This is a genomic window from Yersinia aldovae ATCC 35236 (genome assembly GCF_000173735.1).
GTDB classification, from domain to species: Bacteria; Pseudomonadota; Gammaproteobacteria; order Enterobacterales; family Enterobacteriaceae; genus Yersinia; species Yersinia aldovae.
The window spans coordinates 1-57,671 of the sequence record NZ_ACCB01000025.1 but is presented as its reverse complement, the minus strand read 5'-3'; the positions used below and the strand labels follow the sequence as shown (position 1 = coordinate 57,671).

Below are 57,671 nucleotides of genomic sequence, written 5' to 3'. Positions count from 1 at the left end.
TTTCGCTCATTTTTTGCACAATATGCGACTATGCAGTGGGAAATCATATCGATATGATACCCCCGTCAATATGATTACTGAGAACTGAATGGCATGGCGTATACGCAAAAAGCAGTAAAAAAGGTCAGTGGTATCCATTATTTTGCACAAGGATGGCAGTTAATCTCCCGTCCAGGCATCCGGCGATTCGTCGCTTTGCCTCTGCTGGTGAATATTCTGCTGATGGGGGGCGCTTTCTGGTGGCTATTCAACCGGATAGGTGACTGGGTTCCACAACTGATGAGTCATGTTCCCGACGGATTACAATGGCTTAGTTATCTATTGTGGCCGGTGATGGTTATATCAGTGCTATTGGTATTCAGTTACCTGTTTAGCACCCTCGCCAACATCATCGCCGCCCCCTTTAGCGGTTTGCTGGCAGAACAACTGGAAGCGAGCCTAACCGGTAAACCGCTGCCAGACACTGGCATTTGGGGAATAGTAAAAGATTTGCCCCGCATTATGGCCCGTGAGTGGCAAAAACTGGCTTACTACCTGCCACGCGCATTGGGGTTGCTGGTGCTGTACTTTATTCCGGGTATCGGTCAGACGGTTGCACCGGTATTGTGGTTCCTGTTCAGTGCCTGGATGCTGTCGATTCAATATTGCGACTATCCTTTTGATAACCACAAAGTCAGTTTTCAGCATATGCGCAGTGCGCTACGTCAGGATAAGGTCGATAATTTACAGTTTGGGGCACTGGTGAGTTTATTCACTATGATTCCCTTCCTCAATCTGGTTATCCTGCCGGTTGCAGTCTGCGGTGCCACCGCAATGTGGGTCGATCGCTATCGCGACCAATTTATTCAACCAACGCGATAATATTATCCGGGCGTGCTGGTCACGCCCTATGGTCAAGATCAAAAGTTATTGGGATTAAAACTTATTTCCTAATAACATATCGATATACCAATTACTTACTTCCATAGCCACATTGTTAGCGTATGCTTTGAACGTTTCCTACATTTTCATAGAGTTAAAGGACGGGCTATGAGCAAGATATATGAAGACAACTCTTTAACAATCGGCCATACGCCGCTGGTTCGTCTGAACCGTATCGGTAACGGGCGCATTTTGGCGAAAGTTGAGTCGCGTAATCCAAGTTTCAGCGTTAAATGCCGCATCGGTGCCAATATGATTTGGGATGCTGAAAAACGCGGCATTCTCACCGCAGATAAAGAACTGGTTGAGCCTACCAGCGGTAATACCGGTGTCGCATTGGCCTTTGTTGCCGCAGCGCGCGGCTATAAATTGACCCTGACGATGCCGGAAACCATGAGCATTGAGCGCCGCAAGCTGCTAAAAGCGTTGGGGGCCAATCTGGTACTGACTGAAGGCGCTAAAGGAATGAAAGGGGCGATTGCCAAAGCGGAAGAGATTCAGGCAACCGATCCTGATCGCTATCTGATTTTGCAGCAATTCAGTAACCCTGCGAACCCAGAGATTCATGAAAAAACGACCGGCCCGGAAATCTGGGAAGATACCGATGGTGAAGTAGATGTGTTTATTGCCGGTGTCGGTACTGGTGGCACTCTGACCGGGGTTAGCCGCTACATTAAGAATACCAAAGGTAAAGCCATTACCACCGTTGCGGTCGAACCAACCGACTCTCCGGTTATTACGCAAGCGTTGGCTGGGCAGGAAATTAAACCCGGCCCGCATAAAATCCAGGGTATCGGCGCTGGTTTTATTCCCGGTAATCTCGATTTAGACCTGATTGACCGCGTTGCGTTAGTCACCAACGATGAAGCAATTTCAATGGCTCGCCGTCTGATGGACGAAGAAGGTATTCTGGCCGGTATTTCCTCTGGTGCAGCGGTTGCGGCAGCGGTCAAGCTTTTGCAAGAACCAGAGTTTACTAACAAAACAATTGTGGTTATTCTTCCCTCCTCGGGTGAGCGTTACTTAAGCACAGCATTGTTTGCAGATTTGTTCACTGAACAAGAACTGCAACAGTAATCATGCTGCGCACTAAATGCTAAAAAAGCACCCCTAGGGGTGCTTTTTTTGTGGCCCACATCAAATTTTTTACTACATAAAGATTGATTTTACCCTCTGGGTTTAGTATTTAACCGGTTAATTATTTTGATACGCGAAATTAATCGTACAGTGGTCTACACCTAAGCTGAATCGATTTAACCATTATGCAAAACAACAAAAAATGTCATCACTCGAACGCTGATTGAAGACATAATGCAAAGAGAGCATTATTCTTAGTTGTGATAGTAACGATTTTTGACCTAATTTCAGGTTTCATCGGAAACTGTCTTTGTGACTTGCCAGTGGTTGAGGCATAGTCATGCGCATACATATAAAATGTCGTCATGCGCGCACCAATACAGGCTAAAGTCTGGCATTTACACTAAACTTTAGCTCCACAACATAAATCCAAAATAAGTTGGGGAAATACTCATGTTCCAGCAAGAAGTTACCATTACTGCACCAAACGGTCTGCATACCCGCCCTGCTGCCCAGTTCGTTAAAGAAGCAAAAGGCTTCGCGTCTGAAATTACCGTGACCTCTAACGGTAAAAGTGCTAGCGCTAAAAGCCTGTTCAAACTGCAAACTCTGGGCCTGACCCAAGGTACTGTTGTTGTGATCTCGGCTGAAGGTGAAGATGAGCAGAAAGCGGTTGAGCATCTGGTAAAACTGATGGCAGAGCTTGAGTAATCACGCACGCTTTTTTAGTTAACACCAGTCAAGAGTAAGGTAGGGTTATGATTTCAGGCATTGCAGTATCACCGGGTATCGCTTTTGGTAAAGCACTTTTGCTGAAAGAAGATGAGATTGTCATCGACCGGAAAAAAATCACTCCTGAGAAAGTGGAGCAGGAAGTCGAACGTTTCAAATCTGGCCGCGCCAAAGCGTCTAGCCAATTAGAAACGATCAAGATCCAAGCTGGCGAAACATTCGGTGAAGATAAAGAGGCCATCTTCGAAGGGCATATTATGCTGTTGGAAGACGAAGAGCTTGAGCAGGAAATCATAGCCCTCATCAAAGATGATAAAATGACTGCTGAAGCAGCCGCTTATTCAGTCGTCGAAGGGCAAGCCAAAGCCCTGGAAGAGCTGGATGACGAATATCTGAAAGAACGCGCAGCTGACATGCGTGACATCGGCAAGCGCCTGTTGATGAACATTCTTAATATGCCGATTGTCGATCTAAGTGCAATTCATGATGAAGTCATTCTGCTGGCAACCGACTTAACGCCGTCAGAAACCGCGCAGATTAATCTGAACAAAGTATTGGGGTTCATCACCGATTTGGGCGGCCGCACGTCTCACACCTCGATTATGGCTCGCTCTCTGGAATTACCTGCAATTGTCGGCACCAGTGATGTGACCAAACAGGTGAAGAACGGCGATTTTCTGATTCTCGATGCGGTTAACAATAAAATTTACGTTAACCCAACCAGCGATGTGATCAGTGAGTTAAAAGCGGTGAAGGATCAATATATTGCCGAAAGAGACGAACTGGCTAAATTGAAAGACCTGCCAGCTATCACCCTTGATGGCCATCAGGTTGAAGTGGTTGCCAACATTGGTACTGTGCGTGATATCGCCGGTGCGGAGCGCAATGGCGCTGAAGGTGTTGGTCTGTACCGAACTGAATTCCTGTTCATGGATCGCGACTCGCTGCCCACTGAAGAAGAGCAGTTCCAGGCTTATAAAGCCGTTGCAGAAGCGATGGGTTCTCAGGCCGTTATCGTCCGTACTATGGACATCGGTGGTGACAAAGACCTGCCGTACATGAATCTGCCAAAAGAAGAAAACCCATTCCTGGGCTGGCGTGCCATCCGTATTGCTATGGACCGCAAAGAGATTCTGCACGCGCAATTGCGCGCCATCTTACGTGCCTCCGCGTTTGGCAAATTACGCATCATGTTCCCGATGATCATTTCGGTTGAAGAAGTGCGTGCACTGAAAGCAGAACTTGAACTGCTGAAGAGCCAATTACGCGAAGAAAACAAGGCCTTTGATGAAACCATCGAGGTCGGTGTGATGGTTGAAACACCTGCTGCGGCGGTTATCGCCCATCATTTAGCTAAAGAAGTTGACTTCTTTAGTATTGGGACAAACGATCTAACTCAGTATACTCTGGCGGTAGATCGTGGCAATGAGCTGATTTCTCATCTCTATAATCCAATGTCACCATCGGTATTGGGCCTGATAAAACAGGTAATTGATGCATCTCACGCTGAAGGTAAGTGGACCGGTATGTGCGGTGAACTTGCAGGCGACGAACGTGCTACACTGTTGCTATTGGGCATGGGGCTGGATGAGTTCAGCATGAGTGCGATTTCGATCCCACGCATCAAGAAGATTATCCGTAATACCAATTTCCAAGATGCAAAGGCGTTGGCTGAGCAAGCATTGACTCAACCTACTGCGCAAGAATTGATGGCGCTGGTTGACAAGTTCATCGAAGAAAAAACACTCTGCTAATTCCACGATACTGGAACGCTGCCCAATATAAATTCTAAATAATTCGAGTTGCGGGAAGGCGGCAAGTGAGAGAGTCCCGATGAGCTTACTGTGTTGTAAGTGATTCGGGTGATTGAACGCAGCCAACGTACATGCAGCTTGAAGTATGACGAGTATAAATACTTAGGAGAAGATCATGGGTTTGTTCGATAAACTGAAATCATTGGTTTCAGATGATAAAAAAGACAGTGGCATTATTGAAATCGTAGCGCCGTTGTCCGGTGAAATCGTCAACATTGAAGATGTTCCTGATGTTGTTTTTGCAGAGAAAATCGTTGGTGATGGTATTGCCATCAAGCCTTCAGGCAATAAAATGGTTGCTCCTGTAGATGGCACCATCGGTAAGATTTTTGAAACCAACCATGCTTTTTCTATCGAATCAGACAGCGGCATTGAGCTGTTCGTCCACTTCGGTATTGATACTGTTGAACTGAAAGGCGAAGGCTTCAAACGCATCGCGGAAGAAGGTCAGCGCGTCAAGAAAGGTGATGTAGTTATCGAGTTCAATCTGGCCTTGCTGGAAGAGAAAGCCAAGTCGACACTGACGCCGGTTGTTATCTCTAACATGGACGAGATTAAAGAACTGATCAAACTGTCTGGTAGTGTTACCGTGGGTGAGACACCCATTATTCGTATCAAGAAGTAATCTCATACGAATGAAAAACGGCACTCAAGGGTGCCGTTTTTGTTGTCTAAAATTAGTCATTCTGTGGCTAGCCAACGTGGAACTCGCAGTGTAATCACTAACCCTCCCTGTTCGCCATTTCTTGCTTCAACCTGCCCGCCATGTGCCAGAATCACTTTACGGGTAATCGCCAATCCCAAGCCATAGCCTTTGCCTGACATCGCTGACTTCACACGAACAAAGGGGTCGAAAATACTGGAGAGTTGGCTCTCTTCCACCCCTGGCCCCTGATCCGCCACCTGAATCTGATAACACTTATCGAGCGGAGAAAGTGTGACGCTAACTTGCTGCCCATAGGCTGAAAAACGCAGCGCATTGCGCACGATATTATCAAAAGCTCGTCGCATCAATTCAGCATTGCCTTTAACGGTGTATTCAATAGCGGGTAACACTTGCAGAAGGATTTCTACCCCCGGCACCTGAGCCTCAAAACGGGCGTCATTCACCACCACTTTCACTAACTCGTGCAAATCAAAGTACTCGTCATCATCTGCCAGATTGTGATTCTCAGCACGGGATAGTGCCAATAGCTCGCCAATCATCTTATCCAGGCGTTTCGACTCATGCTCAATACGCTGTAACGCACTTTCGACGTTAACCGGGTTTTGGTGTGCCAGCCCGATGGCTAATTGTAAGCGAGCTAATGGGGAGCGTAATTCATGAGAAACGTCATGCAATAGCTGTTCACGGGCGCTAACCAACACCTCAAGGCGCTCGGCCATTGAGTCAAAGTCCCGCGCCACGTCGGTCAGTTCATCGTGACGGCGGCGCATCACTGGCAATAATCGCACTGACAAATCCCCTTGAGCGACTCGCTCAAAACCCGCACTTAGCTGACGCATTGGCCGCGTCAGGTTCCAGGCCAGAAGCGCGCTAAAGAACAAGCCACCTAACACCCCCATCCAAATCATCGGGATAGGAATATTCAGGATCTCATGGCGATTCTCATCGGGGCCGTTTCGTGGATTGAGCGCACCCAGACCATCAATATCGTAGCTGATTCGGTAGTTTTTCCCATCAGCCCCTTTCACCAACGTGGTTATTTCCTTGCGATAAAACTCAGCGTCACGGCCATCTGATACTTTGGCCTCCGCCTGCGTTTGTGCCGCTACAGGTAAGACAGAAAAATGACTTTTGTCAGATTCTGACCAGCCGGAAAGCATATTATTCAACGCAGGCAAGCCGCCGCTATATAATACTGAGGCCGCTGAAGCTATCTGCAATTTGGCTATTTGCCGCACCATTTCACGCTCAGGCGGTTCATGGTGATTGCCGTAAAAGGAAAATACCCCCCACAGCATCTGAGTCATTAAAATAAAGGTAACCCAAAATCCCAGTAGGATTTTCCAGAACAACCTTCCGCGCATAAGCTATATCACTCCATTATTGGCATTCATCGGATGCGATAGCCAATGCTACGTACCGTTTCAATATTCAGCGTGTTACCCGGCAACGCGGCAAGCTTCTGGCGGATATTACTGATATGCACATCAACACTACGGTCATAGGCTTCCCGTGGCCGCCCTAGCCCTTTGTCGGACAGTTCATCTTTAGTGACCACTCGCTCCGGTGAACGTAATAATAATTCCAGTAAGTTAAATTCCGATGCTGTCAGGTCAAAGGACTTACCGCGCCATTCACTGCTACGAGTTGATGGATTGAGTATCAGCGCCCCCTGCGTGATGACACTTTTATCAGAAAATACTACGTCGGGATGCTCATCAAAACGGCGCAACACCGCGCGCAGTCGTGCCACTAACTCACGCGGATAACAGGGTTTCGGCATATAATCGTCAGCCCCCATTTCCAGACCAATAACCCGGTCAATATTATCGCCTTTGGCCGTCAGCATAATGATCGGTAAACGGCTCTTTTTGCGTACCTGCTGCAATACCTCAATGCCACTCATATCAGGCAACATAATGTCGAGAATCAGCGCAGAATAGTTACCGGACAAGGCTGCGGTAATACCCGCTTTGCCGGTTAATACCAATTCGGCATTAAAACCCTCACCGCTCAGGTATTCCCGCAACATCGTGCCCAGCTCAATATCATCATCGACTAACAAAATTTTCATTTTTAACTCTCCTGCCTGATTTTCGCTATTTTCATGCCTATTCATACCGCGTGCAGCCAGTTTTACTCAATCCTTACATATTCCTGAATCTCACTTAACTCACACCCACGGATTCAGACGGTAAATTACCCCCAGCGCTTTTATTCCCCCTTTCACTCAGATGTTTCAAGGATTTTTGATTGATTATGCAACAGATTACAGGCTCGAAACGACGCCTTATCGGGTTGACCATCTTGCTGTTCATCGCCGGTGGCATCCTGTTATTTCGACTCATTTCGCCCACAGAAAGACCCGGTTATATCACCGCAACAGCGGAAACTCGCACACTGGAACAGACCGTCCTGGCGGATGGCACTATCAAGGCACAAAAACAGGTGACTGTCGGTGCTCAGGTTTCAGGGCAAATCAAAGCCCTGCATGTCACCTTGGGGCAGCCGGTTGCAAAAGATCAGTTGGTGGCTGAGATTGATGATCTTACCCAGCAAAATGCCCTGAAAGATGCACAGGAGGCACTGAAAAATGTGTTAGCCCAGCGCGCGGCTAAAGAGGCAACCCAGAAAAATAACCAGTTAACCTACCAACGCCAGCAACAAATCCTCGCCAAAGGGCTTGGTGTACGGGCCGATTTTGACAGCGCCAGAGCGACGTTAGAAAGCACTCAGGCAGAAATCAATGCGCTGGATGCACAGATTGCACAGGCAGAAATTGCTGTCAGCACAGCTAAACTCAATCTTGGTTATACAAAGATCAGTTCGCCCATTGCCGGAACCGTGGTCGCAATCCCGGTTGAAGAGGGGCAAACCGTCAATGCCGTACAAAGTGCGCCCACCATTATCAAGGTGGCTCGGCTCGACACCATGACCATCGAAGCACAAATCTCTGAAGCTGACGTAGTGAAAGTCAAAACAGGGATGCCGGTCTACTTCACTATTTTGGGCTACCCAGCAGAGCGTTTCAGCGCCACATTACGGGCAATCGAACCCGCGCCTGATTCGATCAACGATGAAACCACCACAACCTCATCATCCAGTTCCACCAGCAGCGCCTCCACCACCACCGCCATTTATTATAACGGCTTGTTTGATGTGGCTAACCCGAACGGCGTTTTACGTATTTCAATGACCGCGCAGGTCTATATCGTGCTGAACAACGTCGAGAACGCGGTGGTTATCCCCGCCACGGCGTTGGAGCGCAACCAAGGGAAAGACGGCGTTCAGGTGGTGAGTGATAGCGGAGAAATCAGCTTGCGCGCAGTGACTGTCGGGCTAAATAACAATATCGATGCGCAAATTCTCTCCGGTTTGCAAACCGGAGAACGGGTGATCGTCAGCCAGGGCAGCAGCAGCGCCACCAACAACAAGGCCCAACGTATGGGGCCACCGATGGGGATGTAACTGATGACAAACCTCAAACAAGGTAAAATTCTACTTCAGCTTGATAATGTTAGCCGCGAGTTTGTTAATGGAGAACAGACAGTTCATGTGCTGAAAGATATCAATTTGACCATTTATAGCGGTGAGATGGTGGCGATTGTCGGGGCATCCGGTTCCGGTAAATCGACGTTAATGAATATCCTCGGCTGTCTGGATAAGCCCAGTTCAGGCGAGTATCTGGTGGCAGGACGCATCCCTCAGCATTTGGATAGCAATGAATTAGCTGAATTACGCCGTAAACATTTTGGCTTTATTTTTCAGCGCTATCATTTACTGAATGATTTAAGTGCGCAAGAAAATGTCGAAATCCCAGCTATTTATGCCGGAATTAATCGTGAAGAACGCCGCCAACGTGCTGCCAACTTGCTCTCGCGCCTGGGGTTAGTTGACCGATTGGATTATCGCCCAAGCCAGCTTTCCGGTGGACAACAACAACGGGTCAGTATCGCGAGGGCATTGATGAATGGCGGAGAAGTGATTCTGGCCGACGAGCCTACTGGCGCACTGGATACGCACAGCGGCACAGAAGTCTTGAGTATTCTAAAGGGCTTACATCAGCAAGGCCATACCGTGGTAATAGTCACTCACGATATGTCGATTGCACAACATGCTCAGCGGATTATCGAACTCAAGGATGGCGAGGTGATTGCAGACAGACCAATGCATCAACCAGAGTTACCCGCGAAAATAAGCACGATACTAACGCCTGACATTGCCCATAAACCACCGCTAACATCATGGAAAGCACAGCGTGACCGCCTGCGTGAGGCGTTCAAAATGGCAATACTGGCAATGGGTTCACAGCGTTTACGCACCGTACTGACCATGCTGGGAATTATTATTGGTATTGCCTCGGTGGTATCGGTCGTGGCGCTGGGAAAAGGTTCGCAACAACAGGTGCTGGCTAATATCAACGCGATGGGAACCAGCACGTTGGAAATCTTCCCCGGCAAGGATTTCGGCGATATGCGTTCTGCCACCATTCATACGCTACGCTCTACCGATGCCGATGCACTGGCGCAGCAAGGTTATATTCACAGCGTAACACCCGCGATTTCTACCAGTACTACGCTGCGCTATGGCAATAAGTCAGTCAGTGGCTCCGTCAATGGTGTCGGTGAACAGTATTTTCTGGTACGCGGTTACACCCTCAAGCAGGGTATGGCGTTTACCCGTACCAGCGTCGATGGTCTGATGCAAGAAGCGGTGATTGACGAAAATACCCGTGACAAGCTGCTTCCTCAGGGTGAAACACCGATCGGCAAAGTTATCTTGCTCGGCTCCCTACCCTGTCGGGTAATTGGTGTGGCGGCCAAAAAGCAAAGTGGTTTTGGCAGTGACGAGAATCTTAACGTATGGATTCCTTACACTACCGCGATGAAACGTATGTTGGGACAATCCTATTTGAAAAGCATCACGGTGCGAGTGAATGATGATATTGATCTGGCGAATGCTGAACAAGGTGTAACCAAGCTACTCACCCAACGGCACGGTACGCAGGATTTTTTCGTTATGAATACCGACAGCATCCGCCAAACCATTGAGAAAACCACCTCAACCATGACATTACTGGTATCGATGATAGCGGTTATCTCATTGGTGGTCGGGGGTATTGGAGTGATGAATATCATGCTGGTATCAGTTACCGAGCGCACCAAAGAGATAGGGGTGAGAATGGCTGTTGGCGCACGAGCCAGCGATATTATGCAGCAATTTTTGATTGAAGCGGTACTGGTATGCCTACTGGGTGGCTGCCTCGGCGTGGTGTTATCACTGGGGATTGGTCTGTTGTTCAGTCAATTTAGCAGCAGTTTTTCAATGGTTTACTCTGTGACATCCATTATCACCGCATTTATCTGCTCCAGTTTGATTGGCGTGGTTTTTGGTTTCTTCCCCGCTAAACGGGCAGCACAAATGGACCCTATCAGAGCATTGGAACGAGAGTAGGGTTTATATAGCAAGAGTAGGAGTTATATTTTGCGCAATTGATCGGGGGGTGTATTGGGGCACTCCCTTTCAAAAACACCGGTCGATAAATATCGGTCCCCACGATCGCAGATAATCGCTACTATCAACGCGCCTGGATTTTCGGCAGCGACGCGCAAGGCACCAGCTACCGCGCCACCAGAGCTAACACCACAGAAGATCCCCTCTTCTGTTGCCAGCCGGCGCATGGTCTGCTCTGCCGAAATCTGCGAGATATCCAACACTAGATCCACCAACTCAGGGCGGAAAATTCCCGGCATATACTCCGGTGACCAACGGCGAATCCCCGGAATACTGCTGCCCTCGGCCGGTTGCAGGCCGATAACCGCAATATGCGGATTCTGGCTTTTCAGATACTGGCTTACCCCGGTAATGGTGCCGGTGGTGCCCATACTGGAAACAAAATGGCTCACTTTACCGACAGTTTGTTGCCAGATTTCCGGCCCAGTGCCGGTGAAATGCGCATAAGGGTTATCAGTATTATTAAACTGATCTAACACCTTACCTAGCCCTTCAGCCTGCATCAGCAATGCCCTATCGCGCGCACCTTCCATGCCCTGCTCGCGGCTAACCAAAATCAGCTCGGCCCCATAGGCGCGCATAGCGGCCTGACGTTCCTGGCTCATGTTTTCCGGCATCAGTAATTTCAGTTGATACCCCTTCATGGCGGCAATCATCGCCAGCGCAATGCCAGTATTACCGCTGGTTGCCTCGATCAACACATCACCCGGAGCTATTTCGCCACGCAATTCTGCCTGTTGGATCATCGCTAGTGCGGCACGGTCTTTCACCGAACCAGCAGGATTATTGCCTTCCAATTTGACCCAAATCTCAGCATTCAGCCCTTGGCTCATGCGTTGCAGTTTTACCAGCGGGGTGTTGCCTATGCAGTGTTCGAGGGTTGTCACTGTAAATACCTTTATTTACTAATAAGAAAAAGGTGGCTATCAGGCCACCTTTCAGACTGCTGAAAAAGTCAAATGAAGGGGAATCGTGCCGTTGGGGTCGTAACGGCGTGAGCCGTCGGAGTGCCCCTAGGTGCGGTAAACCCTTTACTCACTGTGTTATCAGCAGCTTTGTCATGAATCAAAAGGTGGTTATTGCGCCACCTTTGTTCGCCATATACAGAAAAACTTATCAGGCGCTTTGGGCTAAAGCAATGGGTTGCAGTAATTGATCGCCAGAATATAAGCGAGCATTTAATCCACCAACATAATAACGAGTGCCGCGTACCGGAGTGTCAATGTTACCTTCCGGCAACACCACACTAATAGGATCCTGATGCCAACCAATAGGTTGCACCGTCAATTGCCAGAAATGACCACGCGGGCTGACTTCAAGCACCTGAACCGGCAGCGGGCAGCGCGAGCTGGATTGAGTATTGACTTCCATCTCCCACGGTCGCAGGAAGAGATCAACGCAGCCCTGGTGCATCGGCGCTAAATCCAGCGGCCAATGGTGCGCGCCGATAAATAACTGTGAACCGCGAATTTCACCACTCAAACGGTTAACTTCACCGAGGAACTCCAGTACGAAACGGGTCGCCGGGTCGCGCCACACTTCATCTGGCGTGCCAACTTGTTCGATATTGCCCTGACTCATCACCACCACGCGATCAGCCACTTCCATCGCTTCTTCCTGATCGTGGGTGACAAATACGCTGGTGAATTTCAACTCTTCATGTAACTGACGCAACCAACGGCGCAACTCTTTACGCACTTGCGCATCCAATGCACCAAAGGGTTCATCCAATAACAGAATTTGTGGTTCAACGGCCAGCGCACGCGCCAGCGCAACACGCTGCTTCTGCCCGCCAGAAAGCTGTGATGGATAGCGGTTAGCCAGATGGCCTAATTGCACCATCTCTAGCAACTGCGCCACTTTCTGCTTAATCGTCGCCGCATTTGGCCGCTCACGGCGCGGCAATACTGTCAGGCCAAACGCGATATTATCGAACACCGTCATATGGCGGAACAAGGCGTAATGCTGGAACACAAACCCGACACGTCGATCGCGGGCATGGAGGCGGCTGACATCAGTTCCGTGGAAACTTAAACGCCCGGCGTTCTGGTTTTCCAGCCCGGCAATAATGCGCAATAAGGTGGTTTTCCTGAACCAGAAGGGCCAAGCAGTGCCACCATCTGACCAGACGGAATATCAAGCGAGATGTTGTTCAGTACTTTGGTGCGACCAAAATACTTGCTGATATTATCAATCTCAATGCTCATGCTTTTGCTCCTGTTCGAGACGTACAACCTGACGCGCAAGACGCCATTGCAGGCCGCTTTTCAGAAAAAGGGTCACGATTGCCATCAAGGTCAACAGCGCGGCGGCGGTAAATGCCCCGGCGGTGTTGTAATCCTGATGCAACAACTCAACTTGCAGCGGCAAGGTGTAAGTCTCGCCACGAATAGAACCAGATACCACTGAGACTGCGCCGAACTCACCAATAGCGCGGGCGTTGGTCAACACCACGCCATACAGCAATGCCCAGCGAATATTGGGCAGTGTGACGCGGCGAAACATCTGCCAGCCAGATGCGCCCAGCAATACTGCGGCTTCGTCTTCCTGACTGCCCTGACTCATCATCACCGGCACCAGTTCACGTACCACAAATGGGCAGGTGACAAAGATGGTCACCAGCACCATACCGGGCCAGGAGAACATCAGTTGAATATCGTGAGAATCCAACCAGCTACCTGCCACACCATTCGAGCCATAAAATAGCAGATACATCAGGCCGGCAACCACCGGTGAAACGGCAAACGGAATATCAATTAACGTCATCAATAGCTGGCGACCGGGGAAGACAAAGCGCGTCACCAGCCAGGCCAATACCACACCAAAGACCAAATTGACCGGCACGGTAATCAGCGCCACCAACACGGTGAGCCAAATGGCGTGCAACATGTCCGGGTCTAATAAATTTTGCCCAACCACCACCATCCCTTTGGAAAAAGCAGTGATAAAGATCCACACCATCGGGATCACCAGCAATAGCACCGAGAACACCGCGCCGATAGCAATCAGCGTCCATTTACCCCAATTGACAGGCGGGCGAGCCACACCGTTAAATTCTGTGATATCCGCCATCAGTGCCCACCTATCCGCCGACCGAAGCGGCTTTGCAAGGTATTAATACTGAACAACAGCAACAATGAAACCGCCAAAATAACCGAGGCGATGGCGCTGGCTGCCGGGTAATCAAATTCTTGTAAGCGGATGAAAATCATCAGCGAGGTGACTTCCGTCTTCCAGGCGAGGTTACCGGCGATAAAGATAACCGCGCCGAACTCACCCAAGCTGCGGGTAAAGGATAATGCCGTGCCAGCTAACAAGGCCGGTGCCAGTTCTGGCAACACCACTAATCGGAAGCTCTGCCAGCGGCTGGCACCCAGAGTTTCCGCCGCTTCTTCATATTCCGGCCCTAACTCTTCCAATACCGGTTGTACGGTGCGCACCACAAACGGCAAACTGGTGAAGGCCATCGCCACCGCAATACCTAACCAGGTAAAGGAGACTTTGATGCCGAACCACTCGTTTAACCAGGCACCGTACCAGCCAGTGGTCGAGAACAGAGTGGCGAGCGTCAGGCCCGCTACCGCAGTGGGCAAGGCGAACGGTAAATCCATCAAACCATCCAGCAAACTGCGCCCGGGGAACTGATAGCGCGTCAAAATCCACGCCATCAACATGCCAAATACCGCATTGAAGACACTCGCTACACCCGCGGCCAGTAAAGTGACTTTATAAGCGGCAACCACCTGAGGGTTAGTGATTACCTCCCAGTACTGTGCCCAGCTCATCTGGGCCACTTGCATCACTAACGCGCTGAGCGGCAATAACAAGATCAGGCAGGTGTAAAGCAGGCTGCTCCCCAGGCTGAGGGTAAATCCGGGCAGAACCCGTTTACTGGATGCCGACAACATTACTGATGCCCTTGCGCTAACAATTTATCCAGCACGCCGCCGGTGGTGAAGTGGGTAGTCATCACCTGTGGCCAGCGACCAAATTGATCTTCAACGCGGAACAGTTTGGTATCAGGGAATTGGGATTTGGCTACTGCCATCGCTGCTTTATCGTAAACACGGTAGTTGAAGCGGGTAATGACCTGCTGTGCCGGTGGGCTGTAGAGATAAGTGAGATAAGCTTTGGCGACTTTTTCACTGCCATTCTTCTCGACGTTTTTATCCACCCAGGCCACGGGGAACTCCGCCAGAATATCCACTGGCGGGACAATGACTTCATACTTGTCGCTGCCATACTCTTTGCGGATATTGTTGACTTCAGATTCAAAACTGATCAGCACATCACCCAAGCCACGCTCAACAAAAGTGGTGGTAGCACCACGCCCGCCGGTGTCAAAAACCACCACGTTTTTCAGGAAGCGCTTCATCCAATCACGGGTTTTGGCCTCGTCTTTGCCATTAGCTTGCTCGGTGGCTCCCCAAGCGGCCAGATAGGTATAACGGCCATTACCAGAGGTTTTTGGATTCGGGAATACCAGTTTGACGTCTTCACGCACCAAATCATTCCAGTTGTGGATATTCTTGGGGTTGCCCTTACGTACCAGAAACGCCATCGTGGAGTAGAACGGCGAGCTGTTGTTGGGTAAACGCGCCTGCCAATCAGCCGGAATAAGATTGCCGCGGTCATGCAAGATTTGCACATCGGTGACCTGGTTATAGGTCACCACATCCGCTTTCAGCCCTTGCAAAATGGCCAATGCCTGTTTGGAAGAACCGGCATGAGATTGTTTGATAGTCAGTTTGTCGCCGGGATTCTGTTGTTCCCACTGCTGCTGGAAGCCGGGGTTGAGCGCGGTGAATAACTCGCGCGAAACATCATAAGAGCTGTTGAGCAACTCAGTGGCAGCCGCCGTTGCGCTGCCAAAAATTAACGCACTAAATAAGGCAACAACGGGCCTTCTATTTTTCTGTGTGAAAATCTGTTTCATTCTGCACCTTATTCACTGAGTCACCGCGTTCACATTCATTCAAAATGCTGTGCCTTTAATATCTTCAGTGTATTTATAACTAGGTGCATACCTATAACGCTTTTATATACCGTTTAGTGATGTTCAAGTATCAAATGCTCTAAGCCAGCAACAACGCTGGTCGCCAGCCACTCTTTTTTACCCGGTGAATTGTCAAACCAAGTGCAACACCTTATCAAAATAGACTTCATAAGCTGTTTGCCAATTTAAACATTTAAAAGCCCGGCTAAACAGCACCGGGCAATAAAAAGCGTTTTTAGCTAAAAATATTATTTCTGTATAACAACGCTGGCAGGCACCGGGCCGATAGCACCAAGAATGGCTTGCAGTCGATGGCATCGACCCGATGGCGAACCCAGCGCGGTGAAGGCTAAGATGTTGCGCAATGGATACCCCTAAAATCGGTGCCAATTCCCCACGTTATAGGTAAAGCTCAACCCCGCCGCACGCTGATCGGTATCAAAATAGCCGCCCAGCAGTTTTGGTAATAACACGGCGATGCAACTGCATGATATTGATGCCGGCAACCCACGTCAGCCACTACGAGCGCGAACCAAAGAGAAAAAATAAGTGGTACTTAATAGAATGCGCGATGCAGTCGCTATTTAAGTTCGGTCCAATCCCAAAATAGGCCGGATATCCGGCCTTTCGTTATTATAGTGACAATAACTTAGTCAGCGATGGCGCAAAGTAATAACTGCCGGTCACCGGTTTGCTGAAACGTAATAAAGCATCGTATTTGTTATCTAGCTCACCAAACATACTCAACAACTGCTGCTCGATATTATGTAAGCGCGCACAATAGGCAATGAAATATAAACCGTGTTTACCGCTGGCAGTACCGTAAGGCAAACTTTGGCGCAGAATTTTTAAGCCTTTACCATTCTCTTTGAGGTCTACTCGGCTGACATGTGAAGTGACCGGGCGCTGATCGGCAGGCAACTCTTGGCTGTCATGCTTGGTACGCCCCACAATTTTCTCTTGTTCATGTTCAGATATGCGCTGCCAGCCCTTCAGATTATGTTCATAACGCTGAACCAGCACATAACTACCACCGGCATCTTCTTTGCCATCAGCGATGACTGCCACGTCCGGGCGGCTCTCCCCTTGTGGGTTTTCGGTACCGTCAATGAAACCCGTGAAATCACGCTCTTCAACCCAACGGAAGCCATGTGTCTCTTCTTCAACGGTAATTGCATCGCCAAACGCTGCAACAGCGGCCTGCGCTAACGTAAAATTAATATCCTGACGCAATGATTGGATATGAATCAACAAGTCACGTTGAGTTGCAGGTGCCAATCCTTTACCCAATGGAGCAAAGGGTTTTAACTCACTCGCACCTTGGCCGCAGGATAAGTCGTGCCAAATATCTGAGCCAAAAGCGATCACCGCCCCTAAATGCTCATTAGGGAATTTCTGTTGTAATTCTTGTAATGATTGACAGAATTTTTTGCTCCCCTGACGAATGGCGTCTAAATCGCCCTTCACTTTTGCTTCCATAAAAATGGCGAAACGACAATGTTCCAGCAGGATGCCACTCTGAACCTGAGTCATGTTTATTTCCTCGCTAAAAACCGGTGTTAATTATGCGGGATATAATAGCTGAAACGATTAGGATTACCTTGCGTAAGCGCAAAATAAAATTAGGCAGAGCCTGTGATACCAACGGTGGGATTTATATTAAGGCACCCAAATCAGTGGCCGTGCCTTAATATAGAAATAAGAATCAGAGAATACGATTTATTCGCTTTTGGCGCGCCAAGTAATCTTGCTCACTTTCCAGCTTTGCAACGTATCATCAGATGGCATTAAGCCCTCTGGCCCATACCAGTTACCCTCAAATAAATAGCTGACATGCTTACTGTCAGGTGCCGCACACTCGATTTGAGAGGCATCATCACCGCTCCCTTTATGGCATGAACCGAATGCTTTTTTATAGAGTTCACTAAATGGTGTACCAATTGTGACACCCCACTGGCTGGGAATTGTCTTATCCATGACATCAATACGCTCTACTGTGCCTTTGGGCTGCCCGGAGATAACCAGCTTGATTTGGTCCTCTTTCATCGCCTGATAGAAGGAAACCAGTTGACCGTCATTGGTCGCCATGCCACTACGCAGCCGGTAATCACCTTTCAGCCCTGCTTTGATATCGTTCTCAATCAACGGGGTATTGGCGGTAATGCCGCCTACGCCTTGATCCGTCACCTGCATACTGCTGCTGCTAAACCAATTGAGCGGCGACAGGCTGGACCAGGAAAAACCTGACATTGTTGAACACCCGGCCAACAACAAAGGGGTACTCAGTAGTACCAAACGCACCCCAGACAACCGTGGGCGAGTATTCATTTAAAGCTCCTTAAAAAAACCACATCCGATGAGCTTTTCTGCATGGTGTAAAATGCAGAGACAGCTACATGTGCAGTTTAAAAATGATAACCAGTGGTTGGAGTCCACACAACGAAGAAAGTGCCATAACCGTGCGGTTTTTAATTATCATGATCGGTCAACGAGGGACTTACCCTACACTTGCAACGCGTAAAAACCACCGTAACGATTGATAAAATATATGTTAGCCCCCATTTAATCACTGGGCCACAATATTTGAGAATGCCTTAAGACAAACTTGGTCTACTATTGGCTACCAGAGAGACATGTATGGTCTCTGCTTTCAAACGTAATGATTCATTCATTGAAGGAGCAATAAAATGAAGAAATTAACCTTAGCTGCAACCTTGGTTATGCTATGCAGCACACCTTTCCTGGCACAAAGTGCAACCAATCCTGCGCAAGGGGGCTTTGATGGCCCGGCGACGACACAAACTCAACCGGCAACTCAGGGGGGCTTCTCAGGCCCAAGTGCGACCAATACCACGGTAGAAAAAGTCAAAACCATGCGCGACGACACTCGCGTTACTCTGCAAGGTAATATCGTCGAGCGTTTAGGCCATGATACTTATACTTTCCGCGATGGCACCGGTACTATTACCGTTGATATTGATAGTAAACACTGGAACGGTCAAACCATTACTCCACAAGATAAAGTACAAATCGAAGGGAAAGTGGATAAAGACTGGAATTCGGTAGAAGTTGATGTAAAAAGCATCACTAAGATTAAGTAATTAATCGTTACCCTATCCTCTATAACCTTAATGGGTTTATGAGGGTAGGGTTATTGGCGGATTATTTAGCCGCAATTTACTGCAAATGGGGTGGCTGAAAAAGTATCAACTCAATGGGTTACTTTAACCAACCCTCAATACCCCTGATCCACAATCAGCCGTTTGCCCAGCATAATCGTGTCTTGGGTTTCGTAATCGAGCTTTTCATACATGCCAATGACCGCGTCATTGTCTTCGCGCACCATGATATTCAGCTTTGGGCAGCCACGGGCAATCAATTTCTTTTCCAAACGGCTGATCAGCGCATTGGCAAAGCCAATTTAAGCTCTGGTGTAAACTGGGGTTAAGACTATATTTTCAATAAAAATCAAAATTTTATATAAACAAAGAATTGCAGAGCACGAGGTTGAATTGCAGTATTGTGCGTTATAAGTGTGGCAAGATTGTGGCGTAGTAACATCAAGATTTAGTGTAAGATTTTTCCTGTTCCTCTACCGCGATGTCTTTTAATCACTCTGCAAGTATTGCACTCATGTGAAACCCGATGCGATCTAACGCAAGAAACATGGTCGCAAGATGGAGTGCTTATGCAAGACTTAATGACTGCCGAACAACTTTCTAAAATCATCCATAAAACCGTGGCCAGTATCCGCAGCGATGCCACACGCAATCCAATTTCATTACCACCGATCTGCCGATTGCCCAATACTAAGCGCTTATTGTGGCGCTTGGAAGATGTAGAACAATGGTTGGCTTGCCATGTGTGTACTCCACAGCAACCACCCCTACCTGGCTCAATAAATCTTGTTGTTCCTGCCAAACGTGGCCGCCCAACAAAAGCGGAGCAAATCGCCCGCAACAAAAAAAGATCAGTACTGCCGATAGCTCTTAAAACCGGGCGATAATCTGGTGAGCCATATCAACGCTAAGCCTATAGGTATCGATGCTTATCTTATTCATAAAGATAAAATCGCACGGCTAGATAAAAATAATATAAAACAGAATGATAGAGCGCTATCTCTACCAAATATCGGCGAGTCATATCGAATAATGCCGAATCATATCGCTCGTTCAAGCCTGTTTGCGCCAGTTAATTCAAAAAATAATCTAGTGTATGCGGGTACCACACTTGTCAGCCGCGTTGATGCTGTTATTAAATTTTGGGGAGAGCAACTTGATGAATCCCAAGCTGATGTATGGATGCAAGCTATGTATGAAGCCTCAAAGCACTCATTAGGCGAACCCATTGTAATCAGTCGCTCAAAATTCCTACGCGCTATAGGTCGCAATACCAGCGGTGCAAACTATGAATGGTTACACCGAAGCATGTTATGTCTTGAACAAGCAATGTTTTCTATCGAAACCAATAGGTTCGCGACGGGTTCACAATCTCCTTTACATATGATTGATAAATTTGAATACGACAATGAGATTAAATCTCATATATTTCAGATAGATCCACGCTGGATAAGAATGTACTACAACAACGAATTCTCCTTAATTAATTGGAGCCAACGCCTTAGCTTTTTCCACAATCAAGATATAGCGAAGGCTTTGCAACGACTCATTTTAACCTCAAATGAACAGCAGCAAAAACACTCACTTGAATGGTTGAAAAGCAAACTAATTTATACTGGGCGGCTCAGAGACTTTAAAAATTCAATTGAGAGGGCTGGTGCTGAACTAAAACGTGTCGGCATCATCTCAGACTTCTGTATTGAAGCCGGTAGCAAGGGAAAACTTCAGGTAAGCATGACTAGATTGAAGCAATCATAACCATCTGAGGCTGTTATCGTAGTCATATCGCTATTTTATCGTAGTCATATCGCTTTTTTCGTAGTCATATCGCGTTTTATCGTAGTCATATCGCGCTTTCTCGTAGTCATATCGCGCCGAATTCTCCGCAGCCCGCATGTAGCCTGCGTTCCAGAGCAGCGAAATGTTCTCTACCTTATTTCTACCAATAACTACCCTGACTTAGAGAAAAATTAGGGATAACAAATGCAGGTTTGAGAGTGAGAGTGGTGACTCAAATCCCGTTTCAAGACGTTTTACGCCAGAGAAAGGCGCTATGATGGAGCTAACGCGGATACCCACAGTAGGTTGATCAAGATGAAACAAACGCTATCAGTCAAGATCGCCCCAGAATTGAAAGACAGACTGGCGCAGCTTGCTCTCACGAAAGACCGCTCAATACACTGGTTATTGACGCAGGCTATTACGCGCTATGTAGAACAAGAGGAAAGGCGGGAATCGATCAAGGCTGCATCACTAGATGCCTGGATAAACTTTCAAATGACAGGGGTTGGAGTTCCATCAAAGGATGTTTGTGATTGGCTGTCCGATTTAGCACAAGGGAAATATCGAAACCCACCGCTCTGAGATGATAAATAAAGGAGTCCTCTCTAGTTTAGTTATCAACATACTTCGGCGGAAGAAACCAAATTTCGAGAGGACAGGCAGGTATTAACCCACTAACAATTATAGTGCTGAGTTTTTGCAAAGCAATTTCTGTAGCACAGAATGCAATCCAATTTTAAAAGTGAAAATCAAAGGCACCTTATTAAGGATTTTATTTTGCTATCATAATGCTAAATTTTAGCGGCTAAAATTTAAGTTTTGCTGGCAAAATAAATCAATATTAAAAGATGAGTTATATTTATCATCTTTTCTGCTCTCTAATTCTAATTTATCAATTTCGCTCGTTATAGTGGATAAAAGGTCTAACTCAATAAGTTCTGGAGTTAATAACTCACTGTTTAAGATATTACGAACATTTTTAAAATAGACATCACAGATATAAATACCTACACCTTCAAGTTGAGTTTTTCTGTCTGTTATTAAGTGAAATCTATAAGCCGCTACAGCTCTGGCTAAATCTGCAATGGTTAATGTCTCTGTATAACCCAAATTTGCCGATATGGTTATTGCCGTTGAAAACTCTTTTAGTGGTGATGACGCCGATATCATTGGATGCGTTCGCATACAGGCCACCAATTGGCTGGTATGCCCCCACAGAGCCGCCCACAGCCCTCCTGGGCCATATTGGTACACTATCTCTATATCATCAAAGAACATTTTGAGATCAGCTAAGGTCTTCTTTGTTATCGATTGATCGCCTTTAGCTATCGGATACCACTTCTTCGATGTTGTTGTTTCCGGAATCTCTTTCCCATCGATTCTCATACTCTCAGTACGCAGATCAAACCATTTGGCGAATTGATTTGGATTGGTTGTATTAGTTCTTCGCATTAACTCTTGCATCAGAAAAGTAGTACGAACCTTATCCCTTTCGATTAACTCTTTTTTCGAAAACATATAGTGAGTTCACTCATAAGGTGTAGGAATTTTAAATAATACTACCATGCAAACTAACCAAGTCCAGATAATAATAAATCATCCAATGTTAATTGAGCCAAGTTTATGAAAAGTAATTTCGATATATTGATTGAAACGCATGGAGCAGTGATAACACTGGAGCAACTCGCGGCCATTTTAAGTAGAAAACCAGAAGGTCTAAGAATGGCGTTATTGCAACCCAAAGAACCTTGGGCAGAGAAACTTAACAATAAAAAATTCTATGTTGGCAGGAGAATGTACTTCCCAACAGAAACAGTAGCAGAAATAATTTCCGGCAATTTAAATTAAAGGTAATAAGTGCATCATTACGATCGCCTTGTTTTTATTAATCTTTTTATTTTAAAGGGGAAATATATCGATTAATTATCGGTTTTGAATTGGTTTTATATTGGATTTATAGCGATATGGGTGCCGTTTAATAGTGGATTTATAGCGTTAATATCTTGATTTCATCTTGTTTACTTAATCTTTTTATTAGTTGCCGATTATTCGCCGATTTAACGCGGTGAATAACAGGGCAAGATAGGTGAAGTTAGCTAACCAGCAAGCTGGTTATCAATCTTCACTCTCCCTTATTCGCACCTGCGGCTCTCAACGGGGATCTTGCTCTGCGAGGCAAAAGTATTGGGCCTGTTATCTCCCGACACATGCCCTCATCACAGCGGAGAAAAATATGCATTGCACTAAGTTAGCGATAGCAACCAAGTTCACATTAGTCATCTTCATGGCGTCCACTGCCGTTTTCCCTGTTTCAAAAATTCAAGCGGCAGGGGCGGGTATCCCAGTGATGGATGTCACCAACCTCTCGCAAAACATCATGACCGCGATGGAAAGCGTGGCTCAAACGCTAAAACAAATTGAGCAATATAAAACCCAATTACAGCAGTACGAAAACATGCTGCAAAACACCGCTGCACCTGCGGCATATATCTGGGATCAGGCCAACAGCACCATCAACCAGTTGATGGGCGCAATTGATACTCTGAGTTACTACAAACAGCAGGTCGGCAACATTGATGCTTACTTGGCTAAATACCAGAACATCAATTTTTACCGGACATCCCCCTGCTTCAGCAGCAATAGCTGCACACCCGAACAGATGCAAATCATGCTGAATTCGCAAACCTATGGCTCAGAAGCACAAAAGAGGGCCAATGATGCGGTGCTTCGTGGTGTAGATCAGCAGCAAACCGCCTTACAAAATGATGCACGCCAATTAGTCCACTTACAGCAACAAGCTCAGGGCGCGACTGGACAGATGGCTGCAATCCAGTACGCCAATCAGTTAGCCAGTGCCCAAACTAATCAATTACTGCAAATCAGGGGGCTGTTAGTCGCCCAACAAAATGCTGATGCCACCCGTTCCGCAGTTATTACAGATAGGGAAGCCCAGCAAGCAGCGGCTTCCCTTCATCTACGCAGAGGCTCATTTAAGAAAAGCCCCCCTGGAAGCTGGTGAGGACAACACGATGATCATAAAAATCGGTTTTGCCGTTGCGGTATTAGTCCTTAGCGGATGCGATAACTCAAAAAACAATCAGTCATGCAGTGATGTGCCCCACATGGAGGACTCCCCCCAACGTCGGGAGCTAGCTTCCAAATGTCTTCGTAAGGGCGAATTCAAGAAAAGCCCTTCCCAAAGTTGGTAATGGAGCAAATAAAATGAAAGTGAAAATATGTTCTAAATGGATGTTAGCGTTAGCCAGTTTCCTCATGTGGTATTCCGTTAACGCCACGGCAGCAATTGATAACTCAGGGATAATGAATACGGTATTAGACCGCTTTCAGAGCGCCGCCAGTGGTTGGGGGGCTGTCATGGTTCAATACGCTTCATGGTTATTCTGGGGAATGGCTTTATTAAGCATGGTTTGGACTTTTGGCATGATGGCATTAAGAAAAGCAGATATTCAGGAGTTCTTCGCAGAAGCATTACGTTTTCTGTCCGCCACTGGCTTCTTTTTCTGGATATTGGTTAATGCCCCTTCGATAGCAATGTCGATAATTAAATCTACTCAAATGATAGGAGCTGAAGCCGCTGGCTTAGGTAGCCAACTACAGCCCTACGCTATTGTTGATATGGGGTTTGATATTCTCTTTCGTGCGTTTGATCAGTCAACTTTTTGGGCACCAGTCGATGCAACCTGCGCCATTCTTTTCTCGCTAGCCACATTACTGATCTTAACGCTAATAGGTGTACAAATGCTGCTACTGCTCGTAACCAGTTGGATACTTGCATATGCCGGTATTTTTCTACTGGGTTTCGGTGGTAGTCGGTGGACATCAGATATCGCAATTAACTACTACAAAACAGTAGTGGGAGTCGGAATACAGCTAATGATGATGATTTTGCTGGTTGGTATTGGCAAAACATTTCTGGATGAATATTACTCAAAGTTGAGTGATACCATCAGTTTGAAAGAAATGGCTGTAATGCTAGTTGTCACAGTCATTTTATATGCGCTCATCAACAAAATCCCAACGCTACTGGCAGGTATAGTCGGCTCTGGGTCGATACAAAGTGGTATCGGCACTTTTGGGGCTGGGGCTGTAATGGGTGCTGCAAGCATGGCCGGTACCGCAGTTGCTACAGCTGCATCAGGAGCAATATCGGCAGCAACCAGTGCCGCAGGTGGCACATCAGCGCTTCAGGCAGCATTTGAATCAGCGCAACAAAGCATTGACGCTGGTAGTAGCCCTAGTGGTGAAGGACGTAGCTCGCCAGGAGGTGACTTTTCAGAAGCAATGGGAAGAGCAGGAGGTTTTGCTAAATCTATGGGGTCTAATCTAGCTGATGCGGCTCGTGATACCATGCAAGAAAAAGCCAGTTCAATAAGAGATTCAGTGCAGCATGAAGTTTCAGGAACCACTGGCGGTAAAATTGCTTCTTCTATTCGTGAAAGCACGCAATCAAGAATGAATGCTGGAACATCTCAAGATACTTTCGAGAATGACAGCCTTGGTGCGGGGAAAAGCACTGCGACTGAACGCCCCAATGTAGAAAGCCTTAGTGAACAAGAAATGATCGATAACTTCGTTAATAAAACGCCAAGGGATGATAGCTAATGGACAATTCACAACCAATCAAGCAGGTTGAAAATTTCATACCCTTTTTAAATGAGTTAATAACAATTATCGCTACACCAGCTGAAAATACTCAGCCACAAAGCCAAGCCATAGCTTTTGCAGACCTACTGGTTGATATCAGTGTTATGTTGCACTGCCACCTTAGCGGTGGCCCTGTGATATCAGCACTACAAATTGACGAGCTAAAAGCTGATGCCAGGAAAATTATAAGATAGTCGAGTAAAAAGATTATTCAGCAAATCCAGCGTAGCAATCAGACGCTTGGTTTTTTTTATTTCTTAATACCCACCGCTCATAGTTATCCTGGACGTTAAACCAAAACTCTGGATTGGTATCGAAGAATGCTGCTAGCAGAGATATTTCCTTAGCATTTATCTGTATTAGTTCAAACTCGACCTGACAGTTTTCTCGGAAAGAACACAATCAAGCCTGACAGTCGGTTGTGAGCGAAAAGCGGATGTTGCCATTATTCTCACATCCAAACACTATATGACTTAAATTTTGATCGATAGATCAACTGGGAGCAGGTCACCACCTGCCTATGTTGCAGGTGATGAATTAATATAGTATTAACAATTATTTGTTGACTAAGGTATTTTGGAAAGTTCAATTTCAAAAGTGGATGTTTTATTTTTTAGAACATGATCAACACCTTTATATAGTTGGCGCAATTCATTTACTGCGTTTGTATCAGCTGCTGAAGTAGAGTACGGCCTGATAAGGTTGCCGAAAATTTCCTCGGAGTAAAAAGATTTCTTATTTTGATCAAGGGAGTTCATTCTTTTAATGATGGTTTCTAAAAGATATGTTTTTTGATTCTTCTGTAATTTGTCTGAGGTAATAATCAGGTACATCATTCCCCCCAAGGTAGTAGAAGCAAAGTACTCTGGAGATTGCTTTATATCTTCCGTTTTCCAGTCATCATAGCCAAGGTGTTCAGCTGCACCTGCCCATATATTACAATTATAGATTAATTCATATATTAAATAATCAAATCGCATGGGAAACTCTCTGTTTACATCTATACTTCCAGATGTTTCATGGCTCTCAAGAATTTCCTTTAGAAAATAACGATAATACATGAGCCACATATGATCTTTTGAGCGTTTGAATATAGCTGTAGATACCATGACATCGAAAAACACTAATCCAACGAAGATTGGGCACTCCCAGCGTTCATCACTACTTGAAAAGTAGTTGTCCGGTTGATTGTAAAAGCTAGAACTTCCTTTCTGTTTCTTTATGTAGCTAACTACGTAATCACCCACAGGCTTCCATATTCCTACACTTATCGCCGTACGAATATCATTTAAATAAAAATTAAGAAAGGCGTTACTTTCGTCGAGTGCATACTCCCCGGTATGTGAGCGATTTTGATTATCGCGTAGATCCCTATACATTATGCTGTTTGGGTTGGATATTAAATATGTAAAGAAATTTGTGTTATATTCATTATTATCCCTAAACCGTAAACAGGTAGCTTTCATAGCTACGTGAGGGTGAGTATCAATCAAATAATGAGCAAATGGTTTTGATTTCAGAAGCTTAGAGATATTTAATTGAATGGCTTCCTGGCTTTTATCTTCATAAGGAAAAGGCTTTGACAGAAATCTTCTAATTCTTTTAAAACGTATTTTTATTGTCTTTTCCCTATCTATTATCAAGAAAAACAATGAAGGGTTTAAATAATTATGTACGCGAACATACCATTTTTTATTACTAATAATATCGAAAAGCTGCTCATGGTATTTATCAAAAAGGTATCCCAGTTGTTCTATTTTTTTTGCGCGCATATACTTTTCTGAAACGGTGATCCAATAGATAAGGTTTGCTTTCGGTATTTTTTTGCCTAGGATCTTAAGCCCAAAAAATGCAATTATGATGCAAAGGCAAGTAAAAGCCATTGTATCTTCGTTAAAACCTAGCACCCATGGGATCGCTTTTATCGGAAAAATACTAAGCAAAACCTTAGAATATATAATCACCAAAATTGTCAATATAAAAAAGATAATAAATACAATATTAAGTTTAGATATGCGTAATTTTAAGTCAACACGTTTTTCATCTGTTAAGAGAGTATACCAGGCAAGAAGTATGGCGAAGACTGCTAGTGAACCATTGGCACCCATTATCACCTCTGAATTAAGCTACATTTAAAGATTCATAAATTTTTAAAACTAGAAGCTAATTGTAACAAGTTCTGGGTGTTAGAATCAGAATTATCTGCATCATCCTGCACCATTAGTTTTAGTACTTCGCTGGTATCTGCAACGACCACTCCTGGCACAGAGCAGCCTGTCAGATTAGGTATAGCTCTGTGATGTAACAGTGTCAGGTCGAGTTTGAGCTAATACAATTTATCCGACCAGTTCCTTCACAGATCGCCCTAACCCGCTCAATAGAAAGTCCAAGCCCTTCAGCAAGCATAGGCTGACTAATATTGCTTGGGTTCATAAACTCCTCAACCAGCATGGCAGCTACAGTTGTAGGCTCTCGTGAAATAGTATCCATATCACTCCTATCGGCTTGTATTTATACTAAACAGTGCTAGGTTAGTATCTATTAACCTTCAAGGGAGAACAATATGGCAAAGTCTATTATCGACCTAATTGGTAGGGAAGAAGCCGACAGGCTGATGGCCGTAGCTGTATCCAAGGCAGCTCAAGAGAATAGAGATCTTGGATTGCCGGAACCAGTGAAGGTTAATGGGGTGTGGGTTAAAAAATATCCAGATGGAAGCATACAGAAAATATAAAATTCGACTCAGACTCTATCTACTTATTGGGATTCAAAAAATAAATAAATGAATAATATTCAAACATCAGATAGCTTGGTTGTTGGCCAGGTCTATACAAGAAATGATCTCAAAAAGCTTTTTAATATTACAGATGCGACAATCAATACTGGTATTTTTCAGCCCAAAAATCATACATCTATATGGTTATTTATCACAGAAGACAAGACAACCGACCGCACCCAGTATCATGATTTATTAGAAGAAGATACTCTTTCCATGCAAGGACAAACTAGTGGGCGTAAAGATAATCTCATCATATCCCATATGAAGAATGGACTCGAAATCATCCTATTCTATCGAAAAAGAAAATATGAGTTCGATAAAGCAGGCTTTCGCTATGAAGGTAATTTCTCCTATAAATCACATTCAGATAAAAAACCTACTACATTTTTGCTTAATCGTATTAACAATAAAAAATTTAAGCATGGAAACAAACGCACCTGGGAACTAACCATTGATGCAATAACTTCCCTAGGTGGAAGTGCTACTCAGCAAGATATACTAAAACATATTACAACTCGGCATTCAGATTATATCCCATCTAATCTAGCACCTGATTTAACTATGCTATCAGTCAATAAAAATTCTAGAGTAAATTTATCTCAAAATATTAATCCTAGGCGAACCGATAGCGATAACCAATTTGATAGATTATTTAAATTAGGCTCTGGGGTAAATGCTAAATATGAGTTTTACGACCCCACTGTACATGGTGTCTGGGAGATTTATCTAGAATCTGAAAAAAACAAACTCGCTGTTCGTTCACTTAATGATGCAATTACAGCAAAAGCATTAGAACACGCGCAGAAAGAAGCAGAAGCGAGTCATGCATTTGATGCAACAAGTGTTGAAGATCAAAGAAAAAAAGTTCTCAGCAACATCGTGTATAGACAAGGACAACCCGCATTTAGAAAGGCTCTACTAGAAGCATATGAAGGGAAATGCGCCATTACTGGCTGTGCCCTGACCGAACTTCTTGAAGCAGCCCATATTCATCCGTATAAAGGAGCACATACGAACGTTGTGTCAAACGGTTTGCTGCTTCGAGCAGATATACATACTCTTTTTGATTTGGGATTGATTAATATTGATCCACTTAGTTTGAGAGTATATATATCGAAAAAATTAATAGGTACAAATTATGAATCACTTAGTATGACCAATGTTAATCTACCCAGGAGTAAAAAAGAACATCCTAATACGGATGCTTTACAATGGCATTATAAAAAATTTATTTATTGATATAAATAAAAACTTATTTACAGAAGGAATATGCATAAAAAAAGTCACTATAGATTAAAGTTATCATATAATACCGTGACTTCATAAATAAGGTGGTCAACTTAACCACCTTTAAATAAAATATCCATCTACACCTCAGATGGAGCCATTAGTTGTATTTCTTTCAATTTTTCTATATCACGATAAATTATCTTATCAGCACATAATCGGCAATAATGAACCCAACTACGCCCATCACGAACCTTGAGGCGAATATCACCTCGCTCTATCCTATGTTTCGAATTTGCTCGACAATTATGAGCCTTAGCTGCTTTATCAACTTCAACTCTTACTACTAAGGATTTAATTGACATTAAACACCTCACTAATAGCCAATTTGACAATTCCGTTAAAATTTTCATCTATTTTATCCAGTTCTGCTCTTGAGAACTCACTTCTTTTCCCACTACCTTTCCCTACCATTGCATTAATTTGACGATCAATTGCCGCTTTTAAAATTATTAAATTGTGTCGTCCGAGATGTTTACGATCTAATTCATAACCTGTAGGGTTAATCCCTTTTCCAGACAAAATTTTAGCTACTTCATTATGAACCCTCATATCAAGCGATGATCTCATTGCTTGTCTTTGTGCAACTTTGGTTACAGGTATTGGCTGCAATGTATGCTTTAATGGATCAAAATTCTCAGAAATAATGCCTCTATCTTGAAGTAGTTTTATTGCAGCAACCTCATCATCTTGCAATAAATGTAATTCTTCTAATTGAATTTCTGATTGGCCTTTTACTTCAACTTCGTTTTCTGGACGAATTGAAGGTGTATATTCTCGTTGAATTTTTGAATCTGTAGGATCAATTCCTTCGAGAGGTAAAAGCTGATTAAAGAATTCTTGGTCTGCTTCACTAAATGTTTGAAAATCTGCCCATTGCTTAGCAATATTGGCACCTGCATGGAAAACTACTACCCCTTGATTCAATACATGTCCTGGTGCATTCTGCTCAATGACTCTCATTATTCGACCAACAAATTGAACAAACGGTGATAAATTACTAAAAATACTAAATACAGCAGCGACTGAAAGTTGAGGGTGATCAAACCCCTCCCCAAGTTTACGAACTTGGATAATGACATCTAATTCGTGGTTTTTTAACTTATCCATTACTCTCAAGTTAGATGCACTATCCTCTAGAGAGTGAACATATTCAGCTTTACATCCACGAGAACGATAAGCCTGTACAATCTGACGACAATGTTCATAGTTAAGGGCAGAAGCAATTATTTTTAGACGCTCATCTCCTGTTTCATTTCGCAGTCTTTGCAATTCATGAATAGATGTATCCACTATTGTATTAAGTGTTTCAGTAGATGTTACTATACTACGACGGAAATCCGCTTCTTCTTCTCCTAGTCGCCTAACCTCTTCTAAACTTACTTCAATTTCCTGTGAATCAGATCTTCTTACATATCGCAGCGTCCTAGGGTTTAACTGTACAGCTTTTAAGCGCTTAACATACCCATCTTGAATGGCGCGATATATAGGGAAAGAATATAATATTTTCCCAGCCATCATCTGACCATCAGCACGCAATGGAGTGGCGCTAAAATTAACTATATTTGCAGCTTTAAATTTATCTTTAAGTGCTTCCCAACTACTAGCTACACTATGATGTCCTTCATCAAAAAGAATTAAGTCGAAAAAATCATCTGGTAAAGATTGTATCCATCGATTATCTTCACGTTGTAGTTGTTGAATATTAGTAATAACAACATCAGCTTCTTCTAAATCAGTGATATTCGTTGTTGTCCCCTTAATAATAACAGGCTCTGGATAAGGTTGAGATACTAAAACCTTACATTTACGATAAAACATCTTTGCATTGGATGGGTTAAAATCAGCCTCTAACTGAGAAGCAATAGATATACCTGGAGCTATTACTAATGTACGTTTTGAGCCGTATGCAAAAGGAGCTAAAGTTATACAACCCGATTTACCGCATCCTACAGGAAGAATAATTCCAACTTCTCGTTCTAGGCTATCCTGACTGTTAGCATGTTTACTTAATTCTACAAATGTTTCTTTTTGCGGAGTTCTAATCAGAATGTTATCAACAATATTTGGTTTTTGTGTTATGAAATTACTAGTCATGATTACTCACTTTTTCGTTAACTTTAAAATTTAGGACAACAACATTAACTAATTGTCTATATATAAAGATGTTCGCTATGAAGTAACTCTTTATTATTTTTTACATAAAATTTTAGGTTGAATACCATATTCCTGACAAGCACTAACAAACGTGCTAATTAACCAAATTAACTGTATATGATAAGCCTCACCATGACCATTCCGCTCAATGTTTTCGAATATAGATTCAACTTCTTTTCTCCGTATAAAAGGCGTTGCTAAAACTATTTTCCTCACTGTATTTGGGTTAGAACTTATACTATTAAATGCTTTTTTCACATCATCCAATTTTTTATTTCCTCTAACTCTAGTGATATTTGTTTCCTCATAATTTTTGCTCCATTTTTGCGTGTACTTATTCTCGATACTCTCAATATCCCCATACATCATCCCTATGTTTTTTAATGCTTGCGAGACTACCTCATGGAATTTACTAGCTCCATAGCTATCTTTTTTAGTATATTTTGAATGAATAAATGATATTGATGGATTATTATCGCATTCAATATGTATATGATCAGCCCATTCATCATTCATATCATCACATATTAAAATTGAGTTATTGCTAATATACATCTTCTCAACATGGTAAAACAAAGATTTTTCTGGGAATTCGGTTATATTATTCCCATGTGGTTTGCATTTTTCAGAAATAACCGATGAAAAGTCATATGAATCATCTAAAATATTAATGACTGATTTAAGATTATTAAGTATTTTTCTGTCTTCAAAACAACTTCTTGAATAACATATATAGTTTGGAGAGTTAAAAGTTGCCAAGAAGGGTTTATACTTATTTATATAACTACCTATAGTTATCTCTTGGTTATTACCATCAACAATAACAAATTTATTGAACAGATCGACTTTAATAGTTATTGTTTTTTTGTTTGGTATGATACTCCCTTTTAACATCTTGCCTTTTATCTTTAATTTATTGTTAAGTACTAATATTGGTGATTTGAAAGCATTAAAAAATCTCTTCAGTTTTTTATCATCCAAATCTATTAATTCACCAACTCCATTATCAATCATCAATTTATAAATAGGATTATTACCTCTAATCTGTTTATCAAGTTCATTAAAATCAAAAAAAACAGATGCGATATACCCCCCCTTTAATATAATATCCTCTAAAACAATTGGTGTTGCAAAATTATCAAGGAAATCACTTCTACTAAGTGTATTTTTTATTTCAAGTATAGTTTCGCTAGCCCAAACAACAAGTGGGTAAATACCAACAGCTTTATCTCTTAATGTAACTCTCGATGAGTTAGGACAAAGGGAATATATACCATTGTCAATTTTAACCCTAAAATTTTTAGGTACTGATCTGCTTGCTGAATTAAGTGGTATGATTCCATTCAGTTTATACGCTTCTAAAGTTCGAGACCTGATTACCGCATCAGATATACTCATGTTACTCATGGAAACTCGTTCATACTCAGGATTCAAGCCACCACCGAAATGACAGAAATACTCATAATCATATTCAGATATATACTTCGATAACTTTTTTTCGGGGGAGTCTATATTTTTCTTAAAAATAACAAGGGAGTCATCAATTTCCAACAATAGAACATATGAAAATTTAACTTCCCTCAAAGAGGAATTATGTATAAATGAAGGTTCGGTTTCTACTTTATATACAGCAATAGAGTATTTGAATTCAACAGCATTGGTAACACCATCTATTTTACATTCTTTCAGTAAATATCGTCCAATTTTGAACTCAGAGAGTTCATCAAACATGCTGTTTATAGTTTTTTTAGTGATTACTTTATTTACTTTATAAAACTGAGCACTTTTAATTAGGACAATTTCTTCTATTTTCAATTTTATATCCTTATGCGTTAAAGTAATGTATTAATGAAGCTTCTTAGCCAAGTCCTCTGCCCTAGGATGATAGTATCTCATCAGCATTCTAGGGTCTTTATGACCCGTTATTTTTGTGAGTTCGTGCATGGGAAAGATTTCAGCTAGGCGTGATGTGGCTTCATGGCGTAAATCGTGGAACCGTAAATCCAGCAAATAATCTGAGTTGGCTTTCTTTCCTAAAGCAGCACATTCTTGCTCATACAACTTACGAGCGCGCTTTCTGGCCCTATCGAATGCACAGCTTATTGCGTCAACTCGGGCTTTAAATACCCGATCATCAGTTGAATTATCGTCCTCTTCCCTGGCCTCCGCGATAACCTTTAACTTTTCTAATGCGGCCACCGCCTTTGAAGAAAGCGGTACATCACGCGAATCGCCATTTTTCGTCTTGGGCAGATGAGCGACACGCAGCTTTAAATCGACATATTTCCAGCGTAACCCAACAATTTCACCACGTCGCATAGCCGTTTCCAACGCCAGGCAAACCGCTGATGGCAATATCGGAGATTGAGTATTGGTAATAATCCGCTCGATTTCGTCCTGAACGGTGTTTCTTGGCGTTTTAAGCTCATTATCTGATTCGTCTATGGCTGGCACAACTTCAACAGCTATACGCCGTGTACGGGCATTATCCGGCTGTGGTTTACGGATCAGATCAACAGGATTAATCAGGCTTTCCATTCCCCACTCTTTGCGGGAAATATTAAATAAGTGAGAAAGCAGAGATAGGCGGCGTAGCACCGTAGCCGGCGCATAGTCTTTTAGCCATTCGTCTCTTAATTTGGCGACATCGGCACTACGAATACTGGCCATATAACATCTGGCTAATGGTTGCCGTTTAAAGATGCGGATAATAGACCTATCTTGTACCGCTCCCTTTTTGTTGGCGACAATTTCATTTTCATAACGCACAAGCGAGTCATATAGCGTTGTCGATTCCGATTCGCTACGACTAAGCCACACGCCGCGAGCCATTTCCGACTCAACCATTTTTGCCCAGGCATCAGCCTCGGCTTTGGTATTAAACGTTTTAGTTTGTGACGGGAAGCCACGTTTACGGATTTGAGTTTCCCATTGATAGGCACCACGCTTGCGGATCGTCGCCATTCTGCACTCTTTTATTTCTAACTGTGGCAAGAGTGTGGCAAAAAAGATTTTATTTATCTATGCGCATGGATAAGTTATGGCAAATAAGGTCAATATGAGGAGAGAAAAACAGCTGGAAACAGAAAGATTAGCGACTGAAATTTTTTAGATAAAGGCCAAAATCACCTTATCTGTTGCTCGGTCATTTCGGCCAGTGGCGCTATTGAATTAAAAGTAAACTTAAAACCAATACCCTTTAAATTCAACTAACTAAACCCTCAATACCCCTGATCGACAATCAACCGTTTGCCCAGCATGATGCTGTCTTGCGTCTCGTAATCCAGCTTTTCATACATACCAATTACCGCGTCATTGTCTTCGCGCACCATGATATTCAGCTTCGGGCAGCCACGGGCGATGAGTTTCTTCTCAAGGCGGCTGATCAGCGCATTGGCAAAGCCACAACCACGATAGTCAGGGTGAACACCCAGATAATAAGCTGACCCACGGTGCCCATCGTAGCCACCCATAATTGAGCCAACAATTGCGCCATTCACCTCAGCGACTAAAAACAACTCCGGATCGTGATTCAACTTACGCTCAATATCCATCTCTGGATCATTCCAAGGCCGCTGCAAGTCACAATGCTCCCATAGCGAAATCACTTCTTCAAAATCGTCTTGCTTAAATACGCGGATTTCCATGTGTTCGTACCGTTGAGTTAAGGGATATTCTGATTATCGTGGCAATATTATATCACGCAATATTAAAGTGATATTTTCCAGAGTGATAGTGGGTAATGACATTTGATAAAAACCAGATAAATCTCGTCAATCCTTTTGCACATTACGCGCTAATCCACACGGAGAGTACAACAATGACGGCAAATCGGGGTATACTTGGCTCTTAAAAATTTGCAGACTTATAGAACCTTTCTGATGAATTCACCCGATATCACCCAAATCAAAACCTACCTGCTGGCTTTGCAGGATAAAATCTGTGCTGCGCTGGCACAAGCCGATGGCCATGCGGCGTTCACAGAAGAGAGCTGGACTCGCGAAGAAGGTGGCGGTGGCCGCAGCCGGGTCTTGGTCAACGGGGCGGTATTTGAACAGGCGGGCGTTAACTTCTCTCATGTGTCTGGTGCCACACTACCGGCATCAGCGACAGCGCATCGCCCTGAACTGGCTGGCCGCAGTTTCCAGGCGTTAGGGGTGTCGCTGGTAATTCATCCACTTAGCCCTTATCTGCCCACCAGCCATGCCAATGTGCGTTTCTTTATTGCTGAGAAAGCCGGTGAAGATCCGGTGTGGTGGTTTGGGGGCGGTTTTGATTTAACCCCCTACTACGGCTTTGAAGAAGATGCCATTCACTGGCACCAGACCGCTCATCAGTTGTGTCAGCCCTTTGGTGACGAAGTCTATCCGCGTTATAAAAAATGGTGTGACGATTACTTCTATATTAAGCACCGTGATGAGGCGCGTGGAATTGGCGGCCTGTTTTATGATGACCTGAACAGCCCTGATTTTGGCACCTGTTTTAACTTTACTCAGGCGGTTGGCGACGGTTTTCTTGCTGCTTATATGCCGATTGTTGCAAGGCGCAAAGCACTGAGCTGGGGTGAGCGAGAGCGTCAATTCCAGCTTTATCGCCGTGGCCGCTATGTTGAATTTAATCTGGTGTGGGATCGCGGTACTCTGTTTGGCTTGCAAACTGGGGGGCGCACGGAATCTATTTTGATGTCACTGCCGCCGCTGGTGCGCTGGGAATATAACTATCAACCGGCAGCGGATAGCGCTGAAGCGGTGTTGTATCGCGACTTTTTGCCGGTAAAAGAGTGGCTAGCCGCAGGAGAACAGCACTGATGCAAATTTGGGTTGATGCGGACGCCTGTCCGAATGTTATCAAAGAGGTATTATTTCGCGCCGCCGACCGCACTGGTGTGACGGTCACTTTAGTCGCCAATCAGCCGTTGAAAACACCGCCGTCAAAGTTTATCCGCACCTTGCAGGTGGCATCCGGTTTTGATGTGGCCGATAACGAAATTGTGCAGCGGGTGGAGAAGAATGATCTGGTTATCACCGCAGACATTCCCCTGGCGGCAGAGGTAATTGAAAAAGGCGGTATTGCGCTAAATCCTCGCGGCGAGCGCTATACCCCAGATACCATCCGCGAGCGGCTAAATATGCGAGATTTTATGGATACCATGCGCGCCAGCGGTATTCAGACCGGTGGCCCTAATACCTTAAATCAGCGTGACCGCCAGCAATTCGCCAACGAGCTGGATAAATGGCTACAGCAAGCGGCAAGAAGCCGATAAGTAAAAAACCGCGCAGCGAGTTGAGTTACTGATAAACCCATTTTTCACACTGAGATTGGCGGGGCGGCGGCGCACGCCGCTACGATCCATCCGGCACATTTCCCCGCTTATCAACATTGTTAAAGGTCTAAACCCGCCGCAGCGGGTTGAAGTGAGCCATTGAATACTCAAAGCCATTGGCATTGCGGCCAGACAGCTATTTAGCCGACCCCGAGTCACTTACACAGGTAAGTGACTCAGGTGAACAAAAGCCGCTAATCACGCTGCAATGCTAAGAGCGAAGAGGTTTTATAGCGGTTCGGTTTGTGCTTCAACTACCGCTAATGCCACCATATTCACGATGCGGCGTACCGACGCAATCGGTGTCAGAATATGCACCGGTTTCGCCACGCCCATTAGCACCGGCCCCACCGTTACCCCTTCCGATGACGTTACACGAAGCAGGTTATAGCTGATACGAGCTGCTTCCATATTCGGCATAATCAGTACGTTAGCCGCACCTTTCAACGGGCTATCCGGCATCAGGTTGTGGCGAATGCTTTCTACCAGCGCCGCATCACCGTGCATCTCACCGTCAATCTCCAACTCTGGTGCCATCTGATTAACCAACTCCAGAGTACGGCGCATTTTACGCGCAGCCGGGCAGTTTGAAGTGCCAAAACTCGAATGAGATAACAGCGCCACTTTTGGCTCAATACCAAAACGGCGCACCGTTTGCGCCGCCATCAAGGTAATCTCGGCCAGTTGTTCCGGTGTTGGATCGTCATTGACGTAAGTATCAGCGATAAAGGTGTTACCGGTTGGCAGCAACAGCGCATTCATCGCCCCCGCCACATGCGCTCCCTCACGGAAACCAAAGACTTTCTCTACCACATCATAATGCTCATGATAGGTGCCAATGGTGCCGCAAATCATTGCGTCAGCTTCACCTCGATGTACCATAATGGAGCCAATCAGCGTCGTATTGCCAATTACCGCACGGCGGGCTTGTTCTTGCGAAACACCACGGCGCTTCATGATTTGATAATATTCGTGCCAATACTCGTTAAAACGAGGATCTGACTCGTTGTTGACCACCTCGAAATCTTTGCCCGCCGTAATTTGTAGGCCCAACTTCTTCAAGCGAGTCTCAATCACACTCGGACGGCCAATCAGAATAGGATAGGCCAGCCCTTGCGAAACCAGCTCCTGAGTAGCGTGCAGCACCCGCTCCTCTTCCCCTTCCGCCAAAACTACCCGCTTCATCTCTTTTTTCGCCTGCGAGAAGATAGGCTTCATAAACAGGTTGGTTTTGTAGACAAATTCAGACAGTTTTTCGACATAAGCATTGAAATCAGTGATTGGCCGGGTTGCCACACCGGAGTCCATCGCCGCTTTCGCTACTGCCGGCGCGATTTTCACAATCAAGCGTGGATCGAATGGTTTAGGAATAATATATTCAGGGCCAAACGAGAGATCCTGTTCCCCATAAGCAGAAGCAACCACATCGTTCTGTTCCGCCAACGCCAAATCGGCAATGGCATGAACACAAGCCAGTTTCATCTCTTCGTTAATCGTAGTCGCACCAACGTCCAGTGCCCCACGGAAGATGAACGGAAAGCACAGCACGTTGTTGACCTGATTTGGATAATCCGAACGACCGGTACAGATAATGGCATCAGGGCGCACCGCTTTGGCCAGTGGCGGCAAGATTTCAGGTTCAGGATTCGCCAGCGCCAAAATCAACGGGCTGGGTGCCATTGTTTTCACCATATCTTGCGTAAGCACACCGGGGCCGGAGCAGCCGAGGAAGATATCCGCATTGGGGATGGCATCGCCCAAGGTGCGCTGACCGTTATCTTCGATGGCATAGGCCGCTTTGGTTCCTTCCATGTTGGCCTCACGGCCTTTATAAATCACACCTTTGGAATCACATACCGTTATGTTGTGCTGCTTTAATCCCAACGCCACCAACAGATTTAAACAGGCGATCGATGCCGCTCCTGCGCCAGATACCACCAATTTCACATCGCTTATCTGTTTATTCACAACGCGCAGGCCATTGAGCACAGCGGCGGTACAGATAATCGCAGTTCCGTGCTGATCATCATGGAACACCGGGATCTTCATACGCTCACGCAATTTCTGCTCAATATAAAAACACTCTGGCGCTTTGATATCTTCCAGATTGATGCCGCCAAATGTCGGTTCCAGCGAGGCGATAATATCAATCAGTTTGTCCGGATTAAGTTCATCAATTTCAAGGTCAAAGACATCAATACCTGAGAATTTCTTAAACAGCACCCCCTTGCCTTCCATCACCGGCTTACCGGCCAATGCGCCGATGTTACCCAAGCCCAGCACTGCGGTGCCGTTGGAAATTACCGCAACCAGATTACCGCGCGCCGTGTATTTGTAGGCCGCCAACGGATCTGCGGCAATTTCCAAACACGGCGCAGCAACACCGGGGGAGTATGCCAGCGCCAAATCTCGTTGGGTGGCTAGCGGTTTGGTCGGCGATACCTGAATCTTCCCTGGCGTAGGAAATTGGTGAAAATCAAGCGCACTCTGTTTCAATTGTTCGTCCATTGTAGGTTCCCTTGCTTTTATGCTTTGAGGCGGTAGAGAAACAGTATAGTGAGTCATTTATCACAATCTATGAAGCAGGCCATACTCTGCATAACATTTTTGCATCAAATGAAGAATTTACTTATCAATCAGAGGGAATCATCAACAATCAGGGGAAATAAGTGCCGCGAGCAACGCGGCTGTATCAGGTGAGGAAGGTATTTATTGGAACCAATTATGAATCTGAGCATACTGCAACAGCATAATCGTTTTACCGTCTTTAATACGGCCATCGGCCATCATGGCAATGGCTTCGCTAAATAGCAGCTCGACGACGTTAATTACCTCATCTTCCACCCCAACGTTATCGGTGACTTTTTGGTCAGAATGATATTCAGCGGCGAAGAAATAGATTATTTCAGTGACGCCACCCGGCGACATATAAGCCTCAAACAGCTTCTGTACTTTATCAATTTGATAGCCAGTTTCTTCCATCGCTTCACGGCGAATGCACTCTTCCGGCGAATCATTATCCAGTAAACCGGCGCAGGCTTCCAGCAACATACCGGTGGGATTGCCATTGACATAAGTTGGCATCCGGAATTGGTCAATCAGAACTACCGTTCCCTTCTGACGGTTATACAGCAGAATAGTCGCGCCATTGCCCCGGTCATAGACCTCACGAATTTGCTGTACCGCAGTGCCACTTTCGGTTTTTAAATCATAGATATATTTGCGCAGCTTAAACCAATTTTCAGATAACAGTTCTTCTTTTACATTTTCAATTTTGACTGACATAAGACCTTCTTTACTCCTGACAACACCATGAGATTTTATTCACTTAGATAACGTCAGTCCCTGTTTATTTGCAATAGAAACAAGTGTAAAAAAAAATGCCCCGATAACCGGGGCATTTAAGAAGAGTGTAATTAGGCGTTTTACTGTTAGAAGCCGTTAGGTACTTCTTTCATATCCGGCAACTTATGCGCAATCCCTTTGTGGCAATCGATACAGGTTTTCCCTTCAGTAATCGCTTTACTGTGCATTTTCGCCGCCACCGTTTTCTGGGCGGTGAAATCCATATTGTCAAAATTATGGCAGTTACGGCACTCTTGCGAGCCGTTAGCCTTCATCCGCGCCCACTCATTCTCAGCCATTGTCAGGCGGTGAGCCTCAAACTTCTGCGGTGTATCAATCAGGCCAAAGGTCTTGGCATACAGCTCTTTACTGGCTTTTATCTTACGCAGCATCTTTGGTCCCCACTCATGGGGAACGTGACAATCAGGGCAAGTTGCTTTCACACCACTGCGGTTGCTGTAATGGATGGTTCCCATGTATTCCTGATACACGTTGTCTTTCATTTCATGACAACTGATACAGAATTTCTCGGTATTCGCCATCTCCATGCCGGTATTAAAACCGCCCCAGAAAATGATGCCACTGACAAAACCAATCAGCAGTAAAGTACCGAGTGCCAGGCGGCTTGGCCTGCGCCACCACTGCCATATTCGTTTGATAACACCGGGCTTTTTAATCTCGCTCATAACTCATCTCGCTCATTTCGGTTATTGGCCAAAGCCGGGTGCAGGCTGAAAGCTGTTACCGACAATCGGGGCTGCATCGGTTTGTGGAACATGACATTGCAGGCAGAAATAGCGGCGCGGAGACACTTCGCTGGAGACTTTGCCATCACGATCAATAAAGTGAGTCGGGCTGATACGCGGTGCACCGGTGGTACGATAGTGCTCAACCCCGTGGCATTGCAGGCAACGGTTGGTGTTTTTACTGATCTGATAACCATCCACACTATGCGGGATTAGTGGTGGTTGATTGACATAGTTCAGCGCCATCCGCTGTTGCTGTTTCGGCATTTTCACTTTGCCTTCAGCCGTACCGGAGACTTCCGGCGATTGAGATAAATCCATATCGACATTGCTGGCAGCCGTTGCCACGCCAGCTATCACCAATATTGCCAACAGTGATATGACTGACAAAAACCGGCGGTTTAATGATGTAAAAATCGAGTTATTCATTATGTTCTCCTGAGTACACCGTCTTTCCTGAGCATCCCTGGATAAGCGTTATAAGTGATTGCCGAGGCCCGCCCCGCAGGGCGGACAACGCGTATTACGCAACCACACGCTCCAGTTTCACTGCACATTTCTTAAAGTCAGTTTCTTTGGACAGTGGATCGGTGGCATCAAGAGTCAGGTTATTGACTAACTGCGCCGCATCGAAGAACGGCATGTACACCAGCCCTTCTGGTGGGCGGTTACGGCCACGGGTTTCCACCAGAGAAATCAGCTCACCACGGCGTGATATCACTTTCACCTTGTCGCCACGGTGTAAACCGCGCTTTTTGGCATCCAGCGGATGAATGAATAACACCGCCTCAGGGAAGGCACGGTGTAACTCAGGAACACGACGGGTCATCGAACCGGTGTGCCAGTGTTCCAGCACGCGGCCGGTTGATAGCCACAGGTCATATTCCTGATCCGGACTTTCCGCCGCGGGTTCGTATGGCAGAGCAAAAATCACGGCTTTACCATCAGGTTTGCCGTAAAAACGCACCTCTTCGCCTTTCGGTACAAAGGGATCAAAGCCTTCGCGGTAACGCCAGAGGGTTTCTTTACCGTTAACCACCGGCCAGCGCAGGCCGCGCTCTTGATGGTAGCGGTCAAAAGGTGCCAGGTCGTGGCCGTGACCGCGACCAAAATCGGCATACTCTTCAAACAGACCTTTTTGCAGGTAGAAGCCGAAATCACGCGCTTCGTCATTCAATTGGTCGGCTGGGATTTCACTCAACGGATATTTGTTTACCACACCGTTGGCAAACAACACGTCATACAGTGTCTTGCCGCGATATTCCGGTTTTTTATTGATGAGTTCGGCAGGCCAAACCTCTTCCACTTTAAAGCGTTTAGCGAACTCAACTATCTGCCACAAGTCAGATTTTGCCTCACCCGGTGCCGATACCTGCTGACGCCAGAATTGGGTGCGGCGTTCGGCGTTACCGTAAGCGCCCTCTTTCTCCACCCACATCGCAGTCGGTAGAATCAGGTCGGCAGCCAGCGCACTAATGGTCGGATACGGGTCAGAAACCACAATGAAGTTACGCGGATCACGCCAGCCCGGCATACGATCTTCGTTGATATTCGGGCCAGCCTGCATGTTGTTGTTACACATCACCCAGTAGGCGTTGAGGGTGCCATCTTTCAGCGCCCGGTCTTGAGCTACGGCGTGTAAACCGACTTTATCCGGGATAGTGCCAGCCGGTAGTTGCCATTTGGTTTCAGCAATTTGGCGATGTTTCTCGTTGGTTACCACCATATCTGCCGGTAGGCGGTGGGAGAACGTCCCCACTTCACGCGCGGTACCACAAGCCGAAGGCTGGCCGGTCAGGGAGAATGGGCCAGAGCCTGGTTTTGAGATTTTGCCGGTCAACAGATGCAAGTTGTAGCACATGTTATTGGCCCAGACGCCGCGGGTATGTTGGTTAAAGCCCATCGTCCAGTAGGAGACCAGTTTCACTTTCGGATCAGCATACAACTGCGCCAGCGCTTCCAGTTGATCTTCCGGCACGCTACTCATTTTTGAGACTTTTTCTAGGGTATATTCCGCCACAAACGCTTTGAAATCATCAAAGCTCATTGGCTCAGAAGCATCACTGCCTGGATTCTTGGCGGCTTTTTCCAGTGGATGAGTTGGCCGCAAGCCGTAGCCGATATCCGTCGCACCGCGACGGAAATTCACATGGCGGTCAAGGAAGCCCTGATCAACAGCATTGTTTTGAATAATGTAATTAGCGATGTAATTCATGATAGCCAGATCAGTCTGCGGGGTGAAGATGATCGGGTTATCTGCCAACTCAAAACTGCGGTGTTCGAAGGTCGATAGCACGGCAATTTTGACGTTGTTATCGGTCAGGCGGCGGCTGGTCATGCGCGACCACAAGATCGGGTGCATTTCCGCCATATTGGAGCCCCAGAGCACGAATGCATCTGCTTCTTCAATATCATCGTAGCAACCCATTGGCTCATCCATACCAAAGGTACGCATAAAACCCACCACAGAGGATGCCATGCAGTGACGGGCATTCGGGTCCAGGTTGTTGGAGCGGAAACCGGCTTTTAGCAGCTTGGAAGCAGCATAACCTTCCCACACCGTCCACTGGCCGGAGCCAAACATCCCCACTGCGGTCGGGCCTTTCTCTTTGAGCGCATTTTTAAATTTCAGCTCCATGATATCAAAGGCTTTTTCCCAACTTATCGGGGTAAAGTCACCTTCTTTATCATACTGGCCGTCTTTCATCCGCAGCAGTGGCTGAGTCAGTCGGTCTTTGCCGTACATGATTTTTGGCAGGAAATAGCCTTTTATACAGTTCAGACCACGGTTTACCGGTGAGTCGGGATCACCTTGTGATGCCACGATACGGCCATTTTGTGTGCCGACTAACACCCCGCAACCGGTACCACAGAATCGGCAAGGCGCTTTGTCCCATTTTATTGCATTTGCGTTGTCACCCACGACCGCCTTAGCGACCGTCGGTATGGTCAATCCAGCGGCGGCGGCGGCGGCAACCGCGGCGTTGGCTTTCATAAAATCCCGGCGACTGAGTTTCATGGCATTTCCTCACCTTGGCTTTCCTGCTGGTGATAAACCAGCGATACAGCCAGCACACCATCCAGATTCCGTGCTGACTCAATATAATTCAGGAGCACGTCTGAGCGCGCCGCCTGCATAACAACAACCAATTTGCCCTGAGCGGCATCACTGGTGGGTATTTCTGTTCCCGGAATCGCCAGCAAGCTGTCAATTAGCGCCGCTATTCGTGCCGGTTTGGCCTGCAACACCAATCCACAGACATGCCATTCTTTATCTTCCATCGTCGCTCCGGGTGAGGGTTACTGCCTGAACCGGGCAACTGGGTACACAGGCACCACATCCGGTACAAGCAGGAAGGTCTAATTCGGGCCGGGCAATGCCATTGAGACGCGGACGAAATCGAATCGCTCGGGTTTCACAACTATCCTGACAGCTACGGCATTCAATGTTGTGCAACGGCAAACAGCGCTCTGATATGCTGACTTTAATCGACCAGGCGGTCAGCTCTGTTGAGAAAAACACCCCAGCATCACAAGCCTGTACGCATTGCTGACAAAAGCTGCATTCAGCACGTTGAAAATCTATTTCGGGGAATCCGCCACTTCCAGCAATTAAGACGCCCGTTTCACAGGCAGAGACACACGCATGGCAGCGGGTACAACCTGCGATAAAATCGCTTTCCGCTACCGACCAGGGTGGCCGGATAACGCTGTTTGACGATTTATCTGCCTGCCAAAAACCCGTCAGTAATTTACGCCGCGATAAATCAGTCATACTGATATCCTTAACATCTACTGGCGCGCCTGCATGTGGGTAGAGAATATTCATTTAAAACCCGAATGGAGCTATCGGGATGATAATTATTCTTATTTGTTTTAATAAAAGAAATTCCTCTGTGTCTGTTATATAAATACTCAATAGTTGGTAATAAAATAATTACTCTTTATGGTTAATCTCCCGTATATATTGCGCAAGATCAATTAATTTGGTGGTTATTTTTCTGTTTTCTCACTATTAAATCGATTTGCGTTATCTCCTTTTTTATATAACGATTCATTTAATGAGAATGAGTATCAAAATCAGATTGTATACTGAACATTATTTCTTCATATAAACTGCTGCTGTAAATGAACCTGGCCAGAGTTTTGAGGTACACTTAGAGGAGAGTTTTACTAACAATAATGGATAACGTAGCCCACTAAATTGGCTATCACCATGACGATAATCCGTATTCAGCAACCAGACGTTTAATTTCTATACTCATAGATTTCAAATTACAGAAAAGCGACATGCAAGAAACTGTCAGCCAACACTACTGTAGTTTGAATGATGAAGGGTATATATCGGTTACAGGGACATTACTTACATGACCAAAAGTCACACTATTATGATTGTTGACGATCACCCACTGATGCGTCGTGGAATAAAACAATTACTTGAGTTGGATAGCATTTTTGACGTGGTTGCCGAAGCCAATAATGGCGGTGAAGCCATTATCGAAGCGGTCAAACACCAACCGGACGTCATTTTGCTTGATTTGAATATGAAAGGAATGTCCGGGCTGGAAACGCTGAAAACGTTGCGCAATGAAGGTATTGATGCACGTATTATCGTACTGACCGTCTCCGATGCCCGCAGTGATGTTTACGCGGTGATTGATGCAGGCGCGGATGGATATCTGTTAAAAGACAGTGAACCCGAAATATTGCTGGAAAATATTCGTCAAGCCGCAGCCGGTGAGAATGTATTCAGTAATGAGGTTGCACAGTATTTATCTTCACGCCATGAACAGGTTAACCCTTTCTCTGAATTAACTGAGCGCGAATTAGATGTGTTGCAGGAGGTCGCGCGCGGTATGTCTAATAAACAGGTCGCTTTTGAACTGCACATTTCGGAAGAAACCGTGAAAGTCCATATCCGCAACTTATTGCGTAAACTGAATGTACGTTCACGGGTCGCCGCAACCATTATGTATATAGAAAATAAAAAATACTGAGACACATTGCCGCTACGTGATGGCGGCTAAAATAGCATCATGGTTATCCTGTATCCATTTTTTGTTCAGTGGCCCCCAATGATCCAATCTATAATAACCTGCGTTGTTGCGCACACCCTGCTGTACAAACGTCAGGGTGACACCTAAACCGGGCAGCGCTTTTAATACATCCTGTAACGTGCGCCGTGGCCAGCCGGTCAGCGCCATCAAATGCGGCACGTTCAATGCATTGTCACTGCTGATTAACCAACAAAGATAGAGGCGACGAGCAAATACTGGATTGAGTTCCATACAGGTTCCTAACGTTGGATGACTATTAATCAGTCTACCTGATACCAAAGAAAAAACCTGTTTAGCATCATTTCCCCCCATCAACGTGAATTAACTCGGTTCTATCGATGTTTTTTACACTATCTCCTTTTTTTCTTCACGTTCTCCACCGTGTTCCCGAGTAGAGTGCACAGTAGTTTCTACTGAATCTAACTTTTAAAGGCTGTACTGCATGGCAAATTTTTTCATCGACCGCCCGATTTTTGCCTGGGTATTGGCGATTATTTTGTGCCTTACCGGCGTGTTAGCCATCTCAACTTTACCGATTGAGCAATATCCGAATTTAGCGCCACCAAATGTTCGTATCAGTGCCTCTTATCCCGGAGCCTCGGCGAAAACCCTGGAAAATACGGTTACACAAGTCATAGAACAGAGTATGACTGGCCTGGATAGCCTGCTTTATATGTCGTCGCAAAGCAGTAACTCCGGCAGTGCATCCATAACGCTGACTTTCCAGGCAGGAACTGACCCTAATGAAGCGATGCAGCAGGTACAGAACCAGTTGCAATCAGCCATCAAAAAGTTGCCGCAAGATGTACAGCAGCAAGGGGTTTCAGTATCAAAATCAGGTGATAACACACTGATGATGGTGGCGTTTGTCTCCACCGATGGCAGCATGGACAAACAAGATATTGCCGATTATGTCGCCAGTAATCTGCAAGATCCCCTTAGCCGCATTGAAGGGGTGGGCAGCATTGATGCTTTCGGTTCACAATATGCCATGCGTATCTGGCTTGATCCCAATAAACTCAATAATTATCAACTCACTACACAGGATATTGTCACCGCAATCCAATCACAAAACAGCCAGATAGCGGTAGGGCAATTAGGTGGAACGCCTTCAGTTGATAATCAGGCATTGAATGCCACGATTAATGCTCAATCTCAATTACAAACTCCGGAGCAATTCAGGGAGATAACCCTGCGAGTCAATCAGGACGGTTCGCTAGTGACCTTGGGTGATGTGGCAAAAATTGAGATGGGTGCCGAGAAGTACGACTACCTGAGCCGCTTTAACGGGCAGGCCGCATCGGGGATGAGTATCAAACTGGCCTCCGGCGCGAATGAATTGCAAACCGATGAGCGGGTTAAAGCCCGTATTGCTGAGTTGTCGCCTTTCTTTCCACATGGGCTGGAAGCCAAAATAGCGTATGAAACTACCCCCTTTGTTAAAGCCTCAATCAAGGATGTGGTCAAAACACTGATAGAAGCCATTGTGCTGGTTTTCCTGGTTATGTACCTGTTCTTGCAGAATTTTCGGGCCACACTGATCCCCACCATCGCCGTACCGGTGGTTCTACTGGGTACCTTTGCGATATTGTCAGCCTTCGGCTTTAGTATCAATACGTTGACTATGTTCGCCATCGTATTGGCTATTGGATTGCTAGTGGATGATGCCATCGTGGTGGTGGAAAACGTCGAACGGGTAATGAGTGAGGAAGGGCTAGACCCACGCGAAGCCACCCGCAAATCGATGGGGCAAATTCAGGGGGCGCTGGTGGGGATTGCGCTGGTACTGTCAGCGGTATTTATCCCGATGGCCTTCTTTGGTGGCACTACCGGCGCAATCTACCGCCAGTTCTCCATTACGATTGTCTCTGCGATGGTGCTATCGGTGCTGGTCGCGTTGATCCTAACACCCGCACTGTGCGCCACCATGCTCAAGCCCATCGCACCGGGGCACCATCATGCCAAACGCGGCTTCTTCGGCTGGTTTAACCGCATGTTTGACCGTAACGCTCACCGTTACGAAAAGGGGGTTGCGCGGGTATTGCACCACAGTGCGCGCTTTATGCTGTTGTATTTATTGCTGCTCGGCGGATTAGCCTTATTGTTCCTCAAACTGCCAACCTCTTTCCTGCCACTGGAGGATCGCGGTGTTTTCATGGCCCAAGTCCAGCTTCCGGTAGGTTCAACCCAGCAACAAACCCTGAAAGTGGTTGAAAATGTAGAAAATTACTTCCTGACACAAGAGCAGAATAATGTGCTGTCAGTGTTCTCAACTGTCGGTTCCGGCCCTGGAGGTAACGGCCAGAACGTCGCGCGGTTGTTTATTCGACTGGCCGATTGGGATAAACGAACTGACAGCAACGACTCCTCCTTTGCCATCATCGAGCGGGCAACTAAAGCGTTTAATAAAATCATTGAAGCAAAAGTATCGGTGAGCAGCCCACCGGCTATTTCAGGCTTAGGCGGCTCTTCTGGCTTCGATATGGAGCTGCAAGATCATGGTGGTTTAGGCCACGAAAAACTGATGGCGGCTCGTGACCAGCTATTACAACTGGCCTCCCAAGACCCGGCACTGACCCGCGTGCGCCATAACGGGCTGGATGATAGCCCGCAGTTGCAGATCGATATTGATCAGCGCAAAGCACAAGCGCTGGGGGTGTCACTAGATGACATCAACAACACGCTGAAAACGGCTTGGGGTTCTACTTACGTCAACGACTTTGTTGACAGAGGCCGGGTGAAGAAAGTCTATGTGCAATCTGAGGCCACAGCACGAATGCTGCCAGAAGACGTATACAAATGGTATGTACGTAATAACAGCGGCGGTATGGTGCCATTCTCGGCATTTTCGACCACCCGCTGGGAATACGGTTCGCCACGACTGGAGCGCTACAACGGCTATTCCGCCCTGGAAATTGTCGGCGAGGCGGCACCTGGCGTCAGTACCGGCACTGCCATGAATGTGATGGAGAATTTGGTCAAACAACTGCCCAATGGCTTCGGGCTGGAATGGACGGGAATGTCGTATCAGGAACGGCTATCCGGCTCTCAAGCCCCTGCCCTGTATGCCATTTCACTGTTGGTCGTGTTCTTGTGCCTGGCCGCACTGTATGAAAGTTGGTCAATTCCCTTCTCGGTGATGCTGGTGGTGCCATTAGGGGTTATTGGCGCGGTTGCCGCCACCTGGATGCGCGGATTAGAAAATGACGTTTACTTTCAGGTCGGGTTATTGACTATCATCGGGTTATCGGCCAAAAATGCCATCTTGATTGTGGAGTTCGCCAGTGAGTTAAACGGTAAAGGCAAAGACCTGGTAGAGGCCACACTTGAGGCTTCACGCCTACGGCTGCGGCCAATTCTGATGACCTCACTGGCCTTTGCCTTTGGCGTATTGCCGATGACGATCAGCCAAGGGGCGGGTTCTGGCAGTCAACATGCGGTAGGTACCGGCGTGATGGGCGGGATGATTTCTGCCACCGTATTGGCCATTTTCTTTGTGCCACTGTTCTTTGTTCTGGTTCGCAGACGCTTCCCCGGCAAACCGCCGCGAGCCGAGTAATAGAGTAGCAACACACCTGCGATGTAAAGAATGACAGATATAAAAAAGGCAGAAACCATCACGGTTCTGCCTTTTTGCGAGCGATTCCTCGCCCCTGGGTGTCATAAATAAATCGTTAAAACAAACCAAAATAATACTGACTTTACTGCGGGTTTATTCGATTATGCCTTACGCAGCATCGCCTCGATAAACTCTTTCCACGTATTTAACTCAACATCAACCATAACATCCTCTCTAATTATCGCGAGCTAGTATACGCCTATTATTTAAACAATCAAAATAGAAAGCAGGCTATCCAATCGCTAAAATGAGATCGGGTTCAGAGAGATTGAATTTGCTCTTTTTTACTGTGATGCGCTGGCAGCCACCACTTTACTTGCCTGTTTTAAAATTACGGAGTAGCTTTCCCATCTAAAGAGAGATAAAAATCGTTTTTGGCAAAAAACCATTATTGACAAAATACTGAGCAAAACCATGAAACACTCCATCGATTCACTCAAAGAACTGGGCCGCTATGATGATGCGGTGTCAATGGCACAGGATTTACTGCGCCGCGACCCTGAAAATGCCAGCCTGCTCCATAAAATTGCCTCATTGTATGACGTGCAAGGGTTGGAGTTGCAAGCTATCCCGTTCTACCACGCCGCTATCGATCATCATCTGGCAGGTAAAGAGTTACAGGAAGCTTATTTAGGATTGGGCAGCACCTATCGGGCGCTGGGGCAGTATAAAGAATCACTGGAAACCTTTGACCGCGCACTGGCCTGTTTCCCGCAAGCAAAAGAGATAACCCTGTTTCGTGCCATGACGCTGTACAACCTCGGTGAAACCAAAGAGGCTGTCGCCGCACTATTAATACTGCTAGCCGACACCTCGAGCCATCAGGACATCAGCCTCTACCAAAAAGCCATCCGCCAATACGCCGCAGACCTTGATGCCATCGGTTAACACCGTAACAGCCCGCCCTGGCACTCAATAGCCGATAGCCGTCTGGATTCAAATACAATTTTCCCGCATTATGGGCTATCTTCCTGCATTAAGAGCAAATAGCTCTTTTTGAGTCGGCAGCGGTGTGGCTGCTCCGATGAGTCCCTTAAGCCGAGGTATTATTTTCCCATGTCAGATAGCCCAGCAACCCCATCATTGCGCCTTTATGGCATTAAAAATTGTGACACCATAAAAAAGGCCCGTCGCTGGCTGGAAGAACAGGGCATTGCCTACCAATTTCACGATTATCGCGTGGATGGGATGAACGATGAACACCTGCAAAGTTTTATTGATAAACTGGGGTGGGAGCCGTTGTTAAACACCCGTGGCACCACCTGGCGCAAATTGCCGCAAGAACAGCGTGATGCCATCATCGACGTGCAACGTGCTAAAGCCCTAATGTTAGCGCAGCCGGCCATCATTAAACGCCCGCTGCTGCAAGCCGAAAGTGGCGAGATGCTACTGGGCTTCAATATTGAAAGCTATCAACAGTTTATTCATAACCAACCTGCTATTGAGGTGCAATAACATGATCTGTCCGGTAATCGACCTGGCCCAACAACTCATTAAACGCCCGTCGCTCAGCCCTAATGATGCAGGCTGCCAGGAGATCATGATTCAGCGTTTAGAAGCGATCGGTTTTACTGTTGAACCGATGAATTTTGGCGATACGCTTAACTTCTGGGCATGGCGTGGCGAAGGTGAAACACTGGCGTTTGCCGGTCACACCGATGTGGTGCCAACCGGTGATGAAAGCCACTGGAGCAGCCCACCTTTTGAGCCGACTATTCGCGATGGCATGTTATATGGCCGTGGTGCTGCTGATATGAAAGGCTCTCTGGCCGCGATGGTGGTGGCCGCCGAGCGCTTTGTCGCGGCCCATCCGAATCATAACGGCCGCCTGGCCTTTATGATAACCTCTGATGAAGAGGCCAAAGCAATTAATGGCACGGTAAAAGTGGTTAACGCTCTAATGGCACGCAACGAGCGGCTGGATTATTGTCTGGTGGGCGAACCCTCCAGTACCGATAAAGTCGGTGATGTGGTCAAAAATGGCCGCCGTGGTTCTATCACAGCCAATCTGCATATTCAGGGTATACAGGGGCATGTGGCCTACCCCCATCTGGCGGATAATCCGGTTCATCGCGCCATGCCAGCCCTAAATGAACTGGTTGCGACCCAATGGGATGAAGGTAATGAGTTCTTCCCGGCAACCAGTATGCAGATTGCCAATTTACATGCTGGAACCGGCAGCAATAATGTTATTCCCGGTGAGTTCTATGTGCAGTTCAATTTCCGTTTCAGCACTGAACTGACCGATAGCATAATTAAACAACGGGTTGAAGCGCTGCTGGAACGCCATCAACTGAAGTACACCCTTGAGTGGGTGTTGTCCGGCCAGCCATTCCTAACGCCACGCGGCGCGCTGGTGGATGCAGTGGTTAACGCCGTTGAACATTATGCCGAGATAACGCCACAGCTACTAACCACCGGTGGCACGTCAGATGGCCGTTTTATCGCGTTAATGGGGGCACAAGTTGTCGAACTGGGGCCGGTCAATGCCACTATCCATAAAGTTAATGAGTGCGTTCATGCAGCAGATTTACAACTGCTGAGTCGAATGTACCAGCGCATCATGGAGCAACTCATCGCATGACTGCCCATCCATTAACACCACAAATGCTCACCGGCCGTTCAACCGACCATCTGATGGTGTTAAGCGGCAACCATCACCTACAGCCGCAAGCAGTAGCTGCTTTTCAGGCGATGCAACAGGCTGCCAAGTTGGCGGGATTTGATTTACAACCGGCCAGCACTTTTCGCGATTTTGACCGTCAATTAGCCATCTGGAATGGTAAATTTCGTGGTGAGCGGCCAGTATTAGATAAAGACAGCCAACCAATCGACATAGGTGAACTCGATACACCAGCACGCTGCGAAGCCATTCTACGTTGGTCAGCGTTGCCAGGAGCCAGCCGCCACCATTGGGGCAGTGATTTAGATATTTACGATCCATCACTGTTGCCAATCGATACTAAATTACAACTGGAACCCTGGGAGTACGAGGCAGGCGGTTATTTTTATCCATTAAGCCAATGGCTGAGTGCGCATATGGCAGAATTTGGCTTTTACCGGCCCTTTACTGAAGACAATGGTGGCATCGCGGTAGAACCGTGGCACCTGAGCTATCACCCTCTGGCTACAGCGGCAGAACATTTATTGACACCTGAAATTCTGCTGAAAGCCTGGCAGTCACAAGATGTCGCAGGCAGCGAGTGGCTGAGTCGTCATTTGCCTATGATCTTTTCACGATTCATAACTATACCCAATAAGTTTCAAGGTGCAGTCTCTTGAAAACGATGGATATAAGGAATTAAACCATGCATTGGCTAGCTGATTACTGGTGGATCATTCTTATTCTACTGGCAGGCATCATCCTAAACGGCATCAAAGAGTTACGCCGCCTTGATCATAAAAGTTTCTTGAAAAACAAGCCGGAGATCCCCCCACATCGTGATAACAACGCGCAGTGGGACGACGACGATGACTGGCCAGATAAGAAGAAGTAAGTAGAACGCAGATAACATCACACGGCGGGGGCTGATTTAGCATCAACAGCCCTCTGCCACCTGCAATCATAACTCCGCCATCCCCTCAGCCGCCTCCTGTCGCCATCTCGCCACCAACGCTTTGCGCCCTGAAAGGCCCACGTTATGGACAATCTCCGCCGGCGTCATACCCTGCTGCAAATATTGGCGTAATGCCGGCAGTGGTAACCCACTTCGTAGCAATAACCGTTGTAGCGCAGGCAAGCTGGCCTCTAATGGGCGGAAAGCAAACGCAAAACCTGACAGTTCACGCCAATCATCATCATTTAAGCTGATATCAGGTTGTGCTGGTAGCGATAGCGATGATGGCATTGGAATGTCAACCCATTGATGCAACCAATACCAATTACGCTCTAATTGCTGCCTCGCTGCCTCACAGAGCTTTTCTCCCGCAGAACTGAGGGGTAACAGCGCCATCGCCGCATAACAGCCGCTACTGGCTTCTTTATGGCTGCCAATTCGCACCAACTGAAATCCACAGCTTCGCCAAAAATCATGTAACTCATCGGTATAGCCAAAACTGACCGACAAGAAATCTCGCTGCTGCTGTGTTGCATTTTGTCGCTCGGCGGCAATCATTCGGTGAGCGATGCCCTGCCGCCGCCATGAGGGTGCGACAGCAACCCGGCTGATTCGCCGCGATAATAGCGTTGGTGCCTGCCATTGCCCACTGTGAGCCGCCAGTGATTGCGCCACCAAACTGCCCTTCGGACGCCGCCTTCCCGCCCAGATATCATGGGCAAGATCACAACTCAGACCGCCTTCATCCACCAGCCATAACGCTCCGACCACAGCATCCGCTGCTTTCGCGGCAAAAAAATGCATCCCCGGCGCATCCATTAAACGGCGTAAATCCAATGGGGTGGTGCGGTAATGCGCGCTGGTGAGTAAACCATAGTAGTGCTGCAGCAGTTGAGGCTGACTTAACCAATCGCGTTGCGTACAAGGGGTAATGTCAATCTGGCTGGCGGGTGACGATCCTGCGCCTAACTCATCGCTGATCGGTAACGCATTAAATAATAACGCATCATCCACGACATGCTCCAATGGATCATCAGTCGCCCAACGCACAGGATTGGTTAAGGTCAGGTGATGCCAATTACGCAGGGTAGCGCAGAATTTAAGCAGAAAACCACGCCCGGAACCTTCGTAACCCTGCACGGTGGTGGTTAATAAGGTGCGCGGAAAATAAGCTAATAATGCGGATAATAATGGTGCGGGGATCGCCGCGGCTTCATCAATCAGCAACCAGTCAATTTCACTGACATCATGCTGGCGGCAGTAGTCCAGTAATGCATCTGGTGCCCAAAATCGTGCCCGCTCGCCGGCACGCTGATTGAGCACCTGTGTCGCCGCTTTACCCGGCCCGGTAACCCAGCAATGGCCTTGCCACTGTGCCACCAACATACCTGCGAGCGTCGATTTACCGCGCCCACGCGCTGCTGTCAGTACCCAACTACCGCATTTTGCCTGCATCAGACGCTGCAAAATAGCCCGTTGTTCCGCCGTAGGTGACCCATCAGGCCGCTGCCAGTCAGAGCGGGGAGCAAACTGAGGTACGGCAAGTGGCCTGGCTTGCCGCCACAAAACCACGTCGGGTTCAGCCACGAGTTGCCGCTGTAAATGGCGGATGAAATGGGGGGTTACGATAGGTGTGCCCTGTTCACTCCAGCGCAAACTGTCGTGATCTGGCTGAAAGGGCCAACTCTCCCACTCCGGCACCATCAGAACCAGCCAGCTCCCAGCACGCAAAGCCCCCGCCAAGACTGCCAGTGCCTCGGTATTAAAACCGTCAGTACCATCAAACACACCGTGCAACCACTCTTGCCCCAGCAGCGTTTTTGCCGCACTAGCACTGACGCAGGTAACATCCGCTGGTGGGGAATCGCCCAGCCAAAGCCAATCACCTGGCAATTGTTGGCGCAAAATAGCCGCCTGCTGTCGTGACCAATCGCGCTGACCACTGAGAATCAGTAAACGCCGAATCCCTTGTCGTGCCATTTTTGGCTGGTGGGCAATAATGGCATCGATCACCTTAGGATTTACCGATAACCAATGAGAGCAAACCAGCGGCAATCAATGGTCCCACCGGCACGCCTCTAAACAAGGCGACGCCGAGTACCGTACCAACCAGTAGGCCTGCAACCACCGACGGTTGGTGTGTCATCAGCGAAACACCCCGACCGCCGAGCCAAGAGACGGCCACACCAACCACAATGGCTAATATCGATTTCCATTGAATAAATGAATGCAATACCTCGCTGGCGCTGATTTTACCGCTGGCGATCGGTGCCATGACACCAATGGTCAGAATCAATATGCCGATGGTGAGGCCATATTTTTCCACCCACGGGAAAAACTGATTCAGAGGGGTGATTCTAATCGCGATTAATATCAGAATTGCCAATGTAACGGTCATGTTATGACTGATGATCCCAAGCGCTGCCAGCGCCAAAAGGATCAATAAGGTTGGATCAAGAGCGGCCATAGTTATTCTGCTTTACCATAATAGTTATTCTGCTTTGCCATAATAGTTATTCTGCTTTGCCATGATAGTTATCCCTGCCTTGCAATAGATGCTGGCAGCGAGCGTGCCGGCAAAAAGAAAGTGCGGTTATGATAGTCTCTGCTTACTTGAGGTTCTAGCGCTATTAGCGGCTGGCAAAAGTATTACAGCTATTAGGATCACCGCTGTCAAAACCACGCTTAAACCAGGTATAGCGTTGTTGCGAGGTACCATGCGTAAAACTATCGGGTACGACTCTGCCCTGACTCTTCTGCTGGAGCCGGTCATCACCAATGGCTTGTGCGGCATTAAGCGCTTCTTGCAGGTCACCGATCTCCAATACCTGTTGCTGATCCATCGCTTTACCCCAAACGCCAGCAAAACAATCAGCCTGCAATTCCATTTTGACCGATAAGCGATTAACTTCAGCCTGAGATGCGCCTTGCTGTTGCTGGCGAACCTTGGTATCAATACCTAACAAATGCTGTACATGGTGCCCAACTTCGTGAGCAATTACATAAGCTTGAGCAAAATCGCCGCCTGCTCCTAGCTTATTTTTCATCTCTTCGTAGAACGATAAATCGATATAAACTGTGCTGTCTGCCGGGCAGTAAAATGGCCCCATCACTGACTGACCGGTGCCACAACCGGTACGAGTTGCACCACGGTACATCACCAGCTTCGGTTCCTGATAGGTGCGCCCCATTTGCTGGAAGATAGGTTTCCAAGTGTCTTCTGTGTCAGCTAAAACCACCGAGGTGAATTTGGCATACTGGTCATCTTGCGGGCTGATAGCCGTTGGCGAGCGCTGCTGCGTCTGAGTTTGTGACATCGGGTCACTGCCGTTTAATAGCGGAGTCAAATCAACACCGTAATAGCCTGCAACCAATACCACAATCAAGATAACCAGACCGCCCTTGCCACCTATCGGTGGCCGGAATCCACCACCACCGGATGAATTTCCACGCCTGTCTTCCACATTATTGCTTTCACGACGACCTTGCCAACGCATAGCTTTGCTCCCAGATATAGTCCTTACGTATTATCGTAGGAAATCTATGAAGCTAATACCATTAAAAGTACAAATGATTAATGCGGTGGGGAGAATAAGAAAAACATCGGGGAGATGGGACTCTCCCCTTAAAACGATGATGTCAGAAAAACGTAATCGATTGCGCGGTTAGTCTAATTTTACGCCTATACGGTGTGCGACTTCCTCGTAGGCTTCAATCAACCCCCCCAGGCTTTGGCGGTAACGGTCTTTATCCATTTTGTTCAGGGTTTTCTTATCCCACAAACGGCTGCCATCGGGTGAGAACTCATCACCCAATACCACTTCGCCGTTGAACAGACCGAATTCCAACTTGAAATCTACCAGGATTAAACCGGCATCATCAAACAGTTTGCTCAACACGTCATTGGCTAAATAACTCAGTTCTTTCATGCGGGCCAATTGTGCTTCTGTCGCCCAGCCAAAGGTCTTACAGTAAGACTCATTGACCATCGGGTCATGCATGGCGTCATTTTTCAAAAACAAGTCAAACAGCGGTGGATTCAGTACTATGCCTTCTTCGATACCCAAACGCTTAACCAAAGAACCCGCAGCGCGGTTACGGATAACGCATTCAACTGGGATCATTTCCAGTTTTTTCACCAACACTTCGGTATCTGACAGCAAGCGTTCCATTTGAGTTGGAATACCGGCGGCTTCCAATTTAGCCATAATGAAATGGTTAAATTTGTTGTTTACCATACCCTTACGGTCAAACTGCTCAATGCGCTGACCATCCAGTGCTGACGTATCATTACGGAACTCCAATACCAATAGGTCAGGGTTTTCGGTGGTATAGACGGTCTTCGCCTTGCCACGATACAACTCAGCTAGCTTTTGCATCTTAATTACTCCAGTAATGTGAAAATATAACTCGCCATAAAATGACTAAACCCTAAATAATTCGAGTTGCAGGAAGGCGGCAAGCGAGAGACAAATCGGTCGGGAACCGATTTGAACAGCATTTATGCTGCCCGC

Annotated in this window: 54 protein-coding genes and 3 pseudogenes; 27 read left to right on the top strand and 30 right to left on the bottom strand. The window is 46.4% G+C overall.

Annotated features, from left to right (window positions below):
• The first annotated feature begins 93 nt into the window (after positions 1–93).
• The 5 genes from cysZ to crr all read left to right on the top strand — a co-directional run bounded on the left by cysZ (position 94) and on the right by crr (position 5,169).
• Positions 94–861, top strand: coding sequence for a sulfate transporter CysZ (gene cysZ, locus YALDO0001_RS12645; RefSeq protein WP_004703766.1), 768 nt, complete (start codon positions 94–96; stop codon positions 859–861).
• A gap of 168 nt (positions 862–1,029) precedes the next feature.
• Positions 1,030–1,998 carry a cysteine synthase A gene (cysK, locus tag YALDO0001_RS12640; protein WP_004703763.1) on the top strand — a complete coding sequence of 323 codons (969 nt, stop codon included), beginning with the start codon at positions 1,030–1,032 and terminating at the stop codon, positions 1,996–1,998.
• 453 nt (positions 1,999–2,451) lie between these two features.
• On the top strand, positions 2,452–2,709 hold the full coding sequence (gene ptsH, locus YALDO0001_RS12635) for a phosphocarrier protein Hpr (RefSeq protein ID WP_004703762.1): 258 nt from the start codon (positions 2,452–2,454) through the stop codon (positions 2,707–2,709).
• Between the two features lie 47 nt (positions 2,710–2,756).
• Positions 2,757–4,484 carry a phosphoenolpyruvate-protein phosphotransferase PtsI gene (gene ptsI, locus YALDO0001_RS12630; protein ID WP_004703759.1) on the top strand — a complete coding sequence of 576 codons (1,728 nt, stop codon included), beginning with the start codon at positions 2,757–2,759 and terminating at the stop codon, positions 4,482–4,484.
• Positions 4,485–4,659: 175 nt separating this feature from the next.
• A complete protein-coding gene (gene crr / locus YALDO0001_RS12625) occupies positions 4,660–5,169 on the top strand; it encodes a PTS glucose transporter subunit IIA (RefSeq protein ID WP_004703758.1) in 510 nt (169 codons plus the stop codon).
• A gap of 56 nt (positions 5,170–5,225) precedes the next feature.
• Here the strand turns inward: crr and YALDO0001_RS12620 are convergent, their stop codons facing one another.
• Both YALDO0001_RS12620 and YALDO0001_RS12615 read right to left on the bottom strand, forming a co-directional pair.
• Positions 5,226–6,575: an ATP-binding protein gene (locus tag YALDO0001_RS12620; protein WP_042839995.1), complete on the bottom strand. Its 1,350-nt coding sequence runs from the start codon at positions 6,573–6,575 to the stop codon at positions 5,226–5,228.
• 26 nt (positions 6,576–6,601) lie between these two features.
• Positions 6,602–7,285 (bottom strand): response regulator transcription factor, encoded by a 684-nt coding sequence (locus tag YALDO0001_RS12615; protein ID WP_042839994.1) that lies wholly within the window; start codon positions 7,283–7,285, stop codon positions 6,602–6,604.
• Between the two features lie 185 nt (positions 7,286–7,470).
• On the opposite strand from YALDO0001_RS12615, the gene YALDO0001_RS12610 reads away from it, so the two are divergent.
• Both YALDO0001_RS12610 and YALDO0001_RS12605 read left to right on the top strand, forming a co-directional pair.
• On the top strand, positions 7,471–8,679 hold the full coding sequence (locus YALDO0001_RS12610; protein WP_042839993.1) for an efflux RND transporter periplasmic adaptor subunit: 1,209 nt from the start codon (positions 7,471–7,473) through the stop codon (positions 8,677–8,679).
• 3 nt (positions 8,680–8,682) lie between these two features.
• Positions 8,683–10,665: a MacB family efflux pump subunit gene (locus tag YALDO0001_RS12605; protein WP_004703750.1), complete on the top strand. Its 1,983-nt coding sequence runs from the start codon at positions 8,683–8,685 to the stop codon at positions 10,663–10,665.
• A gap of 23 nt (positions 10,666–10,688) precedes the next feature.
• Here YALDO0001_RS12605 and cysM read toward each other — a convergent pair whose 3' ends face one another.
• From cysM to YALDO0001_RS12570, 8 genes and pseudogenes are all read right to left on the bottom strand, one after another.
• A complete protein-coding gene (gene cysM / locus YALDO0001_RS12600; RefSeq protein WP_004703749.1) occupies positions 10,689–11,612 on the bottom strand; it encodes a cysteine synthase CysM in 924 nt (307 codons plus the stop codon).
• Between the two features lie 229 nt (positions 11,613–11,841).
• A pseudogene (gene cysA / locus YALDO0001_RS12595) lies at positions 11,842–12,932 on the bottom strand (sulfate/thiosulfate ABC transporter ATP-binding protein CysA).
• Positions 12,922–13,797, bottom strand: coding sequence for a sulfate/thiosulfate ABC transporter permease CysW (gene cysW, locus YALDO0001_RS12590; RefSeq protein ID WP_004703745.1), 876 nt, complete (start codon positions 13,795–13,797; stop codon positions 12,922–12,924). Before cysW ends, cysA begins: the two are co-directional and overlap by 11 nt.
• A complete protein-coding gene (gene cysT, locus YALDO0001_RS12585) occupies positions 13,797–14,633 on the bottom strand; it encodes a sulfate/thiosulfate ABC transporter permease CysT (RefSeq protein ID WP_042839991.1) in 837 nt (278 codons plus the stop codon). The genes cysW and cysT overlap by 1 nt, the downstream gene beginning before the upstream one ends.
• Positions 14,633–15,661: a sulfate ABC transporter substrate-binding protein gene (locus YALDO0001_RS12580; RefSeq protein ID WP_004703742.1), complete on the bottom strand. Its 1,029-nt coding sequence runs from the start codon at positions 15,659–15,661 to the stop codon at positions 14,633–14,635. Before YALDO0001_RS12580 ends, cysT begins: the two co-directional genes overlap by 1 nt.
• A gap of 375 nt (positions 15,662–16,036) precedes the next feature.
• Positions 16,037–16,200 (bottom strand): annotated as a pseudogene (locus tag YALDO0001_RS21315) (MFS transporter); the annotation flags it as partial.
• A gap of 154 nt (positions 16,201–16,354) precedes the next feature.
• On the bottom strand, positions 16,355–17,254 hold the full coding sequence (locus tag YALDO0001_RS12575; RefSeq protein WP_004703737.1) for a Dyp-type peroxidase: 900 nt from the start codon (positions 17,252–17,254) through the stop codon (positions 16,355–16,357).
• Positions 17,255–17,440: 186 nt separating this feature from the next.
• Positions 17,441–18,049: an RpoE-regulated lipoprotein gene (locus YALDO0001_RS12570; RefSeq protein WP_004703736.1), complete on the bottom strand. Its 609-nt coding sequence runs from the start codon at positions 18,047–18,049 to the stop codon at positions 17,441–17,443.
• Positions 18,050–18,408: 359 nt separating this feature from the next.
• Between YALDO0001_RS12570 and YALDO0001_RS12565 the strand changes: the two genes are divergently transcribed.
• A complete protein-coding gene (locus YALDO0001_RS12565) occupies positions 18,409–18,822 on the top strand; it encodes a YgiW/YdeI family stress tolerance OB fold protein (protein WP_004703734.1) in 414 nt (137 codons plus the stop codon).
• Between the two features lie 134 nt (positions 18,823–18,956).
• Here the strand turns inward: YALDO0001_RS12565 and YALDO0001_RS12560 are convergent.
• Positions 18,957–19,139: pseudogene (locus YALDO0001_RS12560) on the bottom strand (GNAT family N-acetyltransferase); the annotation flags it as partial.
• A gap of 270 nt (positions 19,140–19,409) precedes the next feature.
• On the opposite strand from YALDO0001_RS12560, the gene YALDO0001_RS12555 reads away from it, so the two are divergent.
• The 3 genes from YALDO0001_RS12555 (at position 19,410) to YALDO0001_RS12545 (ending at position 21,204) form a co-directional block, all read left to right on the top strand.
• Positions 19,410–19,727, top strand: a complete 318-nt coding sequence (locus YALDO0001_RS12555; RefSeq protein ID WP_042661356.1) for a hypothetical protein — start codon at positions 19,410–19,412, stop codon at positions 19,725–19,727.
• Between the two features lie 4 nt (positions 19,728–19,731).
• The gene (locus YALDO0001_RS12550; protein WP_004703728.1) at positions 19,732–20,598 is read left to right on the top strand and encodes a replication initiation protein; all 867 of its coding nucleotides are present in this window, start codon (positions 19,732–19,734) and stop codon (positions 20,596–20,598) included.
• 336 nt (positions 20,599–20,934) lie between these two features.
• The gene (locus tag YALDO0001_RS12545; RefSeq protein WP_042839989.1) at positions 20,935–21,204 is read left to right on the top strand and encodes a CopG family ribbon-helix-helix protein; all 270 of its coding nucleotides are present in this window, start codon (positions 20,935–20,937) and stop codon (positions 21,202–21,204) included.
• A 216-nt stretch (positions 21,205–21,420) separates the two neighbouring features.
• Here the strand turns inward: YALDO0001_RS12545 and YALDO0001_RS12540 are convergent, their stop codons facing one another.
• Positions 21,421–22,140: a hypothetical protein gene (locus YALDO0001_RS12540; protein ID WP_004703726.1), complete on the bottom strand. Its 720-nt coding sequence runs from the start codon at positions 22,138–22,140 to the stop codon at positions 21,421–21,423.
• Positions 22,141–22,245: 105 nt separating this feature from the next.
• Between YALDO0001_RS12540 and YALDO0001_RS12535 the strand changes: the two genes are divergently transcribed.
• The 5 genes from YALDO0001_RS12535 to YALDO0001_RS12520 all read left to right on the top strand — a co-directional run bounded on the left by YALDO0001_RS12535 (position 22,246) and on the right by YALDO0001_RS12520 (position 25,481).
• Positions 22,246–22,470: a hypothetical protein gene (locus YALDO0001_RS12535; protein WP_004703725.1), complete on the top strand. Its 225-nt coding sequence runs from the start codon at positions 22,246–22,248 to the stop codon at positions 22,468–22,470.
• 385 nt (positions 22,471–22,855) lie between these two features.
• Entirely contained in the window at positions 22,856–23,641 is a 786-nt protein-coding gene (gene trbJ, locus YALDO0001_RS12530; RefSeq protein ID WP_042839987.1) for a P-type conjugative transfer protein TrbJ, read from the top strand.
• The gene (gene trbK / locus YALDO0001_RS22400; RefSeq protein WP_082168119.1) at positions 23,529–23,831 is read left to right on the top strand and encodes an entry exclusion lipoprotein TrbK; all 303 of its coding nucleotides are present in this window, start codon (positions 23,529–23,531) and stop codon (positions 23,829–23,831) included. The genes trbJ and trbK overlap by 113 nt, the downstream gene beginning before the upstream one ends.
• Before the next feature lie 13 nt (positions 23,832–23,844).
• Positions 23,845–25,245: a P-type conjugative transfer protein TrbL gene (gene trbL, locus YALDO0001_RS12525; protein ID WP_042839985.1), complete on the top strand. Its 1,401-nt coding sequence runs from the start codon at positions 23,845–23,847 to the stop codon at positions 25,243–25,245.
• Positions 25,245–25,481, top strand: coding sequence for a hypothetical protein (locus YALDO0001_RS12520; protein WP_042839984.1), 237 nt, complete (start codon positions 25,245–25,247; stop codon positions 25,479–25,481). The genes trbL and YALDO0001_RS12520 overlap by 1 nt, the downstream gene beginning before the upstream one ends.
• Positions 25,482–25,853: 372 nt before the next feature.
• Here the strand turns inward: YALDO0001_RS12520 and YALDO0001_RS12515 are convergent, their stop codons facing one another.
• Complete coding sequence (locus YALDO0001_RS12515; RefSeq protein WP_004703717.1) at positions 25,854–27,395, bottom strand: hypothetical protein; 1,542 nt, start codon at positions 27,393–27,395, stop codon at positions 25,854–25,856.
• A 455-nt stretch (positions 27,396–27,850) separates the two neighbouring features.
• Between YALDO0001_RS12515 and YALDO0001_RS21305 the strand changes: the two genes are divergently transcribed.
• Positions 27,851–28,021 (top strand): hypothetical protein, encoded by a 171-nt coding sequence (locus YALDO0001_RS21305; protein ID WP_156172351.1) that lies wholly within the window; start codon positions 27,851–27,853, stop codon positions 28,019–28,021.
• 48 nt (positions 28,022–28,069) lie between these two features.
• Entirely contained in the window at positions 28,070–29,305 is a 1,236-nt protein-coding gene (locus tag YALDO0001_RS19745; RefSeq protein WP_004703714.1) for an HNH endonuclease, read from the top strand.
• A 342-nt stretch (positions 29,306–29,647) separates the two neighbouring features.
• Here YALDO0001_RS19745 and YALDO0001_RS12505 read toward each other — a convergent pair whose 3' ends face one another.
• From YALDO0001_RS12505 to YALDO0001_RS12490, 4 genes are all read right to left on the bottom strand, one after another.
• The gene (locus YALDO0001_RS12505; protein WP_004703711.1) at positions 29,648–31,450 is read right to left on the bottom strand and encodes a DEAD/DEAH box helicase; all 1,803 of its coding nucleotides are present in this window, start codon (positions 31,448–31,450) and stop codon (positions 29,648–29,650) included.
• A gap of 93 nt (positions 31,451–31,543) precedes the next feature.
• Complete coding sequence (locus tag YALDO0001_RS12500; RefSeq protein WP_004703710.1) at positions 31,544–33,325, bottom strand: hypothetical protein; 1,782 nt, start codon at positions 33,323–33,325, stop codon at positions 31,544–31,546.
• Between the two features lie 30 nt (positions 33,326–33,355).
• Positions 33,356–34,474, bottom strand: a complete 1,119-nt coding sequence (locus YALDO0001_RS12495; RefSeq protein WP_004703707.1) for a site-specific integrase — start codon at positions 34,472–34,474, stop codon at positions 33,356–33,358.
• A gap of 257 nt (positions 34,475–34,731) precedes the next feature.
• Entirely contained in the window at positions 34,732–35,157 is a 426-nt protein-coding gene (locus YALDO0001_RS12490; RefSeq protein ID WP_004703706.1) for a GNAT family acetyltransferase, read from the bottom strand.
• Positions 35,158–35,391: 234 nt separating this feature from the next.
• On the opposite strand from YALDO0001_RS12490, the gene hemF reads away from it, so the two are divergent.
• Positions 35,392–36,318 (top strand): oxygen-dependent coproporphyrinogen oxidase, encoded by a 927-nt coding sequence (gene hemF, locus YALDO0001_RS12485; protein ID WP_004703703.1) that lies wholly within the window; start codon positions 35,392–35,394, stop codon positions 36,316–36,318.
• On the top strand, positions 36,318–36,773 hold the full coding sequence (locus YALDO0001_RS12480; protein WP_042839982.1) for a YaiI/YqxD family protein: 456 nt from the start codon (positions 36,318–36,320) through the stop codon (positions 36,771–36,773). Before hemF ends, YALDO0001_RS12480 begins: the two co-directional genes overlap by 1 nt.
• A gap of 288 nt (positions 36,774–37,061) precedes the next feature.
• Here YALDO0001_RS12480 and maeB read toward each other — a convergent pair whose 3' ends face one another.
• The 7 genes from maeB to napF all read right to left on the bottom strand — a co-directional run bounded on the left by maeB (position 37,062) and on the right by napF (position 44,699).
• Positions 37,062–39,341: an NADP-dependent oxaloacetate-decarboxylating malate dehydrogenase gene (maeB, locus tag YALDO0001_RS12475; RefSeq protein WP_004703702.1), complete on the bottom strand. Its 2,280-nt coding sequence runs from the start codon at positions 39,339–39,341 to the stop codon at positions 37,062–37,064.
• Positions 39,342–39,542: 201 nt separating this feature from the next.
• Positions 39,543–40,118 carry a GDP-mannose pyrophosphatase NudK gene (gene nudK / locus YALDO0001_RS12470; protein WP_004703699.1) on the bottom strand — a complete coding sequence of 192 codons (576 nt, stop codon included), beginning with the start codon at positions 40,116–40,118 and terminating at the stop codon, positions 39,543–39,545.
• 146 nt (positions 40,119–40,264) lie between these two features.
• Positions 40,265–40,864, bottom strand: a complete 600-nt coding sequence (napC, locus tag YALDO0001_RS12465; protein ID WP_004703698.1) for a cytochrome c-type protein NapC — start codon at positions 40,862–40,864, stop codon at positions 40,265–40,267.
• A gap of 21 nt (positions 40,865–40,885) precedes the next feature.
• Positions 40,886–41,353 (bottom strand): nitrate reductase cytochrome c-type subunit, encoded by a 468-nt coding sequence (gene napB / locus YALDO0001_RS12460; RefSeq protein WP_042548104.1) that lies wholly within the window; start codon positions 41,351–41,353, stop codon positions 40,886–40,888.
• A gap of 94 nt (positions 41,354–41,447) precedes the next feature.
• Complete coding sequence (gene napA / locus YALDO0001_RS12455) at positions 41,448–43,943, bottom strand: nitrate reductase catalytic subunit NapA (protein ID WP_042548103.1); 2,496 nt, start codon at positions 43,941–43,943, stop codon at positions 41,448–41,450.
• The gene (gene napD / locus YALDO0001_RS12450) at positions 43,940–44,206 is read right to left on the bottom strand and encodes a chaperone NapD (RefSeq protein ID WP_042548102.1); all 267 of its coding nucleotides are present in this window, start codon (positions 44,204–44,206) and stop codon (positions 43,940–43,942) included. The genes napA and napD overlap by 4 nt, the downstream gene beginning before the upstream one ends.
• Complete coding sequence (gene napF / locus YALDO0001_RS12445; RefSeq protein WP_042548101.1) at positions 44,196–44,699, bottom strand: ferredoxin-type protein NapF; 504 nt, start codon at positions 44,697–44,699, stop codon at positions 44,196–44,198. The genes napD and napF overlap by 11 nt, the downstream gene beginning before the upstream one ends.
• A gap of 592 nt (positions 44,700–45,291) precedes the next feature.
• Between napF and narL the strand changes: the two genes are divergently transcribed.
• The gene (gene narL / locus YALDO0001_RS12440; RefSeq protein WP_042839980.1) at positions 45,292–45,921 is read left to right on the top strand and encodes a two-component system response regulator NarL; all 630 of its coding nucleotides are present in this window, start codon (positions 45,292–45,294) and stop codon (positions 45,919–45,921) included.
• A gap of 12 nt (positions 45,922–45,933) precedes the next feature.
• Here narL and YALDO0001_RS12435 read toward each other — a convergent pair whose 3' ends face one another.
• The gene (locus YALDO0001_RS12435) at positions 45,934–46,212 is read right to left on the bottom strand and encodes a winged helix-turn-helix domain-containing protein (protein ID WP_042548099.1); all 279 of its coding nucleotides are present in this window, start codon (positions 46,210–46,212) and stop codon (positions 45,934–45,936) included.
• A gap of 211 nt (positions 46,213–46,423) precedes the next feature.
• On the opposite strand from YALDO0001_RS12435, the gene acrD reads away from it, so the two are divergent.
• Complete coding sequence (gene acrD, locus YALDO0001_RS12430; RefSeq protein ID WP_004703678.1) at positions 46,424–49,540, top strand: multidrug efflux RND transporter permease AcrD; 3,117 nt, start codon at positions 46,424–46,426, stop codon at positions 49,538–49,540.
• A gap of 161 nt (positions 49,541–49,701) precedes the next feature.
• Here acrD and YALDO0001_RS22655 read toward each other — a convergent pair whose 3' ends face one another.
• Positions 49,702–49,764: a hypothetical protein gene (locus tag YALDO0001_RS22655; protein ID WP_493666653.1), complete on the bottom strand. Its 63-nt coding sequence runs from the start codon at positions 49,762–49,764 to the stop codon at positions 49,702–49,704.
• A gap of 250 nt (positions 49,765–50,014) precedes the next feature.
• On the opposite strand from YALDO0001_RS22655, the gene YALDO0001_RS12425 reads away from it, so the two are divergent.
• The 5 genes from YALDO0001_RS12425 (at position 50,015) to YALDO0001_RS12405 (ending at position 53,097) form a co-directional block, all read left to right on the top strand.
• The gene (locus tag YALDO0001_RS12425) at positions 50,015–50,488 is read left to right on the top strand and encodes a tetratricopeptide repeat protein (protein ID WP_004703676.1); all 474 of its coding nucleotides are present in this window, start codon (positions 50,015–50,017) and stop codon (positions 50,486–50,488) included.
• A 168-nt stretch (positions 50,489–50,656) separates the two neighbouring features.
• On the top strand, positions 50,657–51,055 hold the full coding sequence (locus tag YALDO0001_RS12420) for an ArsC family reductase (protein WP_004703672.1): 399 nt from the start codon (positions 50,657–50,659) through the stop codon (positions 51,053–51,055).
• Position 51,056: 1 nt separating this feature from the next.
• Positions 51,057–52,184 (top strand): succinyl-diaminopimelate desuccinylase, encoded by a 1,128-nt coding sequence (gene dapE, locus YALDO0001_RS12415; protein WP_042839979.1) that lies wholly within the window; start codon positions 51,057–51,059, stop codon positions 52,182–52,184.
• On the top strand, positions 52,181–52,882 hold the full coding sequence (locus YALDO0001_RS12410) for a M15 family metallopeptidase (protein ID WP_042839977.1): 702 nt from the start codon (positions 52,181–52,183) through the stop codon (positions 52,880–52,882). Before dapE ends, YALDO0001_RS12410 begins: the two co-directional genes overlap by 4 nt.
• Positions 52,883–52,908: 26 nt before the next feature.
• Positions 52,909–53,097: a YpfN family protein gene (locus tag YALDO0001_RS12405; RefSeq protein WP_004703666.1), complete on the top strand. Its 189-nt coding sequence runs from the start codon at positions 52,909–52,911 to the stop codon at positions 53,095–53,097.
• Between the two features lie 66 nt (positions 53,098–53,163).
• Here YALDO0001_RS12405 and YALDO0001_RS12400 read toward each other — a convergent pair whose 3' ends face one another.
• The 4 genes from YALDO0001_RS12400 to purC form a co-directional block, all read right to left on the bottom strand.
• Complete coding sequence (locus tag YALDO0001_RS12400) at positions 53,164–55,137, bottom strand: tRNA(Met) cytidine acetyltransferase TmcA (protein WP_427926904.1); 1,974 nt, start codon at positions 55,135–55,137, stop codon at positions 53,164–53,166.
• Between the two features lie 34 nt (positions 55,138–55,171).
• Positions 55,172–55,624, bottom strand: coding sequence for a DUF441 domain-containing protein (locus YALDO0001_RS12395; protein WP_004703662.1), 453 nt, complete (start codon positions 55,622–55,624; stop codon positions 55,172–55,174).
• Between the two features lie 163 nt (positions 55,625–55,787).
• Positions 55,788–56,654 (bottom strand): KPN_02809 family neutral zinc metallopeptidase, encoded by an 867-nt coding sequence (gene ypfJ, locus YALDO0001_RS12390; protein ID WP_004703659.1) that lies wholly within the window; start codon positions 56,652–56,654, stop codon positions 55,788–55,790.
• Positions 56,655–56,822: 168 nt separating this feature from the next.
• Positions 56,823–57,536, bottom strand: coding sequence for a phosphoribosylaminoimidazolesuccinocarboxamide synthase (gene purC, locus YALDO0001_RS12385; protein ID WP_004703658.1), 714 nt, complete (start codon positions 57,534–57,536; stop codon positions 56,823–56,825).
• Between the last annotated feature and the right edge of the window lie 135 nt (positions 57,537–57,671).

Bases quoted from the DNA above. Each gene is read 5' to 3' on its own strand.
- YALDO0001_RS12535 (WP_004703725.1), top strand. From the start codon at position 22,246: ATGAAAAGTAATTTCGATATATTGATTGAAACGCATGGAGCAGTGATA.
- YALDO0001_RS12480 (WP_042839982.1), top strand. From the start codon at position 36,318: ATGCAAATTTGGGTTGATGCGGACGCCTGTCCGAATGTTATCAAAGAG.
- YALDO0001_RS12420 (WP_004703672.1), top strand. From the start codon at position 50,657: ATGTCAGATAGCCCAGCAACCCCATCATTGCGCCTTTATGGCATTAAA.
- YALDO0001_RS12575 (WP_004703737.1), bottom strand. From the start codon at position 17,254: ATGACTCAGGTTCAGAGTGGCATCCTGCTGGAACATTGTCGTTTCGCC.
- YALDO0001_RS12395 (WP_004703662.1), bottom strand. From the start codon at position 55,624: ATGGCCGCTCTTGATCCAACCTTATTGATCCTTTTGGCGCTGGCAGCG.
- crr (WP_004703758.1), top strand. From the start codon at position 4,660: ATGGGTTTGTTCGATAAACTGAAATCATTGGTTTCAGATGATAAAAAA.
- cysT (WP_042839991.1), bottom strand. From the start codon at position 14,633: ATGTTGTCGGCATCCAGTAAACGGGTTCTGCCCGGATTTACCCTCAGC.
- YALDO0001_RS12620 (WP_042839995.1), bottom strand. From the start codon at position 6,575: ATGCGCGGAAGGTTGTTCTGGAAAATCCTACTGGGATTTTGGGTTACC.
- YALDO0001_RS12425 (WP_004703676.1), top strand. From the start codon at position 50,015: ATGAAACACTCCATCGATTCACTCAAAGAACTGGGCCGCTATGATGAT.
- YALDO0001_RS12610 (WP_042839993.1), top strand. From the start codon at position 7,471: ATGCAACAGATTACAGGCTCGAAACGACGCCTTATCGGGTTGACCATC.
- YALDO0001_RS12520 (WP_042839984.1), top strand. From the start codon at position 25,245: ATGGACAATTCACAACCAATCAAGCAGGTTGAAAATTTCATACCCTTT.
- napB (WP_042548104.1), bottom strand. From the start codon at position 41,353: ATGAATAACTCGATTTTTACATCATTAAACCGCCGGTTTTTGTCAGTC.
- YALDO0001_RS12540 (WP_004703726.1), bottom strand. From the start codon at position 22,140: ATGTTTTCGAAAAAAGAGTTAATCGAAAGGGATAAGGTTCGTACTACT.
- napA (WP_042548103.1), bottom strand. From the start codon at position 43,943: ATGAAACTCAGTCGCCGGGATTTTATGAAAGCCAACGCCGCGGTTGCC.
- YALDO0001_RS12435 (WP_042548099.1), bottom strand. From the start codon at position 46,212: ATGGAACTCAATCCAGTATTTGCTCGTCGCCTCTATCTTTGTTGGTTA.
- narL (WP_042839980.1), top strand. From the start codon at position 45,292: ATGACCAAAAGTCACACTATTATGATTGTTGACGATCACCCACTGATG.
- ptsI (WP_004703759.1), top strand. From the start codon at position 2,757: ATGATTTCAGGCATTGCAGTATCACCGGGTATCGCTTTTGGTAAAGCA.
- YALDO0001_RS12495 (WP_004703707.1), bottom strand. From the start codon at position 34,474: ATGGCGACGATCCGCAAGCGTGGTGCCTATCAATGGGAAACTCAAATC.
- cysK (WP_004703763.1), top strand. From the start codon at position 1,030: ATGAGCAAGATATATGAAGACAACTCTTTAACAATCGGCCATACGCCG.
- YALDO0001_RS12565 (WP_004703734.1), top strand. From the start codon at position 18,409: ATGAAGAAATTAACCTTAGCTGCAACCTTGGTTATGCTATGCAGCACA.
- dapE (WP_042839979.1), top strand. From the start codon at position 51,057: ATGATCTGTCCGGTAATCGACCTGGCCCAACAACTCATTAAACGCCCG.
- trbK (WP_082168119.1), top strand. From the start codon at position 23,529: ATGCTGATGCCACCCGTTCCGCAGTTATTACAGATAGGGAAGCCCAGC.
- hemF (WP_004703703.1), top strand. From the start codon at position 35,392: ATGAATTCACCCGATATCACCCAAATCAAAACCTACCTGCTGGCTTTG.
- nudK (WP_004703699.1), bottom strand. From the start codon at position 40,118: ATGTCAGTCAAAATTGAAAATGTAAAAGAAGAACTGTTATCTGAAAAT.
- trbJ (WP_042839987.1), top strand. From the start codon at position 22,856: ATGCATTGCACTAAGTTAGCGATAGCAACCAAGTTCACATTAGTCATC.
- YALDO0001_RS21305 (WP_156172351.1), top strand. From the start codon at position 27,851: ATGGCAAAGTCTATTATCGACCTAATTGGTAGGGAAGAAGCCGACAGG.
- acrD (WP_004703678.1), top strand. From the start codon at position 46,424: ATGGCAAATTTTTTCATCGACCGCCCGATTTTTGCCTGGGTATTGGCG.
- napC (WP_004703698.1), bottom strand. From the start codon at position 40,864: ATGAGCGAGATTAAAAAGCCCGGTGTTATCAAACGAATATGGCAGTGG.
- YALDO0001_RS12515 (WP_004703717.1), bottom strand. From the start codon at position 27,395: ATGGGTGCCAATGGTTCACTAGCAGTCTTCGCCATACTTCTTGCCTGG.
- maeB (WP_004703702.1), bottom strand. From the start codon at position 39,341: ATGGACGAACAATTGAAACAGAGTGCGCTTGATTTTCACCAATTTCCT.
- YALDO0001_RS12615 (WP_042839994.1), bottom strand. From the start codon at position 7,285: ATGAAAATTTTGTTAGTCGATGATGATATTGAGCTGGGCACGATGTTG.
- YALDO0001_RS12545 (WP_042839989.1), top strand. From the start codon at position 20,935: ATGAAACAAACGCTATCAGTCAAGATCGCCCCAGAATTGAAAGACAGA.
- ptsH (WP_004703762.1), top strand. From the start codon at position 2,452: ATGTTCCAGCAAGAAGTTACCATTACTGCACCAAACGGTCTGCATACC.
- YALDO0001_RS12555 (WP_042661356.1), top strand. From the start codon at position 19,410: ATGCAAGACTTAATGACTGCCGAACAACTTTCTAAAATCATCCATAAA.
- trbL (WP_042839985.1), top strand. From the start codon at position 23,845: ATGAAAGTGAAAATATGTTCTAAATGGATGTTAGCGTTAGCCAGTTTC.
- YALDO0001_RS12410 (WP_042839977.1), top strand. From the start codon at position 52,181: ATGACTGCCCATCCATTAACACCACAAATGCTCACCGGCCGTTCAACC.
- ypfJ (WP_004703659.1), bottom strand. From the start codon at position 56,654: ATGCGTTGGCAAGGTCGTCGTGAAAGCAATAATGTGGAAGACAGGCGT.
- YALDO0001_RS12505 (WP_004703711.1), bottom strand. From the start codon at position 31,450: ATGACTAGTAATTTCATAACACAAAAACCAAATATTGTTGATAACATT.
- YALDO0001_RS12400 (WP_427926904.1), bottom strand. From the start codon at position 55,137: ATGGCACGACAAGGGATTCGGCGTTTACTGATTCTCAGTGGTCAGCGC.
- YALDO0001_RS12405 (WP_004703666.1), top strand. From the start codon at position 52,909: ATGCATTGGCTAGCTGATTACTGGTGGATCATTCTTATTCTACTGGCA.
- cysZ (WP_004703766.1), top strand. From the start codon at position 94: ATGGCGTATACGCAAAAAGCAGTAAAAAAGGTCAGTGGTATCCATTAT.
- napF (WP_042548101.1), bottom strand. From the start codon at position 44,699: ATGACTGATTTATCGCGGCGTAAATTACTGACGGGTTTTTGGCAGGCA.
- napD (WP_042548102.1), bottom strand. From the start codon at position 44,206: ATGGAAGATAAAGAATGGCATGTCTGTGGATTGGTGTTGCAGGCCAAA.
- purC (WP_004703658.1), bottom strand. From the start codon at position 57,536: ATGCAAAAGCTAGCTGAGTTGTATCGTGGCAAGGCGAAGACCGTCTAT.
- YALDO0001_RS12605 (WP_004703750.1), top strand. From the start codon at position 8,683: ATGACAAACCTCAAACAAGGTAAAATTCTACTTCAGCTTGATAATGTT.
- cysW (WP_004703745.1), bottom strand. From the start codon at position 13,797: ATGGCGGATATCACAGAATTTAACGGTGTGGCTCGCCCGCCTGTCAAT.
- YALDO0001_RS12490 (WP_004703706.1), bottom strand. From the start codon at position 35,157: ATGGAAATCCGCGTATTTAAGCAAGACGATTTTGAAGAAGTGATTTCG.
- YALDO0001_RS19745 (WP_004703714.1), top strand. From the start codon at position 28,070: ATGAATAATATTCAAACATCAGATAGCTTGGTTGTTGGCCAGGTCTAT.
- YALDO0001_RS12570 (WP_004703736.1), bottom strand. From the start codon at position 18,049: ATGAATACTCGCCCACGGTTGTCTGGGGTGCGTTTGGTACTACTGAGT.
- YALDO0001_RS12580 (WP_004703742.1), bottom strand. From the start codon at position 15,661: ATGAAACAGATTTTCACACAGAAAAATAGAAGGCCCGTTGTTGCCTTA.